We start from the raw sequence: 57,406 nt of genomic DNA on the forward strand, positions 1-57,406 counted from the left end.
ATAGATTGTTAGAAGGCAGATGGTATGGATGATATCCAAGATCTTTCGCTGCACTTTTGAATAATTTTATAGCAGGTGTTTCCAACATCGGCGGGTTAGGGTATTTTATTTGTGGAGAACCAGGTAGTGGATTCGCCTCACCGCTAATACCAGTCATAGCGTCAAATTTATCGAAGTATGGTTCTAACTCTTCGTATGTTATACCCCAGTCTTGAAGCATCATCCCTTTAGGGATTTTACCTTTTCCGTAACGTTTAACAGTTTCTGAATAGATCTCGAAATCGTATGGCAGGAAGCGGTAAGTTTGACCATTCCAATGCTCTCCTGAACCACCTGTTCCTTCTCCTATCAGGAAGCTACCCCATTCACGGTAAGGTAATGCTCGTTGTGTCATATTGTGACGGAATGTAATTGTTTCTTTAGAAAGATCTTGCATCATTTCTTTACGCTCTGCGTAACGTAGTTCATCGTGAGCCATAAAGTAATCTTCAGTTGAACGTTCTTTACCACGTTCGATACCTACTACTTTGTATCCTTTTTTTGTAAGTTCTGCTGCGATAATACCGCCTACCCAACCTACCCCTACTAAAACTATATCTGTTTTTGGTAATTTAGTTGCCAAAGTTGTTCACCCTTTCTATTGGTGTATATTAGTGTTGATGCTGAGAGTTTAAGCTCATAGGATCTATTTTCACGAATTCATCTTTTTCTAATACATTAGTATAACTCGATTGATGTCCAGGGAAATTCTTCATTTTCCAACCAGCCATATCTTTGTTACCGCCGTACATAGGGTCAGCATATACTCCTTCAATTGTTACTTTTCTAAGTAAAGAGAAGAAAAAGGATGAACTAACAGCTCCATTTAATTTAACTTTATCAGCTTCAAAATCTTTTAAGATTTCGATTTGTTGTTCTTCTGTTAAACTGGCGAATTTAGGTTTATCATCAGATTTCTTTGCAGCCTCTGCATTTAAAGCTGTAATTCCAAGATTAAACACTTGCTGACGATTCAAATGTGTTTGGTACCCTTGTTGTGGAACTGCTTCTGCTGGGAAGAAAGGACCGGTCATATATTCTTTTGAGTTCAGGCCAAAGCTCCCTGCTAGTTGGTGATCGATATAATATGCAACAAGTAATTCTTTCGCACCGGGTCCTACCTCAGTTTTAGGGAAAATTTGCTCTGCTGCAGCATCTATCGTATCAAATTGTGCTTTGTCAAAATACATCAGTGCCTGGTTGAAGTTAACCCCAGTAGCTGCTGAATGAACCCCAGTCTCGTTAGTTTTAGTTGTTGAGTCTTTACCTAGTAAAGAACCTAGTGCTCCACCTAGTACAACTCCACCAACTGTTAATCCAGAATTTTTGATAAAAGTACGTCTAGATGAACGTTTATCTAAGTATGGAGCCTTTTTTTCCTGTTCTGACATAATATAACCTCCAACGTAAATTAGTAAAAAATAGCTTAAATTGTTTATTCAGGTAAACAATGAGTCGAAAATATTCTGATTAATGAAAAACTGCATGCCAGTTATAAACTAATGAGAATAGGATAGTATAAACCAATAAAAATGAGATAAAGTATATATATTTTTTTCCAGTCCAGCAAAGAACAATAATAGCTAGTCCAATACTTGAACCTATTAACGCGAACCAAGGAAACTCATTATTATAGTAAAAGAGGCCAAGAGCTAAATCTGCTACTATAAATAAAGCGAAAATTACTTGATTCAACAGTTTTAATTCTTCTAAGTTATATTGCGTCACTTTTATTCTCCTTTAACATAGTTCACTCAACTATGAAAATGTAATTTTTATACATAACAAAACAACCGTTTAACAGTTTACTCCTTTTATTTCTTCAATACTACATATTTATTTCGGATTAGAAAATATAATTTTATTCTGAAAAAACATTAAATTCACATAAAAATTGCAAATTAATAGTAAAAACTTTTCTATTATCGGTATAAAGTAACTAGTGTTTTGTGGTTGAAAAACGCTAAAGGACTAGTTGTATAAACAAAGTTATAGAAAGTTATAGAAGGGAAAAAGAGAGTTTTATATCGAAGAGACTTTTCCAGCTCACACAATTTGATCATTATTAATACCAAAGTATTTACAAATTTAAACGTAGGAGTATAATGTGTTATTGATACAAAACAACCAATTTTTTTAAGATTAACTACTATTGCAAAAACCACGTGAAAATATATAGAAACAGTATGGGAGAGATTATAATGCCAAATATTGGAATACCGGGTTTAATCATTATATTAATAATTGCTTTAATCGTGTTCGGTCCTAAAAAATTACCTCAATTGGGTAGAGCAGTTGGAGAGACGTTAAAAGAATTTAAAAACTCAACTAAAGATATAGTAGACGATGTTGCAGAAGAATTTAGAATAGAAGACAAAGAAACAGAAACTAAAAAAAATATCTAATGCACAAAGCCACCTGTTTCTATAATTGGTGGCTTTTTGTATGTGTTAATATACGTTGCTAGATTAATCTATAAGAATCTATACAAGAGCTTGTTGTTTCATTATTTCTTTAAATAACGAAGAAATAAAAGGTGCTCTTGGTGTTTGTGTGATGGGAGAAAATTTTAAAGTCGACAGTATGATGGATTATTGGATAGGGGTCAGTTATATAGGCGACACACCAGAAAATCTGGAGACATTAGAAATACCAGCATCAAAGTGGGCAATCTTTGAGGTTCACGGAGCAATGCCCAATGCTATGCAAAATACATGGTAACAAATTTAGTCAGAATGGTTTCCCTCTCACTCCTACAAACAGGCAGGAACACCAGAGATGGAAGTGTATACAGATGATGACCCATCTGATCCAAACTGTTATTCAGAAATTTGGATTCCTGTAATATAAAAAAGTTGAACTAGTTCAGTTTACTAAACGATTGTAAATGAAATCGTGCTACGAAGGGTAACTAGCCTTTGTAGCATTTTATATATATGCGCCTTCATATTCCACTTCTGTTACAATCATTTCCTCTTCTGAGTAAGCCTTAAGTAATTCCCTTGCTATATACGATGGTGCTCCTAATGATTCAACTATTGCTTTCTCAGTTTGTCCCTCTCTTAACAAATCACAAAAATACTTTTGGAAATCTCTAACTATTGCTTGGCGTTCCTTTGTATTCAACATATAAAGCTCTTTTTCTAACGTCTCAATATAAATATTCGCTGTCATGTCTCTCTCTCCCTCGGTACTATTCATTAGATAGTACTATACCATAACACTATTATTCATTGCAAGGTACCAGTTTTAAAACAAAAGAAGTTGGTCTCCTCAAAACGAGACCAACTTCTACTTTATTCAAATATCTCTGGATAAACGGTTTTAGCTACTAGTTCTACAGCTTCACCAATTCGTGGTCCTGGGCGAGACATAATGTCCTGATCTAATTGGAAAATGGAGTTGTTTTGCACTGCCTCCAACTGATTCCAGCCTGGACGAGCCTTAATCTCACCAATTGGATCTTCTACATAATTTACGGTAGTCAAGATAATCGGAGGATTTTTCTTAATGACATCTTCCTCAGATAATTTAATCCATCCCTCTTGGTCTCCAAAAATATTTACAACTTTAGCTTTACTCAAAACTTCTTGTTGGAAAGTATTTTTTCCTGTTGTAAAAATTTCTGGAGATGGGCTTATTTCAAAGTAGACGTGTTTCTGATCGCTTACACCTGATACTTTGTCCTGAACACTTTGAATAGTAGTTTTAATAGAGTCAACAAGATCGGTTCCTTTATCCTCTACTCCCATTACTGCGGCCAACTGTTCAATATCTCCATAGACATCTTCAAATGATAGCGCCGATTGAATGACAAAAACATCTAACCCCGCGTCTTCCAACACTTTAAGCTCTTCCTCAGATCCAGTTGTATAAGCAATTACAACATCTGGATTTATCTCTAAAATACGTTCTGCGTTGAACTTCATAGAATCGGAAACTCGTTCAATTTCTAGTGCCTCTTCTGGATAGGTATCGAATTCTGTAGCTCCAACAATTTTATCTCCTACACCAAGGGCAAACAGGATTTCTGTGTTACTTGGTTGTAGAGACACAATCGTTTCCGGAACTTCTTCGAATGTAACTTCTTTCCCCATATCATCCGTTACAGTATATTCTTTTACTCCTTGTACAGAATCTGTTTCAACAGCTGTATTTTTTTCAGTCTCTTGGCAGCCTACAAGTAAGATAGAAAGTATTAGTACCGCTAACCAATTCCTTAATTGTTTATTCATTTGTTAATCCTCCACTTTTTTCTTTTTTCTTTTTTCTCATCGGATATGATTTACTGACAAATTGAATCTCTTCTACTCCATGATGCTTATTTACATATACCGCCATTGCAAACAATACATTTGCTAATAGCTGTGTGTAATCAAACAAAATCTCTGGTACTTCTCTTTCTAATGAAACTTTATGTAAAGCCCTTACAGATTTTTTTGCTTCACTACGACACACGTGTAATTCACATGCAGCTGTTGAGCCTTGTGGAAGTACGAATATATCTACTCTTCCTTCCACTTCACTTACGTAGAAATCATACATATCACTTAGAATTTGTAAATCCTCTTCATTGATTGCTAGCTTCCCTCTAACAGAACCATTTACGTGATATGCCATCGGTGCCAGATACATTAAATCCTCGTAAACTCTTGGAATATCTTTTGTTAAAGATGCGGCCAATCCAATACGTGTGGTCAATGAGTCTGTTCTAATCTCAAAGTCTACTGTAGACGGCTTTTCTCTCATAAATGGATAACAAATATATCGCATGTTTTTTTTCAATGCTCTGCCCCCTTTCCAAGTTATTTGTGAATTTTCGGCAATACAATACTCGACTTCTTACAGCACAAAAAACGCCACCCTAAAAAAGGGCGGCGCAATACCTATTTATCGTTAGAAATTTAATCGAAAATAGAAACGTGCCGTACAACCCCTTAACTTCCGAAGAGTATTTATACGTTCAAGAAAAGGCCGGTCTCCTGGCTCATGCATCATTTTACTCTAAGAACCTTCCCATTGGCTTTTAGCCAACAGTGGTATTTTTCTTATTTCATCAGCATTTACAGTTGCGGATACAGCTTCGGTTTTTCACCGAATTCCCTAATTAAGCTGACAAGTCAGCACCTTTTCCCTGCAAAAATTATTCACTTATCGTAAGTGTACCATAGCCTTTCAATTGGTGATAGAAGCTTGTGAAACAACCAGCTTTTTACTCTTTTATTAGCTATAAAGTCTGCAATTATTTTGTTTCTCATTCAATTTATGCTACTGTTTTTATATGAAAAAATTTATTCCACTTTTACTTTTACTTGTCTTTGTATTTATAGCCTCCGGGCAGACTTCCGAGCAACAGTCTTTGGAGGCCGTGCTTAAAGAATGGCTTCCAAACAAGCCATTGGAGTCCTTTTTATCATTATTTCATATTCCTTATTGGGGATTCTATGTCTCTGTCGAGGAACGTGGCTACTATGCATTTGTCGAATTCTTAATAAGAAAAGGAGTCCACTTTTTTTATTTTGGTTTGATTAGTTTAGCTATTTATATTGCTTTGCCGAAGAGGAAGTATCGAAAACTTACTGCAATAATGATTACCTTTCTTCTAGCAGTCGCAGATGAATTCCATCAATCCTTTACGAGTGGACGATCTGCCCTTTTTCAGGATGTTCTATTAGATACAGGCGGGGCTATTTTTGTCATGCTTCTGCTAACGTTTGTTCAATGGTTGAAGCATAGAAAAAACGCTAACCTTTAGAAGGAAGCGTTCTTTCCCTATCTATTTACATCTTTTTCTCAACAAGAAAACAATCCCTAGCGTGACTACTGAAAAAACAGTAAGTATTTGATTAAACGGAAGGACAGGCTTGAATTTAACTTCCTCCGCAGTGATTTCATATACTCCAACCGGTTTTATCGAAAAGGCACCACCGCCTCCTTCTCCTTGACCTGTAGAATTTTCTTCATCTGAAATCGTGTTACCTCCACCTCCGCCTCCACCTACAAAATAATTAACTTTGGCAACAGGTAAGATCCTTTTGTTCTCCAATACAATTGGTTCTCCGTATATAAGAGACACATCTTTTTCTCTGGAAAACTTTTCGAAAATGGAACGGACTGGGGATTGAAACAATGGTAGCTTTCCCCCTTGTTTTTCTAGGTTACTTGATTTTTCCTCCATTAAATTATCTCCTTTAATTTAGAATAAGTGTCATGTGATGTTCTTCGTAATAGACGTCTCTATCCTTTAAAGCCATTTCTTCTACTCCAAATACCTTAAAACCTAATTGTAAATATAAATTTTTTGCGGATTCATTATTCGACACAACAGATAGATTAATCTTTTCTATTTCATTAGTTTCTATTGCCTGGTTAATGGCTCGCTCCATTAGGGCCTTTCCTACACCTTTTCTTCTTCCCTTTGAGCTTACATACATTGCAAAAATATTTGCTCTATGCTTCATTTTTAAGGAACTCTCTTGTGCTAGAGTAACCATACCAATTAATTTATCTTCTTCAAACGCACCGAACGTGTAATTGCCATTTACCTTAAAATTACCTTTTACTCGTTCAATTGGATTTTCTCTTTGAAGAGCTTCTTCATAGCTTGTTCCAAACGCTTCTGGACTGTTTTGCAGAGCATCTAGCCTTAGTTCCCAATAAGCAATGGCATCTACATCTGTTAATCTTCTAATATCCATTCCTAAACCTCCAAAAAATAACCTTCATTACATATTTCGTGTGTGTATAATATAAAATCTTTGCAGGTTTCTGCACGAGAGCTTTCTGTGTCGAATAGTGAGGGGAGCTGCTCTGATGACCGAATCCTCATCCCTTCTTTTAGTAAAGTATGCCATCGAAAAGGTAATATAACTAATCCCTTTTCTAGTGCTTCTTTTTTTGAAATGATTTGTTGGAACTTTAGAGAATAAAGAATTCTACAAATAGTAGTTGTAACAAACTCCACCATATCATCAGGCACTGAATTAGGTATTTCTTTTGATTTCTTATACCAATATTCGTTGATGTTATATTTTAACGTTCCTAAGACATCCTCCCATTTAGTAGAAATGTTTAACTCATGAATTGGTCTTCCTTGTAATGCAATCCCATGTTTCTTTAAAATCCACCAAGTAACATGATTGATATCCCAATGACCAATTTTTACTTCACCATCTGAGCAATAAGGATACGGCAGGAGAATATCATTTGTTTTACCCAGGTCAGCTGTTTGAATATACATTCCATCCATCCGAGCCCCTAATTTCTCTTTAGATATTTGAAAATGGATCTCTTTTATAATTTCTACTTCTTGTTCATTTGCCGATCTTTTTAATAAAACGATAAAGTCTACATCACTCTTCTTTTCATCAAAAGCTCCTAACGCAATAGAACCATACATATAAACACCTTCAATAAAGGCACTTGGTAAGGAGGCATTTAATGCCTGTAAATATTTTTGCATTATGTCATGAACAGGATGCGGCAATACATATCCCACTGTTGTTTCCTCCTTCTAAATATGTTCAAAATATGTCCCAGGTTCCGAAATTTCGACAAAACATGACAAGTAACACTATTCCAATAAATAAGACTAGGTTACATTAGCGCTAACAAATTAATTTTTAGTGAGGAGATTATCAAACTGTGAATAAAAAAGTTGCTTGGATAACTGATACTGCTGCTTTATTGGAACAATCATTTATAGAAAAACATAATATACATGTCTTGCCATTAAATATTGTTTTTGAAGAGGGTGCATTCAAAGAAACAATTGATATGACACACGATGAATTCTACGACAAATTAAGAACCGCCAAAGTTCATCCTAAAACATCTCAGCCTCCGATTGGTGAGATGGTACAATTGTATAAAGACTTGAAAGCACAAGGATACGAATGTGCTATTGCTGTCCACACTTCCAGTGAGTTGTCAGGAACCTACAACAGTTCACAAACCGCCTCTAAAATGGCAAATTTTAAAGTGTATTCAATAGACTCTAAGATAGGCTCTTATCCGATGGTCAAAATGCTCGAAGTCGGAAAAAGCATGGTAGAGGCAGGCCATGACGTAGCGGAAGTCGTGAATCATATTGAAAACATGACATTAAACTCCGAATTGTCCTTTATTCCATCTAGCTTAACTCAGCTCCATAAAAGTGGCCGTGTATCTGGCACTAAAGCCTTTCTGAGTAATCTATTAAATATAAAAGTGGTCATTTCCTTTGATAACGGAAAAGTTGTTATGAAAGCAAAAGTACGTGCTGATAAAAGAGCTAAGAATTATGTAATGGACTTACTTCGAAATGATATGAAAAAAGCTGAAATTCCAGAAGTCGCAGTGATTAATTGCAACAATATAAAAGATGCTAAAACCTGGAGAGAAGAAATTCTGCAGGAATTCCCTAAGCTAAAGGTAATTGTTATCCCGTTGAGCGCCTGTGTAGGAGTTCACGCAGGGGAAGGTACAACTGGACTAAGCTGGGTAAAATATTAATATATAAAGTGGAGGGTTTGCTGCTATTTCGCAAACTCTTCTTTTAATAAGGAGCAAATAGCAGCATCACAAAACCGGCCTTTTTCAAATGCTGATTTTCTTAATGTCCCCTCGTATACAAATCCTGCCTTTTCTAAAGTTCTTCTCGAAGCAATATTCTCCGGGTCATATAGTGCTTCAATTCTATGCAGATCCATTTTTTCAAAACCATGTTTTAAAATTGGCTCTAAAACCTCTGTCATTACTCCAGTTCTCCAAAACTCTGGCGTAACCTCAAAACCGATTTCCGCCTTAAAATGTTCTTTTTCCCAATTATGATAGCCGCAGCTTCCTATAATCTTATTGTCTTTCTTAGTTGCTATTCCCCAACGTAACCCCTCATTTTTATGGTACCTTTTTTGCCAGTTATCAATTATTTTTCTTGCTTCGCTAATATCCTTTAAGACATCTAAATCATAATATTTCATGACCTCGTCCTGTGAAAAATAATGGAATACCTCTTGCGCATCGCTTGCTTCTATTTGGCGCAATAAAAATCGTTCTGTTTCCATCCTCGGAAACCTCTTCTTACGTAGATCATAGGCCAATAATACAAAGAATTGAGCAATCGCAAGGATTCCTACTAATGCGCTAACAAAGATGCTAATCCAAACATATGCAGAAACTTTCCCATCGCCAAGAGGCCCTACTTTTGGCTGATACATGTCGTATACACCATAAATATTACCTCCTAATAAGACAATTCCTGCAAACAATACAAGCCATTTCATCTTGCTATACCCCCTCTTTAGCATTTATTCGAGATAGAAGCTTTAAAATCCTTTTCTCTGCGAAACTTGGGAGCTTAACTGCTCTAGGTGACCACGTTTTTACGACAATCCACGCATTATTCACTCATTTTGACCAGATTTACGACAATCCCCACGGTTTTTACGACAATCCGGCCATGCTTTACGACAATGTCGAGGTAGTTTACTACAATCCACGCATTATTCACTCGTTTTGACCAGATTTACGACAATCCCCACGGTTTTTACGACAATCCGCCCATGCTTTACGACAATGGCGCGGTAGTTTACTACAATCCACTCATTACTCACTCGTTTTGACCAGATTTACGACAATCCTCACTATTATTACTACAATCTAGACATATTTTACTACAATCCAGGCATAGCTTACTCGCTTTGCCCAGCTTCGCGATTTATTGTCCTAGCTGCTGTTCAATAAAAGCTTCAACTTTCATTTCACCAAGACTTCCAGCTTTATGCTTCCTAACGGAGACAATATGCTTCTCCATTTCTTGGTCTCCGATAATTAGCATGTAAGGATGCTTTTGCATTGCCGCCTCTCTTATTTTTAGTCCTATTTTCTCTACACGGTCATCTATCTCCACTCGATATCCCTTCTGCTCTAGCTGTTGCTTTACATCTTCTGCATAAGCGACATGTGCATCTGCTATGGGTAAAACCTTTACTTGTACTGGTGCTAGCCAGAGCGGGAAACTGCCTTGAAAGTGTTCTAATAAAATAGCCATAAAACGTTCTATAGAGCCATAGATGGCACGATGTATCATGATAGGCTGACGCAATTGGTTATTCTCATCGACATACTGACAATTGAATTTTTCAGGCATTTGAAAATCAAGCTGTACTGTTCCACACTGCCAACTTCGTCCAAGCGAATCAAGTATATGAAAGTCGATCTTAGGACCATAAAAGGCTCCATCTCCTTCGTTTACTTGATAATCGACTTGTTTGCTTTTTAGTACAGATTCTAGTGCTTCTTCTGCCTGATCCCATGCCTCTACGGAGCCCATAAAATCCTCCGGACGAGTCGATAGCTCTACCTTATAGCTAAAGCCAAACTCCTTATAGAATTCATCTACTAGATCTAACACTTTTTCAAGCTCACTCTCAATCTGTTCCTCCAGAACAAATAAATGTGCATCATCCTGAGTAAATGCTCTAACACGTAATAGTCCATTCAGTGACCCTGAAAGCTCATGGCGATGTACTAATCCTAGCTCAGCATATCGTATAGGCAGCTCTCGATACCCCCTTCTTTTACTATTAAAAATTAATACTGCTCCAGGACAATTCATTGGCTTTATAGCATATTTTTGTTCATCTACATCTGCAAAATACATATTTTCATGGTAATGGTCCCAGTGACCTGATTTTTCCCAGAGTTCCTGCTTCATCATAATAGGAGTTTTTATCTCCTGGTAGCCTGATCGCTGATGCTTCTCTCTCCAAATTTTTTCAAGCTCATTTCGTAAAATCATTCCTTTCGGCAAATAAAATGGCATACCCGGCGCTTCCTCCATGGACATAAATAATTCTAATTGCTGACCCAATTTTTGGTGATTTAATCTTTCCTCTGCTTTTACTGACATAATAAATTCCTCCTATTTTTTAAATAAAATCAAAAAGACCACACCCGTCCCGGTCAAGGGACGAGTGTGGTCGTGGTTCCACCCTATTTTGTCGTACTTAATAAAAATACGACTCTCATAAAAGATAACGGTTTCCCGATTACGGATACTAGCAGTAATAGCGTTCCCCCTAATAGCTCTAAGGTGGTAAACCATTCTACTTTCTCGCAGGGCTTTCAGCCGGTGACCCTGCTCTCTAAACAGAAAACATTGAATGATTCGTGTCCTTTTCACAGCTCAAATATAAAATTACTCATGCAAAAAACCACACCCGTCCTGGTAAAGGGACGAGTGTGGTCGTGGTTCCACCCTAATTTTGCAATTCTTAAAGTGAATTGCCTCAAAATGAAGATAACGGTTCCCCGATTATGGATACTTACTGTTCACCATAATAGCTCCAAGGTGGTAAATCATTCGTTTTTCCTACAGGGATTTCAGCCGACGACCCTGCTCTCTAATAAGAAATTATCTAAATGACTCATGTCCTTTTCTTTGCCTAAAAAAGTTAAATTGATTTTTAATAGTATATTCAACAAGTTTTGAATAGTCAAATATTTTTTTAAACCATACTTCTACCCATTACAACGGTATGATAATATTCCCCTTTAGCTAGCATTTTATCGTTTTTTAAAATTCCTTCTACTTCGAAACCATATTTTTGATATAGGGCAATTGCCTTCTCGTTCGTATGTAATACGCTTAACGCAATCTTTTTAATATCATTGGCATCTGCCCAAGCAATAGATTCCTTTAAAAAATTTGTTCCAATTCTTAATCCCCAGTATTCTTTCAAGACGCAGACCCCAAACTCTACTTTATGGGCAAATCGTTTTAAATCGCTTCCCTCACACCTTGAGAATCCAACAATCTGATGATTCACTTCAGCTACTAAAAAAAGATTTTTATCAGATTGGGAATCATTTTCTATTAATTCTTTAAATCCTTCTTTATCTATAAACGCTTCCCCTTGTTCTCTATCTAGGTTTTGTGTTTCTCCATCTATTTGCAGCCTTACCTTAGACAGTTGGTCGGCATCTAATTGATTGGCAGATCTGACTGTATAGGAGATACCCCTAATATTAAATCCCTTTGACTCTATTAGCATTTCCTGTTTCCCACTTTTCTTTATTTATTCTTATCAAAATTCCTTTTAGCCAGTTGCTGTATAGGATCCCAAACCCCGTTAAACGGAGGGGCATACGCTAAGTCCAAATCTAATAAGTCAGGAAGCTTCATGCTATGGTATAGCGCAGTAGCTAAAACATCGGTACGCTTATCTACCCCATGTCCACCCACGATCTGTCCACCTAGAAGCAACTGATCTTCTTTACGATAAAGCAATTTAATCGTCATTAACTCTTTACCAGGATAATACCCTGCAATATTTGTTGCCTCCAGCGTACTTGTTTCAAAGGGAATGTCTAATTCCTTTACTTCTTTTTCTGATAGTCCTGTTCTACCAATTGACAATTCGAAGAACTTCATAATAGAGGTGCCGACAATACCTTTAAAAGGTATTTTATTACCAACCATATTGAACCCAGCTAGTCTGCCTTGTTTATTGGCAGTAGTACCCAAAGGGATATAATCGTTTTTTTGTTTGATACGATTATAATGTGTAGCACAATCACCTGCAGCGTATATATATGGGATGCTTGTTTCCATATATTCGTTTACGATAATAGCTCCATTTGAAAGAGTTTCTATTCCCGTATTCTTTAGGAAAAAGGTTGAAGGTTTTATTCCAATTGCTATCAACACTAAATCTGTCGAATAAGTCCCTTTGTCAGTCACTACAGATTGTACTCGTCCCTTCCCAGTAAATGATCGAACTTCCTCATTTAGTTTAAGCTCCACTTGTTTTTCCTTTGCTTTTTGATGTAGCATATCTGCCATCTCAGGATCAAGGATTGGCATTAACTGTTCTCCTCGTTGGATAATTCGAACCTCTTTACCAATTTCCTTTATATTTTCTGCCATTTCTAAGCCGATATATCCCCCACCTATGATAGTTACATGTTCTACTTCTTTTAAATCGGCTATTAACGCCTCCGTTTGAGGAATTGTTTTAAACGTATGTATCCCATCTAATTGTGTACCCTCCCAGTCAGGTACAACTGAACTAGCCCCTGTAGCTACTAATAGACGATCATATTTAATCTCAAAGCTTTCTCCGCTTCCTAAGACATTACCAGTAACTGTTTGGTTTACAGGGTTTACTTTGGTCACTTCATGTCCAATTTTTGCATCTATCTTGTATTTGGTCCGGAACATCTCCACACTGCGTGCTATAACATCTGTTGTTGAAAACACCTTTTTACCAACAACGTAAGGTAACCCACATTGACCGTACGAATAAATATTTCCTTTTTCAAGTGTGGTAATTTGAGCGTCTGGATCATTACGGACAATCTCCATAGCAGCACTCATCCCCGCTGCATCCCCACCAATGATTACATAATGCATACACTTTTCCTCCTTTTAGTACCTCTAGTACTTCTCTTTTCAATAATGGTATTCCTTCTTATGTAAGCAATGCCCTTATATACGCCATTTAAATACAAAATTTTATGTATTTCTCTTTTTTTTAGTAAAGTGAAATGTAATTTATTTTAAAAAGGTATGCCCTTTATCATCGGACATACCTTTTCATTAATTACTATTGTTACTATAACTTTATTAAACAGCTCGATCCCAGAAGCGGTGTTTCGCCACTGCATCAATGAAAGTGTCAACAAAATGTGTTTTGTCATTTGCAAATACACCAATTTGACCTACAAGTCCCATCTCTTCTAAAATTTCGTCTCCACTAAAAGTAGATCCAATAGGTTTATAGTGTGTAAATGCCTCTTGTACAAACAACATAGCATTCTTCTTAAACGTTGGAGTTTTTCCATCTCCACTAGCCACATAAATTGCGTCAAATAAAACAGAATCCTCGGTTAAGAATGTATGATCGACAGGTAAGCTTGTACCATTTGCTCCCGTCACACTGCCATGATGATCACTAACAATTAGCGGGAGAGCTCCTTTTGCTTTTAAGCCATCTATAATGCTCAATAGCTCCTCATCGAAGCCATCGCCTACTAGTATAGCTATTTTTCTAGTATCTGGCTTCATCACTGTATTTAGCTGGCTTAACGCTGGCGAGGATTTAGTTACTGTATTGGCAGCTGTCCCTTGAACAACCATACCAAGATTTTCTGCTACCTTGCTCGCCATTTCTAAATCTACATGAGCAAACATTTCTAATACTTGCGCACGTACAGACTTCTCTACACATTTACCAAGTTCAAAGCTAAATGCATCAATGATGTGTTCCTTTTCAGGTTGACTCATACTATTCCAGAACATCGTTGCCTGAGAGAAATGATCCTTAAAGCTTTCACTACGAGCTCTTACTTTGTGTGCATCTATTTTTTCTTGATAGTGTGTATATCCACCTTCGGCCTCACTAACTGGTGTTGGAGTATTGTTAGCTAATGAGTTTTTATGATAGCTAACTTGTCCTACGTTTATCGTTTGTCGACCATATCCATCTCGCTGATTATTATGGAACGGACAAACTGGACGGTTAATAGGTAGCTCGTGGAAATTAGGTCCCCCTAGTCTGATAAGCTGTGTATCTGTGTAAGAGAACAATCTTCCTTGTAAAAGAGGGTCATTTGTAAAATCAATTCCTGGCACAACATTACCAGGGTGGAATGCAACCTGTTCCGTTTCTGCAAATACATTATCTACATTACGATTTAATGTCATTTTCCCAATTCTCTTAACCGGCACATCCTCCTCCGGCCAAATTTTAGTAGGGTCTAATATATCAAAATCAAAGGCAAACTCGTCCTCTTCTGCAATAATTTGTACACCGAACTCGTATTCTGGATAGTCACCCATTTCTATAGATTGATATAGGTCACGGCGGTGGAAATCCGGATCCTTACCATTAATTTTTTGGGCTTCATCCCATACTACTGAGTGAGTTCCTAGCAATGGCTTCCAATGGAATTTTACAAAATGAGCTTTTCCTTCTTCATTTACGAATCGGAAAGTATGTACGCCAAAACCTTCCATCATACGATAACTACGTGGAATTGCTCGGTCCGACATTGCCCACATAATCATATGTGCAGATTCCTGATTGTTCGCTATAAAATCCCAAAATGTATCATGTGCTGTAGCCGCTTGAGGCATCTCGTTATGAGGCTCTGGCTTCATGGCATGAACTAGATCCGGGAACTTAATAGCGTCTTGGATGAAGAAGACAGGAATATTATTGGCTACTAAATCGTAGTTTCCTTCTTCAGTATAGAACTTGGTTGAGAACCCTCGAGCATCACGTGCTAGCTCACCAGAGCCACGGGATCCTGCTACTGTCGAAAACCTTACAAATACAGGGGTCTTAGAGCCAGGTGTTTGTAAGAACTTCGCTTTTGTATAAGGCTTCATAGATTCATATAGTTCAAATTCTCCATGAGCACCGTACCCTCTTGCATGCACAATTCGCTCTGGGATTCGTTCATGATCAAAGTGTGTCATTTTTTCTCTAAAATGAAAGTCCTCCATAAGAGTAGGACCACGCTCACCAGCTTTTAAAGAAAATTCGTCCTCTGAAACTTTTAAACCATGATTAGTTGTCATAGCTTTGTCTTTATCTACAACACGAAATTGTTCTAATTGTTCATTCTTACTATTTTCATTTATCTTTTTGTCCAAGTTTACTCCTCCTCTTATCTAATTCGACTCTATTAGTATAAATACCCGAAATTGTATGTTAGAAAACTTCTTTTTTATAATCTTTATTAATAAGTAATAACTTTATAAGTTTTAAATTTTTATGAAATTTCGCTAGCCATCGACTTTTAAGCTATTCTCTCTCCCCGATTTCTAGCAATGATGGCGGCTTATGGCTCACCCGCTAAAAAGCGTTCGTCTAAAGCGGAAATCAGCTATTATGAGTTTACTTTTTTTATCGAGGGCAATGTGAGAGAATCTGGACAAATAAAAAAACTGTAGTTGAATAATACCAACTACAGTTCAATAAATTATTTATCCCATAATATTATATCCAGAATCTACGTACACAATTTCCCCTGTGACACCTCTAGATAGGTTGCTAAGAAGAGCCACTGTCATATCGCCAACTTCTTCTTGTGTTACATTTCTTTGTAAAGGAGCAGTTTCTTCTATTTTGTGTAAAATTGTGTTGAAGGAAGATATACCTTTTGCTGCTAAAGTTCGAATTGCCCCTGCCGAAATCGCATTGACTCGAACATTTTGCTTACCTAAATCTAGTGCAAGATATTTTACCGAAGCCTCTAATGATGCTTTAGCTATCCCCATAACGTTGTATCCTTCTAAAACACGTTCTGCTCCTAAGTATGTCATCGTTACAATTGATCCACCCTCTGTCATAAAAGGCGCTGCTTCTCTTGCTGCAGCTATTAAGGAATACGCACTAGTGTCTTGCGCAAAAGCATAACCCTCTCTAGACGTTTTAATGAAATCATCCTTTAAATCTTCCGCATGGGCGAATGCAACAGAGTGTACAACCCCATGAATGACTCCTACTTCCTTGCCTATCATTTCGAATGCTGACTTAACACTTTCATCACTATTAACATCGCATTCTACTACTAGCTTAGCTTCCAAGTCGTTAGCACTTAATAATTTTTGAATTTTACCTAACGATCTCTCTTTACGATAAGTAAAAATAACATTAGCCCCTACTTCATATAAGGATTTTGCAACTCCCCAAGCGAGACTTCGCTCATTTGCCACACCCATTACGACAATGTTTTTATTTTTTAATTGTATTAAGTCCTTCATAAGAACCTCCCGTTTTCACCTGTTATTAGTACCTGTTACTAACTTTAATCATACCATACGCAGCTAATTTTGTACTATGGATTTTGTTTTTTTGTCGGAGTGGTTTATTATTATTTTCATAAAGATATCGGACGTAGGAGGATATAACTTGAAGTTATTAATAATTGAGGACGATATTCGTTTGGCCGAAAGTATTCGAGACTTAGTAAGTGACACCTTTGAAGTCCGTATGGCTCACAACGGTGAAGATGGTTTGTTCATGGCTGAGCAAGGAATCGAAGATGTTCTTATTTTGGATATCATGATGCCCGATATGAACGGCTATGAAGTATTAGCAGCTCTGAGAGAAAAAAACATTCTGACTCCCGTTCTTATGCTTACTGCGAAGGATGGAATCTCCGATAAGGTCAAGGGCTTTCATCTTGGTGCAGATGATTATTTGGTTAAACCCTTTCATAGGGATGAACTACTGGTCAGACTGAATGCTCTTGTTAGAAGATCTAATAAACAAGTCAGAGACCACACCCTTTCTTTTCAGGATTTACAATTAAATTTAATAAATAAGATGACCTCCATTAATGGAGAGTCTGTGCAACTAAACGGTCGTCAATTTGATGTACTGGAGTTTTTAGTAAAGAACCAGGGAACCATTGTGACAAAGGAACAATTATTCGACCGAGTGTGGGGCTTCGATTCAGAGACATCTCAAACGGTAGTAGAGGTTTATGTTAGCCACATTAGAAAAAAACTTAAGCCTTTTGGTTATGATCAATACTTTAAAACCTTTCGGGGCCTTGGATATATGTTAAGTATTGGTGAAAAAAATGTATAGAAAAAACATACTGAAGAAACAACAAAATAAATTAGTGTTACTTAATTTTATTGCATTCAGTCTAATCTTCTCCATTTTTTCTTTCATCATTTATCAGCTAGTCGAAGAGACATTGTATTCCTCCGTAGACAATGAATTATTACGAGCCAAAGAGATGAGTGAACGTCCAAACAACAGAATGCCAGTTCCATTCAACCCACGAATGATTGTGCTGCTTCGAGATGCAGAAGGCGCAATATTAAATGAGGAACAAATTGGGACAAGGTTTATCAATGAATTTTCTGAGGACCTCCCTTTCTCTCTTGAGACTATAGAGACGATACAGACAACAAAATTAGCAAATGACTATGTGTTTCGTTCCTTAATGTATCCAAATAGTAATGGAAGCTATACTGAATTATTAATAAGTGTGGAAGCTGAACAAAGTATAGTTAATAACTTTATAAAGATTCTATTTATCTGTACAATCATTTTTGTTTTACTTTCGATAACAGCAAGTTATTTTTTAGCCAAAAGATCGATGAACCCCATTATTAATTCTTGGGGCAAGCAATCTGAGTTTGTAGAGAATGCCTCCCATGAGCTTCGTACACCTTTAACTATTGTACAAAGCAAGTTGGAGCACCTGCTAACTAAGCCTGAAGATACAATTATGAATCAATTTGAAAGTATTGGCCTAAGCTTATCGGAGATTCGCAGGATGAATATAATGACCACCCATCTCCTCACTTTAGCTAGAGCAGATTCGTTGGAGCAGCAACTACAAAAAGAGACAGTAAACTTAGGTAATTTAGTTAATGAAGTTATTCATCCCTTCTACGAATTAGCAGAGCTAGAACAAAAAGAAATTATTACCCAAATACACAGCAAACGAACAATTTCTATTGATAAAAACCGAATTCATCAACTTCTTGTCATTCTTTTAGACAATGCCCTTAAGTACACAAGACCGCAAGACAAGATTCACGTGGTATTAAGAGAAGATCCAGAGTACCTAACCATAGATGTGAGTGATACGGGTATTGGTATAAGGGAAGAAAATATAAAGCGAGTGTTTGATCGGTTTTACAGAGAGGATAAAGCTAGAATTAAGGAAACAGGTGGCACCGGACTAGGATTATCTATCGCACAATGGATAGTAGAAAGTCATAACGGTACAATTAGAGTTTCTTCCAAACCATCTAGCGGAACTACCTTTCAAGTAAAGCTTCCATATAAATAATTTTTACGCCTCAAATTCAAAATAAGAATTTGAGGCTTTTTTTTATATGAAATTATTTAGATTTTAAAACTAGTTTAAGGTTTCTTTAAGGTTTGCTTTTTATACTTTGTACAGATAGGAAAGGAGGATGACATATGAACGGTAGACATGAATTGAAGCATGAAATGACAAAGGCAGATTGCTATCTCCTTAAACATAAACTCCAGCATGTCATGTCTAAGGATTCACATGCGGGACCAGATGGAAAGTACTTCATTCGAAGCATCTATTTTGATAATTTTTCAAATAAGATTCTTACAGAGAAGAAGGAGGGCTTTTACCGAAGACAGAAATTCAGAGTAAGGTTGTACAACCATAAATTCGATTACTTAAATTTAGAAAAAAAATCGAAGATCAATAACATGACATATAAAGAAAAATGCCAAATCACCCCTGAAGAGTATGAAAGAATCCGTCTTGGTGACATCGATTGGTTGCAAGCAGATGAACGAAAATTATTGAACGAGCTTCATCTACATATGACGCTTTATCAAATAGGACCAGTCAGTATCATTGATTACACGAGGGAAGTCTTCATTAAAGAAGAAGGCAACGTCCGTATTACATTTGACAGTGATGTAAAAACAAGTTTTCATAACACGGACCTATTAAATCCCCATACACCAATGATAGACGTGTTAGATTATGGAACAGTCATAGTCGAGGTTAAATATGATGGATTCTTGCCGGATGTTATAAAAAAATTACTACAGGTTAGTGATAGACAGGCTAGTGCTTTTTCTAAATACCAATTAGGCCGAATGTTTGGCTAATTTATTATTTAATAATGGAGGAAATTGAAATGAATAATAATACAACTACATTTTCAGATATTTTCAAGTCTAGCTTTTTAGACCAAACTGCTAGTTTTTCACTTGTCGATTCCTTGATAGGATTGCTCGTTTCGTTTGTCATTGGATTGTTTATATATGTTATCTACAAAAAAACATTTTCAGGCGTCATTTACTCTCACTCTTTTAATATTGCATTGATTGCCATCACAATGATTACTTCTCTTATCATTATGGGTATTTCCACAAATGTCCTATTGTCTCTTGGTATGGTTGGGGCTTTATCAATTGTTCGTTTTCGTACGCCAATTAAGGACCCAATGGATTTAATATATCTTTTCTGGGCAATTGTTGTAGGAATTTTATGTGGTGCAGGCTTTATCCCACTTGTTATTTTAGGCTCTGTCTTGATTGGAGTCGTGTTAGTATTGTTTGTCAATAAGATATCTATTGAAGACCCATACTTATTAGTAGTAAAGTACGACAATATTCATACAGAAAAGACATTAGAAAAATTAGTTGGCAATTTATCGAAAAAGCATTCTGTAAAATCTAAGTCAGCTGTTGGAAAGCAATACTTTGAAATAACATATGAGGTTCAGTTGAAAAAAGAAGAACAAAATATCGTTAATATCATTGCAGATGTAGAAGGAGTTTCTTCGGCTGTAATGCTTAGCTATGATGGCAATTTCACAGCATAAAAAGGAGGATACAACATGAAGAAATCACATGTATTCTTAGTGTTTATCATCCTAATATGCCTCTTTCTAAGCTTTCTATATTTATATCCGAAATTAGGATTGGAGTCTGCTGATAGAGGTTATCAATACATGAATACAGTTTTCAATCAGGAACAAGTCACTAACGTTGACATAGAAATGGCTGACAGTGATTTTGATTCAATGATTAAAAATGCATCGGATGAAGAAATATTCGAGGCAAACGTCACTGTTAATGGGACTACTGTAAATAACGTAGGGATTCGTACGAAAGGAAATCTATCACTTCGTTCCGTCGTACAAATGGATGATTCCGAAAGATATAGCTTTAAGATTGATTTCGATTACTATGACAGCACGAAAAGCTTAGACGGATTAAAAAAATTAAATTTAAATAATAATTACAGTGACGCATCGCAAATGCGTGAATACATGTCCTATAAATTAATGGAGCAATTTGGAATCGCCACTCCAGGCTACTCCTACATGTACGTCTCCATCAATGGTGAAGAGCGAGGGTTATACCTCGGAGTTGAAGCAATAGAAGAAACATTCCTAGCACGTAATTTCGATAAAGGCTCAGACTCCTTATATAAACCTGATGGTGCAGGAAGCGACCTTCAGTATATTTCGGAGAACTATGAGGATTATTCTGGCATCGGGGCAAAGACATCTATTAGCGATCAGGATGAGAAAGAGTTTCTGAAATTTATCAGTGCTATTAATGAGGAAGGTTCCAACTTAGGATCCGTATTAGATATCGATGAGATGCTTCGATACTTTGCTGCCAATACAGCCCTTGTTAATATGGATAGCTACCAAGGAAATATGAAGCACAACTACTATCTATACGAAGAGGAAGGGATTTTCTCTATATTGCCTTGGGATTATAATATGTCCTTTGGAGGCTTTGGTGCTGGAGGAGCCCCTGGTGGTGGCGGAAAAACTGGATTCCTGGGTCAAGGAAATGAACGAGCGGAAGCTGACGAAAACCACTCCTCTCCTGCTGTCGCCCCCGAAACAAATGAAGCTACTCTGCCACAAGGTGCAGAAGACACAAACTCAAACCTGGAGAATAGACCACAAAATCGTGGACAAATGGGCATGGGAATGATGGGTGGTAATGCTGTTTCAGAAGAAAACATTAACTTATGCATTTATGAGCCCGTTAGCGGAGTTATAATGGAGGATCGTCCTCTTGTTAATGCGCTTCTAACTGATGAAGAGAACATTACTATATATGAAGATTATTTAAATGAGATAGCAACTACCTTTTTAGACAAGGATTCATTTACTTCTATGGTAGATGAAATTCATACAATGATTAAACCATACGTAGAGAAAGATCCTACAGCTTTTTTCAGCGTGGATGAATTCGAGGAAGACGTATATGGTGAAACAGGAATTATAGAATTTGCAAGCCAAAGAAGTGATTCTATATTAGCTCAGCTATCAGGTGAATTAGTCGTTCAAAATAACACCACCTCCCTTGAACAAGCTAATCCTTCCGAGGAAGGAAATCTAGCATCCGAAGGAATGGAGCCTCCTAATGGCGAGCAAATGCCAGAAGGTTTTGAAGCGCCGGAAGGGATGGAGCCTCCTAACGGTGGGCAAATGCCAGAAGGTTTTGAAGCGCCGGAGGGGATGGAGCCTCCTAATGGTGGGCAAAAGTCTAATAATGCTATGTCTGGATTTGGTCGAAAAGGATCTTCAGAGAGCCAGTCAACAGGCTACTCCAAGGTATTTGTAATAACTTCCGCAGCTGGGATTGTTATACTCTTAGCTTTAATCTTTATAGTGAATCGTTTTAAACGTAGAAGATCATAACTAAAATAAAGCTTCTCTCGAGTTTGGAGAGAAGCTTTATTTATTATATCGGAATAATAAGAAAGCATACAAACCGATGAAAATAGATAAATACTTATATTTGTAATTATGCCCTCCTCTCTATTAATAATATCTTTCCTCCATTCAATAACATTTTAATATTAGGATTGTTTATTACTAGTCCCCCTCTATAAACCGCTATACTATGCCAATATAACCAATTAATTATTTTTTCTGAATATAAAAACTTTTTAAAATGAGTAGATTTTATGACAAATAAGAGTAAAATTGAGGACGGTTATTTTTTTAGATTATTAAGTGATAATTTTTATAAAAGAAAGAGGAAAAGATGTGTCAGCTTACAATTTAGCAGAATTAAAAATATTAAACCAAGTACTTTTTGCATTATTTATAGTAGCAGATTTAGCACTTGCTTTATTTTTCTATAACTCTTCATTTCCTTGGTTTGCTTTACTAGGCTCTGGAGTCGGGCTAGCAATTATAGTTCTTTGTTGGACTGGTAAAAAACATGGATATTTTATAGGTTCCCTTTTAGTGTTTACAGTTTTATTTTCGTTAGTATACAACTGGAGTAATCTTATTCACTAATGAAAGTAGTTAACAAATTTTTTTATCCAGATATTTACTTAAGTAAATAGTTACATGAATTTTCAATCATTTTATGTTGGAGGTATTTATATGTCAGAACAGGAAACAAAAAATCAATTTCTAGAAAAACGTTCTTCTAGACGTAAATTTATAAAGAATTCAGGATTAACAGTAGGTGGAGTAGTTTTAGGTGGTGCTCTTGGGAGTCTATTAGGAAAAGACTCCACTGAAGTAACTAAAGAATCTCATGTTGCATCTAAATCTTCTACAAACTACAATCAAGCACTTATGTATTTTGATCAAGCTCAATTCGCTACAATCGAAGCGGCGACAGAACAAATCTTCCCAAAAACGGATGCAGGCCCTGGAGCAAAAGAATTACTGGTTACTTACTACATCGATCATCAATTGGCGGGAAACTGGGGACTTAACGCTAAGGAATACATGAGCGGTCCTTTCTATCCTGCGGAGGCTACAGCTTTATTTGGACATCAAACTCACTTAAATAGACAACAAATATTTGACTTAGGTATTGAAGCATTAAATGCAGAAGCAAAAAAACAATATGATAAAAAATTTGCTGAGGTTAGTGATGAAGAGCAAATAGCTATTCTAACAGCTATGGAAGCTGGAGAAATTACTTTAAATGGCGCAGTTAGTTCTAGTTATTTCTTTAAACTACTGAAAAGTGCAACCATCGAGGGTGTTTATTCAGATCCTTTATACGGCGGAAACAAGGATATGCAAGGCTGGAAAATGAAAAACTTCCCTGGCCATCAAATGAGCTATACAGACATTATTGAAAAAGAAGAGTTCGTCACTTTCGAACCTAAGAGTTTAAATTCACAACACAATCATTAATTTAAGGGAGTAAATAATTATGGCTAAAAAATTACCAAAAACAGATATAGTTTTAGTTGGAGTCGGCTGGACTGGAGGTATAGTCGCTGCCGAATTAACTAAAAAAGGTTACAAGGTAGTAGGTTTAGAACGAGGAAAATCTCGTTCTACCGAAGACTATATGATGGTGCATGATGAGTTAAGATATCAACAAAGAAATGAAATGATGCAAGACCTTTCGAAGGAAACTGTAACAGTACGTCATAATCCTTCACAAAGAGCATTGCCTTATCGCCAACACGGTTCATTTTTAATCGGTGATGGTGTGGGTGGTTCCGGGGAACACTGGAATGGTTTAACTTACCGTTTCTTTCCATATGACTTCGAAATTTATACAAAAACGGTAGAACGTTACGGAAAAGATAAAATTCCTGCAGATATGCCACTTCAAGACTGGGGTATCACTTATGATGAGCTAGTACCTTATTTTGAGAAGTTCGAGGCAATGGCAGGTATTTCAGGTGAAGAAAACCCACATCCAGATGTTCCAAAGGTAAAATATCCAACTGTACCATTAAAAGAAACGCCATCTATGAAAATGTTCAGAGAAGCTGCAAAGGGATTAGGATATCATCCTTATATTGCACCAGCTGCCACTCTTTCTGAAAGCTATACTAATCCTGATGGAATATCACGTGGCGCTTGTCAATATTGTGGTTTCTGCGAAAGATTCGGATGTGAGTATGGATCTAAAGCATCTCCTGTAGTAACAGTGTTACCAGTAGCAAAAGAAACTGGTAATTTTGAAGTCCGTACGTTCTCTGTTGTTCGTCGAGTACTTCATACGAACGGAAAAGCAACTGGAGTATTATACGTTGATACCCGCACTGGAGAAGAGTATATACAAGAGGCTGATGTAGTCGTGGTTTCTGCATATGCACTAAACAACATTAAAATCTTATTGAACTCTAAACTTGGTCGTCCTTACAATCCTGAAACTGGTACTGGAGTTATTGGAAAAAACTATGCATACCAAATGACTTCTGCTGCTTCTACTGGTTTCTTTAAAGATAGAGAATTTAACCTTTATGCAGGTACAGGTTCACTTGCTGGAGTAATAGACGATTTCAATGGCGATAATTTTGACCACACTGATTTGGACTTCATTCATGGCGGTAACATTGCACTAGGGCATTATGGTAAACGTCCTATTTCAAATAATACTGTACCAAAAGATACTCCAGGCTGGGGTAAAGAATATAAAGATGCGAGTATTTTCTGGGCAAATCGCAGTTTATCAGTAGGTTCCCAAGGCTCTGTAATGCCTCATAAAGATAACTATATTGACTTGGATCCAACTTATAAGGATGCATTTGGTGATCCACTTATTCGTATGACGTTTAACTATCATGATAATGAAAAAAATCAGCAAAAATATATTAAAGAAGTAACAGCTAAGATTCTTGAAGAAATGGGAGCAGAAATGATTTCAGTTCCTGGAGATCAAGGAGATTGGGATACTACCAAATATCAAACTACGCACAACACTGGCGGAGTAATTATGGGCGCAAATCCTGAGACAAGTGCCCTAAACAACTACCTACAAATGTGGGATTGTGAAAATGTCTTCGTACCAGGGGCATCCGCATTCCCTCATAACTCAGGAATGAACCCTACAGGTACAGTCGGAGCATTAGCTTACCGTACAGCAGAAGGTATTGAAAAATATTTAAAAACAGGCGGATTATTAGTCTAATAATATAATATTTTTTTCTTAATAGAATTAGCCAACCACTTAAAAAGCTACTTGTTTTCCCTTATAGGAAAGCAAGTAGCTTTTTTAATTAATCACTTCTTCTAGTGAATTGGCTAAGCTTATATTTTTAAGATTTTTGCAGGCAAAATATTGCATAGAGCCTGGACCACCTATATAAAATTTAGTTTCCTTATGCTGTTCAGCAAACTGATCCAAACTTGCTAGTAATTTAGGATTTCGTTCAAAGGGAATGCTTGTCGAAGCAGACATTAATACTTTTTGTGGCTTTAGTTTCTCAACCATCGACTCAATTGCTCCAGGTGCAGGTGATGCGCCTATTAATACCGACTTCCACCCCTTCATCATAAATTGCAACAACAGAATATGAACGGGTATTTCATGTGTTTCATGAGGAAGACAGCATCCTAACACTAGAGGCGCATCATCCCTGTAATGAAAATTACGACGAATTTGTACTAGAAAATCGCGGACCATCATACTAGAGACAGCTTCCTGGTATTCATCCCATTCTTCCTTTTCCCAACGATTTCCCACTTCATGGAGAAAGGGCAATACGACCTTATTCAAAAAATTATCTAATCCATAGTGAAAGTACGCTTGCTGTAAAGCATAATTAAGTTCTATCTCGTCACAAGCAGTCCCGTGCTCTAACAGCTTAAAAACGAAATCATTAAACTCCGGATAAGATTCTTCCTGTGCAAAGGGTAGCTCACTTTCCATTTGAACTATCTCATCTTCCTCCAAAACCTGTGCCACAGCTTGCTTTAATGAGTATCCCTTTTCTGATAAAGTCTTAACTTTTAATAGTTTTTTTACATCCTCTTCACTGTAAATCCGGTAACCGTTGTCTAATCGTTCAGGCTGTATAAGTTCATAGCGCTCTTCCCATTTTCGGATAACTTGCTTAGACAAACCTGTTACATTGGACACCTGCTGAATATTATAATTCCCACTTGGGCGAGATTGCATCATTCATATTCATCCTTTCAGCCTCATTATAAAAGCTGCTATTGCTCATTATAGCTAACCAACAGTATAACATTCAACCGTTAACATTATACAACAATTCTACGAAAAAGAAAATTCCTTCTGTCTTTATTGTATAAACACCATTATACAATAGCTTTTTATATAAGCCTTTTATCTCCTACAAGAATTATTTTTTTGTATAACTTTTAATGAAATAAATTATACAAACATTTGACAAAGAGTGTACTTCCTGTTAATAATAGGTGTATAAGATAACCCACTTACACTCATACATTAAAGTTGTTCACAAGGAGAGATTAAATTGGTATTACCTTTTACAAGAAAACGAGTTAAAGAACCAGAGGATAAAACAACTTTAAAAGAACCGGTTATACAACTGGATCGTTATCCAGAATTACAGAAGCAAATGAAACTTATTGGATTGACGACAGAAGACTTAAGGCAAATTATTACGTTTCAGCCATATGTGGAAAAGGGTATTAACGATATTGTCTCTGTTTTTTATCAGCAAGTCCTTTCAGTTCCTTCCTTACGAAAAATTATTGAAGATAGAACTCAAGTTGATCGTTTAAAGAAAACCGTTGGTAGTTATATTATTGAAATGTTTAGTGGTGAATTCACCGAGAATACCATTGAGAGAAAACGAAAACTTGCTCAAATGCACTTCAAAATTGGATTAGAGCCTAAATGGTACATGGGAACCTTCCACCAAATCCAATCTATTATCATTTCTTTAGTAAACGAGGAAATAAAAGTGCTTGATGAGAAAGAAAAAACTTCACTTACTATTTCCAAGCTCATTAACTTAGAAATGCAAATTGTTCTAGAGGAATATGAAAAAGAAAATGTGAAGCTGCGCCAGCAACAGTATGACATTGTTAAAACAGAGTTGAAAAGCAAAATTTCCTCTATAAGTGAAGACTTAGCTAACTTAACTGAGGAGACCACCACTTCTATTGAACACGTAGAATCGAATACATCTAGAATTCGTGAAAGTGTTCAGGCTAATATAGATAGCGTAAAACAAATTCAGTCAGACGCTAATGATGGCAACAAGCTAATAGAGCTTCTTCAAACTCAAATGGAGCTTGTCACTGGTAATACAGAAGAAATGGCTATGATTATTGGAGATTTAAAACAATCCTCCGATGAAATTTTTCAAATTGTCGGCTTAGTAAAGCAAATAGCTGAACAAACAAATCTTCTTGCATTAAACGCCTCTATTGAGGCCGCACGTGCCGGTGAGCATGGAAAAGGCTTTGCCGTTGTAGCACAAGAGGTAAAAAAACTAGCAGAGCAATCCAAAAGTTCTGTAGAAGAAATTACATACCTTGTTCAAACCTCTACTAAGCTAACAAACAAAGCGGTTTCTACCATTTCTGATATGGAAAAGAGCGTTGAATTAGGATTGGAAAGCTCAATGGATACTAACCGTAAATTCAACAAAATTCTTCTATCAATAGATGAAAATAATAACCATATAGACCAAGTAGAAATACAAGTCTCTAACCTCGTACAAGTAATTAGAGACATATCAAACGATACAAAGACAGTTGCCGTTACTGCAGACAGTCTCTATCAAACAGCAGTACAGCTTTAAAAATTTAGATAGGAAGTGAAAGAATGTTTTTAGCATGGAATGAAATTAAAAAAAATAAACTACGCTTTTTCCTAATCGTAGGTGTCCTAATGCTAGTTGCATATCTTGTGTTTTTTCTTTCAGGTCTCGCTACTGGATTAGCAAACCTGAATAGAGAGGCAGTAGATAAATGGAATGCAACAGCCATTGTATTAACCGAAGAATCGGATAAAAGTCTTCCTCAATCATTTATTAGCACTGAAGAGCTAGATAATATCGAAGCAAAAGATAAGGCAATTCTGGGACAAATAAGTGCTATCGCAACAAATGGGGATACTAAACAAAATGTATCTATATTCGGCATAGATAAGGAAGAGTTTCTAATGCCCAGCGTTAGCGAAGGAGAAGAATTCTCTAGCGAAAATGAAGTAGTAGCAAGCGACAATTTAAAAGATGAGGGATTTAAAATCGGGGATGAACTAGAGCTGTCCTCTTCTGATGAAACATTAACTATAGTCGGCTTTACAGAAAGCTCTCGCTTTAATGGAGCGCCCGTACTTTATGGTGAGCTAGCAACTTTTCATAAAGTAAAATTTGGAGAAGCTGCTGAAGCCAACGAAGATAAGATTAATGGGGTAGTAGTTTCAGACGACAGTCTATCCTCTATTGAAACTTCCAACAAAGATTTACAAGTTACTGAAATTGAAAACTTTATTGAGAATCTGCCTGGTTATACCGAGCAGTCACTTACCTTAAACTTTATGATTTATTTTCTATTTGGTATTTCCTCTGTAATCGTTGCAATTTTCTTGTACGTATTAACAGTACAAAAAATAAGTATGTTTGGTGTAATGAAGGCACAAGGAATTTCGAATGGTTATCTATCTGTATCAGTAATTGCTCAAACCTTCCTCCTAGCATTCATAGGGGTTCTTGTAGGGTTTGGATTAACAATTTTAACAGGACAGTTTTTACCAAGTGCAGTTCCTGTTTCCTTTGATCTGACAACAATGTTAATCTACGGAGCAGTATTAATTGTTGTTGCAATTTTAGGTGCAGTGTTTTCAGTGTTAACCATTGTAAAAATAGATCCACTAAAAGCGATTGGAGGATAAGAAAATGGCAATTTTAAAGTTAGACAAAGTAAAGAAAACATTTGGTTCCGGTCATAAACAGGTAGATGCTTTAAAGGAAACAGATTTTGTAGCAGACAAAGGAGAACTGATTGCAGTTATAGGCCCTTCAGGTTCAGGCAAGAGTACCTTCCTTACAATTGCCGGGGGCCTGCAATCCCCTTCTAGCGGAGAAATTATAGTAAACAATCAAAACCTTTCTAATCTAAATGAAAAAAAGCGTTCCAAGGTCAGACTTAGGGAGATAGGCTTTATCCTCCAAGCCTCCAATCTAGTCCCGTTCCTTACAGTAGATAAACAAATGAAGCTGCTCGATAATGTAAAAAAGGACAATATGACAAAAGAAGAGCTAGAGGCTTTATATGAAAACTTAGGAATTACTGAATTACGAAAAAAATATCCTTCAGATCTATCTGGAGGAGAACGTCAGCGAGTTGCTATTGCCAAGGCGCTTTATAGCAAGCCTTCTATACTATTAGCTGATGAACCAACAGCTTCTTTAGATTCTGACCGTGCCTACGAAGTCATGAAGCTATTAAAAAAAGAAACAGAAAACAATGGTACTACTACTATAGTGGTTACCCATGACACTCGTTTGATCGAATACTGCGATAAAGTATATGTCATGACAGATGGTGTATTAGAGGAAAAGAGCAAGAAAGAGGTAGAAAAAACAGATCCTCTTTCTCACTAGCATCTCCGATATGGAAAAAAGAGGACTGTGGTTTAACCACAGTCCTCTTTTTAGAAAAATTGTGCTATATTCTTTTAAAACTTTACATCCTTCCTCTCTAAATAAAATAAATAAAATGAGTAGCATTTTGGATGGGTAGACATAGAAGCTAATAACCTTGGTTTCTTCTAGTATAAAATGATTATTAGGAGAACATTAAATTTTAAGTGTCTAGTTATAACACTGCTTAATTCGACTATATTCTACCTTAATTGAGTAACAACACATCCTATTTAAGCAAAAACCTTTATTCCGTAACAGTAATTTTTCAATGTTTTTTCACAATATTAATATAATTTGTGTTATGATGATACATAAAAATTTATTAATTGTTTGTAAGGGAGTGCGCTTATTAATGAATATCCAACCGTCTACTAAAATGTCCTTATTTGAGCCCGCGATTTTTGGAGAGTTAAAAGCAGCCGCAGCTAGGAAAAGAGATGCAGGCTTTGAGTTATATGACCTAAGCTTAGGAAGTCCCGATATACCACCAAGTGAGGCAGCTAGGAAAGTATTGTCTGACTTGAGCTACTCAGCTGATTCTTATGGATATACATTAAGTGGAACTAAACGTTTTTATGAGGCAGTAGCTAATTACTATGAACGTCGCTATAACGTTTTACTAGATCCAACTACAGATATTGTTCAAACAATGGGCTCTCAAGAAGGTTTAGTGCACCTCCCCCTTGCCTTTTGCAATGAGGGAGATATTATTCTTACGACTAACCCCGGTTATGTGGCATATGACGCTGGTATCAAACTAGCAGGAGCAGTGCCTTACTATATGGATTTGTTAGAAGAGAATGACTATTTACCTGATTTAGGAGCAATTCCTACAGAAATTGCTCAAAAAGCCAAGCTTATGATATTAAATTTACCTGGAAATCCAGTCCCCGCTATGCCAAACAAGGAATTTTTCCGCCAGGTAGTTGCTTTTGCTAACACTTATAATGTCATTATTCTACATGATGCAGCATACTCTGAATTTTACTTTACTGGCGACTCTCCTAGCAGCTTCCTTTCTACACCTGGGGCTCTTGAAGTAGGTATGGAGATTAACTCCCTATCTAAAAGCTTTAGTCTAGCAGGGACTCGCATTGCTTATATAGCAGGAAATACTAAGATGATTGAGATTATGAAGCAATTAAAATCTAATCTTGATTTTGGGATTTACGGCCCAATTCAGGAAGCAGGAATTGTGGCATTAGATCACGCAGAGGAAATTACCGACGCTTTACGAAAAACATTTTCAGAGAGACACAAGGTTCTAATGGATGGTTTAAAGAATCTCGGTTGGACAGTAGCTCCCTCTAATGGTGGAATGTTTGTCTGGGCCAAGTACCCTTACGAAATAGATGATAAGGAATTCGTATTTGAAGTCATCGCTCAAACTGGGGTAGTAATGGTACCCGGGACAGTCTTTGGATCAGCTGGAGCAGGCTACGTTCGAGTAGCATTAGTACAAGATACAGAAATACTTAAAAAAGCTGTCGAACAATTAAAGAAATTACATTTTCCTTCATTAGTTCGATAACATTCTTATTATTACAAAAAAACCATCGACACTTTGCTGTCGATGGTTTTTTAGTAAGAAGTACTTTCGTTAATATAATACATATTTTTCCCTGCTTTTTTAGCTGTGTACATTGCGTCATCTACCATTTTAAGTAAAGAGGAAGCTGTAAAAGTAGCTTCTTTAATATGTACCACACCAATGCTACTCGTTATAGAAATGAGTGACCCTTCTATTAACCAGGGTTCTTTTATAGCTTTTTGAATTCGTTTTACCTTTTCTATAATTAGTGGGATTTCCTTAATATTCGGTAGCAAGATGATGAACTCATCTCCCCCTAATCGTGCAACAAAGTCTGAATCGTCTAGGGAGTATTTTAGACGTTTTGCAAATTCATGAATCACTTCGTCCCCTGTCTCATGCCCAAACGTATCATTAATATACTTAAAGTTATCAATATCTAGCATGACGACCGCAAACTCTTCTAATCCTGCTTTTATCTTAGCAAGCGCCTCAGATAACTGATTCCTAAAGAATCGCCTGTTGGGAAGGCTTGTTAAAGAATCATGGTACGCAAAGTATTCTAACTGACTTTCATTCTCTTTTTGCAAAGAAATATCACGAGCTATTAGCACCATATGTCGAAAGTTATGAAAAGCATCGTAGACTGGATTACCATTAATTTCAGTCCATATCCATCCTCTTTCCCCATGCATCCCCTTTAACTCTATAGTAAAAGAGCTTCCTTCTGAAACTGAATGCTGAAACTTCTGCTCTAGTAAGGAAACATAATCAGGATGAATATTAAAAAACGGTGCCTTTTTATTAATTTTTGTATTATCAAATCCAAAGACTTTTTTACTGGAAGGAGAAACATACAGATACTCTTTGTCATGATTCATCAAAATGACAACATCCTGTACATTTTCAGCTATTATTCGGAAATTCTTTTCACTTTGGATATACTGACCTAATAGTTTGTCTATTTCACGCATGTCTTTAACGATTGCAAATATGCCTAATATTTCTTCTCTATTTTTAATCGGTGCAAAATGGATTAAGCAGCTTATTTTTTCACCTGTTTGTTGAAGTAAGCGAATGCGATGGCTTTTTAAATCACCTGTAAAAGCCAGGCTAAATGCATCAGAAATCTTTTCTCTGTATTTGTAATCCAACAGCTCTGTGAAATTTTCACCTTTTAATTCTTTTACAGTTCTACCACTCACAGCTTGAATCATTGGATTACCATCTTGAATAACTCCTTCAAGGTCTAAAGAAAATATAGCATCTCCGTTATAGTCAAATAATGAACGGTATTCAGATTTTGTTTCTTCTAATAATTGTAGATTTTCTTCAAACTCTATCTTTACGCTTTTCTCTTCCGTAATATTTTTCGCAATTGCAACAATATGGGTACATTCATTATTAGAATTTAATATTGGAGTGAGTGTTGTTTCCGCATATCCATTTTCAGGAGAAAAATGAGGAACTCTGATCTCAAATTTAATAATCTTTTTAGTGGTATAGGCTTCGGCAAAATGATTTTCTAAGATTTCTGCAATCTCTTCAGGTAAAACTTCGCGAAAACTTTTTCCGACAGCATATTTCCCTATAATGCTATTCGCTGCATTGTTAACAAACTCATAAAGGAATCTTTGTTCTTCCTCGACCCGCATAATAAAAACTACTTCTTGAATCCCTTCTGTTAATGCTTTTACTAAAGAAAGCTTAGAAGATTCATACATTTACCACACCACCATTACAAAATATTGGTTGTCTTAATTTAAGCATAGATATAAGTGCTTGGAAACCTAAACCTTTAACCTTTCTACCAATCCATAGAATTTGTACTATATAAAAAGGCTAAAAAGCCAAACAATTAAACTGTTTGGCTTTCCAAATCGGAGTTATCCTTTTTTTTATGAACAAGTGCATACTTTTCCCATTTTCTACTTTTCCATCTAAAGAACATGATAATACCACGAAGCCACTCATCTGCTGCTATAGCCAACCAAATACCTGGTAGTCCTAAATCTAATACAAAAACAAATAAATATCCTAACGGCACACTCATCATGACCATAGACAAGGCTCCCATGATTACTGGGAAGGTCGCGTCTCCTGCTGCACGCAATGAATTTATAATTACGATATTTAACGTTCGACCCGTTTCGAGAATGATACTTAATACAAGAACCGATGCTCCAATTTTAATAATTTGCTCATTATCCGTAAATAAGCCCATTAGTGGATAGCGGAATATGATTACAAGGGCAACCATTGCCAACGTAAAAATGAATGCTCTTTTTACACTATACCAAACTGATTTATAGGCTTCCTCTTTCTCATCTGCACCCACAAATCGCCCGACAATAATCGCAGTTCCCATACCAATTGCGACAGCAAATAAATAAGTGAACATAGATATATTAACGGCATACTGCCTTGCAGCCAAAGACTCAGTCCCTAAATAAGTTGCATAATACAAGAAGATAATTTGACATCCTTGGTATAAAATTTGTTCAAAGGCAGAAGGGAGTCCAATCTTGAGGATTTTCTTGATGTATTCTTTCGAAATAGTAAAGTAATAACTTACTTGAACACGATATTCCATTACTTGATATAATAGCCAAAAGAAAACAACTAGTGCTATAAACCGACTTATAACAGATGATATTGCTGCACCCTGAACTCCAAGCTCAGGAAAACCAAACTTACCAAAGATTAAAGCATAATTACCTACTACGTGGAAGATATTCATCCCTAACGATACAAACATAGTTTGCTTTGTATAACCATGTACACGAATAATGGCCGCTAAAGCATTAATAAGTGCCTGAAGAAAAATCCCTCCACCAACAATCATTAAATACTGATTAGCAAAAGCAAGTACCTCCCCATCTAGGTTCATGGCAGCCATAATATTTTTTGAAAATATGACAAATCCTATGCTTAAAAGTATCCCTACTCCTAAATTTAAAGTTACCGCTAAACCTGAAATTTTAGATGCCTCCACATATCTTCTGGATCCTAGATATTGTGAGACTACGATAGCAGCACCATTGCCTACTACCTCTAATATTAATATCGCAATATGGATATATTGATTGGCTGCTCCTACACCAGAAACCGCATTATCAGACACAGCACTAAGCATAAATGTATCTGCTATACCCATTAACATAAACAAAAATACTTCTAAAAAGATCGGCCAAGTTAAGTGAAATAAGCTTAGCTTTTCTCCTAAATCCTTCTTCTTTCTAATCGCCAATTTTATTCCTTCTTTACATATACATTTTTTCACCAAAAGAATCTTACCACAGAAACTTCCATTCTACTATAAGATAATTTTCACAACATATAGATTCTTTTATTCATTCAATTATCAAATCAACTTTTACCAATTAAACACAGACAGCTCTTCTTTGTTGATTGTAATGGCAGGCGGCGACTCCGGCGGGATGATTGAGTCAGATTAGACACCACAACTCATTGGACCTTTCTTGGTTGTTTGTATTTTTCATAAAACTGGAATTATAATATTATTTTACTTATTAAACTATTGCAAAAAATGCAAGATTAAAGAGGATAAGTATGGGTAGAAATAGAATATAATACTCGTGCAAATCTAAAATAGGAGGTCTATTGCAAATGTCTCACTTTATCTCCCGTATCGCCACCGTAGAAATTCCTGTCAGTAATTTAGAACGCTCTATGGATTTTTATATGTCTGTTCTTGGAGTTCATGTTGAATCTAAAGGAGACAAGGCCGCCATGCTTTCCTTTCATACAAAAGGAGTTCCTACAATGTATTTAGTAGAAACAAAGGAAGTTAGACCTTTGTTTTTTACTAATACACACTCAAATGTGGTCCATAGCGTAATTGATTTCTATACGCCTCTGCTAAAAGACTTTTATCATTGGCTAAAGAAAAATAAAGTGGAGGTTGGTCCACTGAATGTTAACGAGGAAGGCTTGGGAGGATTTGGTTTTAAAGATCCTGATGGGAATAATTTAAGTGCAAGCAATATTGAACATTTTGGTCAGTAATTGCCATAATAATATAAAATACGTCTAACTCCGCAGAGATAGACGTATATTATACTTAATGGATAGATGGGTGCTCGATACCTATGTTTTCGTGGATATATTGCTTGAGAGCCGGCTCGGATAACTCTATCTCGTTGATTTGTAAACTATCCTTCACGTATGCAAGCTTATTTCTTTCAGTAGCATATGATTGAATGTGTAGTGTATTGTCGATATACAATATTCCTTCATTTGTAATCATTTTATCCTCTTTGCTTAATAGACCTTTCTTTGTAAGCTCCTCTTGCACAACGGAAAGACGGTCCCCCAATCCATCCTTTAATACTTTTGCTAAGCTAATCTCAGATCCTTTTTCAAGAAAATTACATACATAATAGGCCAGTAATGTCTGTTCCTTTACCGTTAATCTCTCCATATTATTTCCCCATTTCGACTCTTTTTATCTTTTATTCCTTTTTCTCCTTATCCTTAAACATAAAGGACCTAAATCTTTTATGATTAGGTCCTTTATGTTTATTCATTTAATAATTTTTTTATGTCTTCATCAAATTCGGTTGGATTGTCAGTTGGCGCATATCTTTTAACAATGTTACCATCTTTGTCGATTAAAAACTTTGTAAAATTCCATTTTATTTTTTTGGAAAGTAATCCTTTGCTGTTTGTCGTTAAGTAATCAAATAATGGATGAGCTTCACTGCCATTTACTTTCACCATCTCGTGCATTGGAAAGGTCACCCCATAGCTCATGCGACAAGCCTGTTCTGCATCGGCTCCATTTCCTGGTTCTTGAAAAAATTGATTGGAAGGAAAACCGAGTACAACCAGTCCTTCATCTTTGTACTTTTTATAGAGACTTTCTAAGCTATCAAATTGGTTACTAAGTCCACACTTCGTTGCAGTGTTAACAATTAGCATGGGTTTGCCCTTGTACTCACTTAAATCGTATTCTGTTCCATCTGCTTTTTGTACTTTAATGTCATAAATACTCATTTTCATCATTCCTCCATTTTTGATAAAAAAGCATTTAGTTCTTTTAATTGAGACATGAGTGTAATAGCATTCACGTCTAAGATATTACAGCTTGTAATTTTCTTTATAATAGATAGCTCAATTTCTTTTTCTGCATTTTTAGCCTTCTCCGTTAAAGAGATAATAGAAGCTCGTTTGTCCTCCATGGATTGTTTCTTTTCTAACCATCCGCGTTCCATCATTCGATTGATAATAGGATTCAACGTACCAATCCCAAGCTCTAAACGATTTCCAATATCCTTCGACTGCAAATGATCCTCTTCCCATAAAGCCAATAATACTAAATATTGAGGAAACGTTAATTGATAAGGTTCTAGGGTTTTAGCATATAACTTAGCAAAATTACTAGAGGCCTTGTATACCTCAAAACACAGCTGTTGCTCTAATTTAGAGGGTTTTTCTTTACCCATGTCCTACTCTCCTAACAATAAATACATCGTACACGATGCATTTATATAATATCCCATTTTATCGAAAAAGTAAAAGAATTTAATTTCTAAATGTTCGTATTAGTAAAATCCTCATCAAAAAAACTTTGCAATTGCTCAAAAAAAGAGCTCTGCAAAGTTTAATAAATCAACCGCCAATATATAAAGTACATTGGCTAATCGCAATAAAAAAAGCTGGATTTTGAATAGGAGAGTCATCGGATATTTCAAGCTCAATCAAGAACTCCTCTTCAAGCTTTGCTCTCCATCTAGCAATTTCCTTACCCTCCCAAAGATAGCGTGTCCAATCTTCTAGTTCCTTATCAATCACTATATTTAGGTCCTTCCCTATTATTAAAAGGTCTGCGACTAGCTCCTTCCATTTGTCGTATGTAATCGTGTAATGCTCTTTTGTTTCATAGTCATAAGCCTGATAATAAACTCTTCCCTTTTTCGATACTTTCTTACATGTGAAAATGATTTGGTCATTTAAATCATATATATCGTAACGAAGGAAATATCGATATTCCATAGCTCTATCCAGCAATCTCTTCAAATTATTAGAATAATACCGTTGAAAAGTGCATACTTTTTCTCCATTTGTTTTATAGACTATAGATTTAGGGGTAATATCAATTGCTAATGGTTGTGTGTAGTGATAAATGGGCATTTGTTTTCTCCTTTTAAAGCTTTAAAGCATTAATTTTAATATATCATCTTTTAAACTGTATCAAAATATTTTAAGCTTCTGCTTATTACTATTATATGTAAATTAGTGTATAATTTTGTTATTTTAAAAAGTGAACTATCAAGTTTTAAACTAGGGGGGATTAAAGGTATGGCAGAAAAAAATAATACTCAAACTTGGGCAATCTTGTTGTTTTCTATTGGAGTTTTTATGGCTGCCCTCGACAATGGGATAATCAGTGCTGCTTTGACAACCATCAACAGTTCTTTTGATGTTACTCCAAACTGGGGGGCTTGGGGAATAACTCTTTATACTCTTGGTTTAGCGGTTAGCGTACCAATTGTAGGTAAGCTTTCTGACCGTTATGGGCGAAAGCGTCTTTTCATTGTAGAAATTGCTATTTTCGGTATTGGGTCCTTATTAGTTGCATTAAGTCCTAACTTTACCTTTTATTTAATAGCACGTTTCATTCAAGCCTTAGGTGGCGGTGGTATCTTTATTATCGGAAGCTCTCACATTTTAAGTACACTTCCCGTTGAAAAACAAGGAAAAGCCTTGGGAATGCTAGGTGGAATGAACGGTATCGCTGCCGTATTGGGACCAAACCTAGGTAGCGTGTTATTAGACCTTACAGGAAGTTGGCATTTTTTATTCCTCATTAATGTTCCCATTGCAATCGCCCTTGTCATACTTGGCTTTTTAAAACTAGAGGAAACAAAGGATGCAACCGGAGGAAAATTAGACTTACTCGGAACTATATTACTTTCAATGGCAATCCTAGGTATTATGTATGGATTGACGAATATTGAAGGAGTCAACTTCTTTGAAAGTATACTAGAGTTAAATGTTTATGGTTATTTTCTAGCAGGTATTATTCTCTTACTGATACTTATAATCCACGAAAGTCGATTAGAAAAACGTGGTGGTGATCCCATTCTTCCAATACGTTTACTATCAAAATCTTCTTACTTATTAACTCTATTAATAGGCGCGTTCTCAGGAGCTCTTTTGGCGGGCATGATTTTTATCCCTGCCTTTTCAGAGCAAGTACTTGGCATTGCCCAAGAAAACGCTGGATATTGGATGACCCCTCTTGCCCTTGCAGCTGGTATGGGGGCAGCAATGGGTGGTATGTTTGTCGATAAAAAAGGTCCTATTTTCGCTGTATTATTATCAGGTATTATATCAGCAATTGGCTTTCTACTGTTCCCTATGTGGATTGAAGCAAAATGGCAATTCATCATTGCATCCTCTGTAGCAGGATTTGGGATGGGAATTATTCTTGGAGCCCCACTGAATATATTGGCAACGGAGAAGCTAGAATCTGATAAGGGAACTGCATTAGCCACTCTTTCCTTAAGCAGACAAATTGGGATGACCATTGCTCCGACTATTTACGCGGGATTTATCGCTAGAGGTTTCAATCAAATACCAACCATTTTTCAAAATGACTTCCCAAAAATCTTGCAGGATAATATACGAGAGGCAAATATTAGTGAAGCAGGTCTGATGGAATTTCAGACACTTTCTGCTCAAGTGACATCTGCTGGGGAAATTATTTCCCAGGAAACTATGTCACAGGCTTTAACTCAGATACAAGACCAAGAACTTTTAGAGGTTATCCAAACAAGCGTCAATCAAGTCACCACTGTTGCTGCACAGGATGGCTACGGGGGACTATTTTATTCCGCAGTTGTTATTGCGAGTTTAATTATAATAACTACACTTATACTAATACCCATCCGGAAACGTAGCTTACAGGGATAAATAAAAAAAGATGGCCATGACTTATACATGGCCACCTTTTTTAATGAAGCTGATCGAGTCCCCGATTTGTTTCTCCTAATAAAGTGAATTAAAGGTTAAATGGATTGGTCGATTCGAGCAAGTAGAATTGATTTCCGCTTTAGGCAGGCGCTTTCCGCGGGGGGAGCGATAAGCCATCCCCGTCGCTAACGCGCGCGTATGGGATGTCTTATCTGTCTCCCTCCTCCCGCTGGAGTCGCCACCTGTCGCTACAATCAACAAATAATATATATAATATATAAATGAAAAACAATTACTTATTAAGTTTAACTCTATTTAAAGGTCGTTCAGCTTGAAGAAAAACAGACTAACCTCGAGGTTTGACTAAGCTTCTATTCCTTCTGGTCCTTGTTGCTTATTTGGTTTTATTAAGGTATAAATGATACCTCCGAAAATTAGTAGGATTCCTAGGGACTGTAGAAATGTTGGTCGGAAATCTAAGATTAGCGTGTCGAGTAATATAGCCACTACAGGGTCTATAAAGACTAGTGCTGAAATAACACCAGTAGTTAATTTTCTTAAGCTATCAAAAAATAAATAATAAACAAATCCAGTATGTATCAGGCCAGTGCCAATTATATATAGCCAGTTGGTTGTCGTTAATCCTTGAAATAAAGTGAAATTCAGAAAAGGCAGTAGGATTAGTATACCTATAGATGTTTGTACAAAGGTCATCGCATAGGCACTTAACTGATTAACGCCCTTACCTAGAAGCATCGTCATAGCATAACAAAAAGCAGAGAGAAGCGCCCAGACGAAGCCCGACCCAAGAAAATCGGAAATAGATTGGACCGTATTAATCCCTACAATCAGCATGCTTCCAAGGAAGCAAATCAGGACAGCTATAAGAGAGTTCCAAGTCATCCTCTCTTTTAAAAATAATGTTCCTAGTAGCAATACAAAGATGGGAGCCAAATTATATATAGTAATAGCAATCGTGATAGATGTCACCTCAAATGCTTTGAAAAGAAACACCCAATTTAAAACTAAGAAAATCCCACATAAAAGAATTTGCACTATCTCTTTCTTTTCCCATATCTCCGTCTTATGCTGACCAGTAATTACCCATAACGCCCCGAGAAAAAGAGTGGCACAGATGCAGCGTACAAATACTAATTCTATGGCTGGTATACCGGTCTTCCCTGTAAAGAAACCGATAGAACCAAAAATGGCCATAGACAATGTCATTTTTAGCATTGCCGCTTTGTTCATACAAGATCAACCTTTCCTTGCTTTATTTACTTTCTTATATCCACTTATTTGTTGCATGAGGAAGAAAAATACGCCAACCAATACTATTAACCCGCCAATTATCTGCCATGCAACTATACGTTCACCTAAAATAATTACAGCTAAAATAGTTGCTCCAACAGGCTCCCCAAGAATGCTCATCGATATAGTAGTTGCATTGACATAGTTTAACAGCCAATTATTTATCAAATGCGAAATAGTAGGAACAACGGCCAATAAAACAAAAATCCCCCACTCCTTTGCATCATAACCTGTGAATGTAACCGAAGTGATGACATTATAGAAAACTAATGCAACGGCTGCAAAGCTAAACACGCAGAAGCTATAAATCCAATGAGAGACTTTTTTTACAGCACTTTGTCCAATCAGCAAATATCCTACTACTGCAATGACACTTAAAAACGAAAGAATATCTCCTAGTATGGCACTTTTACTAAGTCCGAAATCTCCCCAACCTACCATTACAGCTCCTATAACTGCAATACCCATAGTCAGCAACGCACTAGAGGTTGTTCTTTCTTTAAAAAGAATCATTCCACCGATTAGGGCGATAATTGGTTGTAGCGCTAGGATAATAGTAGAGCTAGCCACAGTAGTTAGCTTCAAAGAACCGAACCAAAGGGCAAAATGCAATGCAAGAAACATTCCAGAGAAAAACAACAAATACCATTCTCTTTTAGAAATTTTCTTAAATTCATTTCTCTTTAACCAGACAACAGGCAACAGCAATAAGCTCGCCAGAATCATTCGGTACATACTTAAAATAGTTGCAGGTGCGCTTGACCATTTAACAAAAATTGCAGCAAACGAAATAGCTACAATCGAAACAATTAACGGTAACACAATCGACTTAGATGTTTTTTCTTGATTCACAATCTTACCCCATTTATTTTCTTTTCTTATATCCTTTATTATCCTACAATTTATTACTTTATCAATAAAAGAAAAACATTCATTTAAATAAGTGCCTATTCAGCTTATTTTCTGCAAACTTTAGTACAGGCCTATTATTACGGGATATATATAATTGTTTCATATAAATAAGCAAAAAAATAATCCCCTTATCTGGGGATTATCCTAGCCTGTCTCTTTTCCATTTTCTATATTTATTTAACATGCCTTTCCCACCAGTGCTCACAAGTAAAGCAATAGCTAAACCAATTCCACTTAATGCAGTAACAAGAGAAATCCATTCAAAGAACGAATATCCAGGTACTTTAGACCAATCCGTGAATCCCTTCCAGTCCTCTATTACTAAGTTCATACCATAAATTCCGGAAATAGTTGTATAGATAGTTAGCATGAACAATAACATATTATGACGATTGTTTGTTTGATTTTCCTGAGCACGGTATAAATCATCTAGCGTCTTCTTAACTTCTATAAAAAGATGATTCAAGTTAAAGGTTTCTCTGAGTAAATGGGTAAGTTCCTTCCCCTCCTGCCTGGCTGAAACCTGTCCAAAGTAATATCTTGAATAGAATTTTGAAATAAGCTCAATAAGCTCCTTTACATAATCTTTGTCCTTAGACCAGCTGACCTCACTATGCTCGAACGATAGCTTTAATAGCATAATTTTATAGTAATAATGCAGCAATAAATTGTAATACATAGTCCCCATAAATTCTTCCATATCTTTTCTATAAGTTTGTTCTTCGTTATTTGTTACTGTCGCCTGTACGTTCTCAGAAGTAATAGTATATGTATTAGGCGCATAACGATCATATAGACGCTCTTTTACAAAACGTTCTATATAATCGGAGTTAGTACTTGAAATATATGGCTCACCCTCTACTCTTCCATCAACCTGAGCCACACGATATAAATGCTCCTGTAAAATTTCTTCGTCCTTTTTAACAACTAAAAAGATGGAGGACATCATTCTTGCATCTTCAAAAAATGGAAGACTTCCGTAATACCCTTCTAAATGCTCGTTTCTTATGATAAATGGCTTAACAGATGGACATAAATAATCCAATACTAATTGATTAGTTGTTTCAAAAACATAAGAATCGTTAGATATTTTAACTCCCTTTTCCTCCTCTAGCTTAGGCTCCAAAACCCTAAAATGAGAAAGGAAATGCAAAAAGTCTGAAAGAGTTTCTTGATCTTCCCCTAAAGTACGGATTGTAATAACTCCAATACCAAATGGACAAAGAGTAATATCTACACTATTAATAGCAAAATTACTTTTTTGTCCTCTTAGCTTCCAAACAAATTTCTCGTTAATTTCTTTGGAATATCTCAAAAACCCTCTATTCTTTGTTGTTTTTGGAAACAGTTTATCTTCAATATAAGGCAAGAAAAATTGACTGAGACGTTCATGACGAATCTTTACTCCTTCTCCATAGTAGCCTGTTTGGAGTTCCTTATTATTAAGCTCAAAAAATCTAAAGTGATGTCTTTCTAAAGTTTCCATCAATTTCTGTCTCTGTTTCTCATGAAAGGAGAAAGGAAACATATAGGTAACATACGATTTGTTTATCTCTAATTCCTTTATGTTATTCATCCTTAATCCTCCTCCAATACCTAACCTTAAGATACCACCAACTGCTTTATTTAAACCAAAAAGCAACTTTACCAAAAAGGGTAAAGTTGCTTTTGTTAACTTAATTAAAAGTTATTGTTATTTTCGTTATTATTGTTGTTGTTATTGTTGTTATTATTGTTGTTATTATTGTTATTACGATTGTTGTTACGGTTGTTTCTGTCGTTGTTGTTATTATTGTTATTATTATTTAAATTTTCGAAGTTGAATTCATCACCGAATTCGTTGTTTTGATTGTTATTGTTGTTGTTATTACGATTATTGTTATTACGGTTGTTGTTTGCCATTTTCTTTACCTCCCCTCTTACCTTTTTAGAATGGGCAAGTAGGGATGAAATATACGTTTTTCTTTTACTTTTTCTGAAAATCCTCTTTACTAAACGCTCTTGCAAATTCCAATTGTGTATCTGTTCGTTGGTAATATCCTGCTTTGTCTCTTGGATTCATTATTCTAGGCTCCCAAATATGCAGCTTAATGTATTGATGTAAATACATCTCACCGACCATCAATAGAAGAGAAATTATAAAGGCAGCTCTGCCAACTGGCACAGAAGGGTCGAATAAGTAAATGCCCATTAACCAAACTAACCCAAGTGCAAGTATAAAGTCACCTATTGTCGCTAATATATTACCTAGCCTAGGCATTAAGAATATATCTCCTATAAAACCTAAAACCGTCAAAACGATGCTTATAATGAAGACACCCAATAGATTAGCCCCATAATACCCGCCAAGTACGATCCAAATGATAGCAGTCGTCATAATTAACTTAATGAGAAACGTTTTGAAATACAACTATTCCACAGCCTTTCACTTAAGTAGATTTTTGACTATATGTTTTAGGATCCTTCGCTTGTTTTGCTATCAATTCATTTAACTCATTGTAGGATAAACCAGAATTGGCGTTTTTCCTCTTTACTTCTTCAATATCAGTTCCAACAACCGTATATTTTGCGTTATTCCCCTTCATATTAGCTCCTCTTTTCCATTTATAGGTGTAGGATTAATTATCTCAACTTTAGGACGAGTTTGATTAAACCAATGGTAATAAAGAATGATAATTAATCCTATCTCAATAGCGTCCCCACCGTAATACATAATCATGCCTCCTATTTCCGCTTCTACTTTGGAAATACCAACCGGAGGATTTGCATATATAAATTTGGACAGGATTGCATGACCAGCTAGAGCAAATATAAAGACTACAGAACGGTAAATATAGCTTTTTCTATGCGGTGTTGGGTCAATATAAAGGATAGAAATTGTAAAAAGATATCCAGCTAGGAAAATGTGTATATGAATGACGATATGGAACAATATATTTTCATGCATCAGTTCAAATAAACGTGTAGTGTATAATAACCAAAGCCCACCAATATTTAATATAGAGGTAACAATAGGATTTTGAAAAAAGTGAACAAATTTCGTTCGCAGTAAGCAAGTTATTTTTCTTGAAGCCTTTACAGGTAGGGTTCTTAGGAACAGTGTCATTGGTGCTGATAATGCTATCAATAACGGGGATAGCATCCCTAAAAACAAATGTCCTATCATATGCACTTCAAAGTCCGTATGCGCCCGCTCTGCAAGTGGCCCTGCTACTGATAGAAGAGCAAGAATAATTCCCGTGATCAATAACAATGTTCGACGTATCGGCCACCGTTTTTTACTTTTATTGGATTTATATACAGCGACTAAATATAAAAGCAGGAGAAGTACAAAAGGAGCCCCAAGTATTATTTGTGCAAAATCTAAACTAGTTTGATGAGGATGATCATGCAATACTATTCACCTCTACTTTTTTTTACTCGTTTGCTTTAACAGAACTATACCTACTACAATCATTAAAACTGCCGTTATATTCCACACTAAGTCGTAAGGTAAAATATCCACGTTATATCGAATTTGATGTAAGCCCATGAGCTTGTGTTGAATGGTACCATCATACAGTTGAAAAACACCTGCCCCCAAGAATATCCCTCCTAGCCATCTTTTTGGCCAAAATGCTTGGCGGCGATGAAGATCTGCCATAAGAAAAGCTGAGCCCACGGTAGCAAAGAAACTAAAAGCGTGAAATATGCCATCTGAGACAAGTCCAATGTCTGTGGTAGATTTATCATAAAAGTGATGCCAATGTAAAAGTTGATGGAAAATTACTTCGTCTATAAAGGCAACTACCCCTAATCCAAATAGTATTCCCGTCCACATATTCTTGGTAGAAAAATGCCTTTGATTTTCCTTATTAAGCGCATTACTTTTTAGCGTCGTCATAGCGTCCTCCTTTTAGTTTGAAAAGTCTAATTTAGTTTAAGTTTTTCCCTGAAAAGTAGTTCTTAAACAGACTGCTTGTCAAGGCTCAATCAGTTTCCCTTCAAGTGTTTTGATCATTAAGCCACATCCTTTTTGTCACAAAAAAAAGATGTGAATGACTATTTCATTCACATCTTTGCCGCTTTTATTTAACTTAGACTACCAACAAACTTTAACTCTTCCACACTTACTTGATCTTGTTTTCCTTCTAAAATCACTTCGACATCATTTAGAGTTTGCTCTATTGAAACAGCTTTTCCTGGACCCGTGAATTTTTCGGCAACATAGAATGGCTGAGTAAAATATGCCTCTAACCTTTCTCCGCGTTCATATGTTGCTAGTTCACCTTCTGGAAGCTTTTGAATTCCATGCACAGCGACAATAGAACGTAATTCTCTATAGCGTCTCAGTAGCTTTTGTGCACGCTGTCTTAAACCAAAATGACGTTGGTCAACATCTGTCCCCTCCATTACGGATGAGGTCGAATAGATAGGATGTAGAGCAGGATACATATGACGAGTTGCAAGATCTGCATCTAGCTGCCACACTGTTTCCAAAGGTCCAAAAGGCATCTCTTCATCTACTACTTCTCCTGATAAATCCACTAAAATGGTTGTAATTCCATCTATATTCTCTGAAATAATTTTTTCCTGTAAATCCAATAGTTCTCCAGAGATAATATAGCTTCTATCTGTGATAAAGATAATATCTCCTGTTAATTCTGAAAGTTTTTCATATGCGTCATCAACAGAAGTAGTTATATAATCCGCTAGCTCTTTTGTCCCTTCTAGCTCACTATGCTCTTTTTGTGGTAATAAAAACACAGAAGTGTGATTACTTTCCTTAAAACGATGCATTAGCTCTGCTAGTATTACTAGCTGTCCCATCCCCGGTCTAGCTACTATTCCAATTGTCCCTTCCTTTACTAGTGGTGCAAAAAAGTCCAATGCTTTAATTTGTGTCTCAATCATATGTTTCTTCTCCCCCCGTATGATCAATTCATCTACCGTGCAATTAGCCAATGAAGCTAAACCAACAAGTGTTTTAACCTCCGCCTTCCCCAAATCAATCTTCCCTGTACATAAATTAGAAACCGTAGCAGGACGAATCCCAATGGATTTAGCAGCTGTCGTCAAGTTAGGCACTTTTCTTCTAAGCAAAGCGACATTCAATCTTATCTCTTCCATATCATCCCTCCTCGATTACTTTATATGGTAAACTAAATTACTCTTAAAAGCAATTATTTTATTTTTGAAAGTAATTATTTTTACTCCAAAATAAAATGAGTACCAGGTTGATCAACAAATTCAGTTGTTGATCAACCTGGTACTCGCTATCTCATTATATTTGTATTTGAACAAGCGATTTGTTTAGCATATATAAAATGGTCTCATTAAATAGCGAAGGACAAATACGAGACATTTCATCTGCTGTCTTATATTGGATTTCAGCGAAATGTGGATGCTTTTCAATTCCACGAAGAATACTTCTCATGGCATCTGCTGCCTTTGGATTCATTAATATATCGGAAAATGTACTATTTATCGAAAACACACCATTTGGGATTTTCACCTCTTCCACTGTAACATTTTGTACACTCGGCATTGCAAACCAATCCGTGATAGAATAAACATCCACAATCACAAGCTCTGCCTCTATAGCCTTAACTTCAGCTTTAGGCTGTTCCGTTTTTTCTGATATAGCAGCCTCACCGGTACCGTCCTTCTCAGGGGTTACAACAGGAGGAGTGGGTTGCGGTAAATTTTCTTTACCTTCGTTACCTGGTGCTGGTGTTGTTTGAATTGGACTAGAAGCTTCTCCTGGAGGTATAACTGGAACTGGCAACAACTTTAACTCCGATGCCTGACCATCCATTTGAGCCTTGGCTTGAGCAACGATTGTGTCGATATTTGCTAGGATAGCAGCTTCCTGTTCCGAATTGTCTATTTTCAAACTAGATTTTAAATCTTGTGCGTATGACTGCAATGCAGCAATACGGCTCTCTTTTTGAGTTTTGGTGAAATTTACTAAGTCTTGTTGAGCTTTAGTCATTTCTTGCTCTAAATCTTCTCCAAGTCCTCTCATCAGTCGATCTGTTTCAGAAGCGACAGCACCTTCAATGTCTTTTACAGACTCATTTTGCTTCTCATTGAACCAATTGGTTAATAACGTTTGTACATCTAAATCCGCTAAAGCTTTATTTAGCCCTGTTCCAAATGTAAGAACTAAAAATAGAGCCGCTACTATTAAAACACTTTTTCTAATTCGTCTCTTTTTCTTATACTTCTCTACTCTACTCACCATGTTGATGCCTCCATTTTGAAGAATAAGAACCTCTTGAGAAAGAGGTTCCTATAGTTTGTTATCAAATCCCGTCAACTAGTGCTGCCATATCAGCTTTAGCATCCTGTTCAAATTTCTTTGCAGCTGCCTCAATTAAGTCTGTTTGCTCTTGTGCTGAAAAGTTAGCCATTCCTTGAGCCCAAAGAAGGAAGTCTTTAACCTCTTGATCTACTATTTTCTTAAGATCAGCAGTTTTAACCTCTACATTTCTATTCAAATTTCCCTGTAAGTTTGTTTTAGCTGCTTCAATGGCCGCTTCTAAATCGTCAATTGCTCTGTCTGTAGTAGCTTGGAGTTCCGTATTTAACGTAGCTAAAGCTACTTGTCCCTTTTCTGATGTGTGTTTGTCCATATCAGCCTGCGCTTGTCTTGCTGCCTCTACACCAAGATCATGTAGTTTTTTCTTTTCCGCTTCAAAAATTTTATTGAATTCTGTGTTAGTGTAAGTTACTAATTCTGTTTTTTTCTTTTCTAAAGCATCTTTGTGCTCTTTTAGGTCTTTATCAATATTAGCATTCGCTGTAGCAGTTGAAGTTTTACGCTCATTCTCAATTGTAGTGGTAGTTCCAGCCTTCATCGCATTATATTTTGGCAATGTCTCAGCTACCTTTGTTCCTACATAGCCATTTACATTAGTACTTAAATCAGCTTTTGATTGGTTAAATTGCCCTGTAAACCAACCACCTAGTTTAGTTCCAGCATCTGAAGCTCCAAATGCTGCTCCTGCTCCTGCAAATAATGTTACTGCGATTGTTCCTACCATTACTTTACCTTTAACTGATTTCAATAATTTCATTTTAATATCTCCTTTAGTTTTTATAGTTTTTTGTGAATATATAAATTAACAGGATTATGTCAATCTGCTTACTTTTCGTTAATTAGCTCTTTTACACGCGCTTCTAACTTCAATTTAGAAGCCACCTCTAGTTCTGCCGCTTTATTGTTAATAGCTGCTTGATGAGTTGCAACTAATTGCTCTGTTTTAGCAGTAATCAAACCAATTATCCTTGTAATCTCATCGTCTACTGCTTTATTAATTTTCTCAACTGTTGCATCACTCTTCGAATCTAGCAGACCTTGTAAATAGGATTTAGTAGCACGAATTTCTGTTTCCAAATCCGTTATTGCAGCATTTGTAGTTTTATCAATTTCTTTATTTACATATGCTAACGCTGCTTGGCCCTCTTTTCCTGTATGACTTTTCAAATCATATTCAGCCAAATTCTTTGCCCCAAGACTTGTAATTTTTAAAGCTGCATTAGCGTCTTTTTCAATTTCCATAAATTGGCTATCTATATTATTTTGTATTTCTACTTTTTTAGCATTCACGGAGTCAATATATTTTTTACTTTCTGCTTTAATCCCATCCGTTGCATTAGTAGTAGCGATATCTCTCGTAGAATTTATATCTGTGCTGGCTTCTTGCTTCAAGCCTGTAGTAGCACTCTTTAATTCTCCGAACTTATTTATAGAATGCTTCGCTGTCTCGAAAGCAACCTCAGTAGTGGCTTTTCTAAATTGCGAATCATACCAGCTTTTAATACCAGCTCCAGCGTCTGTTGCCCCAAAAGCTACCCCAGTACTTGATAAGAATGCTACTGCAACCGCTCCTGCTACTACTTTTCGTTTTATTGTTTTTTTCATTGATAGACTTCCTTTTCTATAGATACTATTTTTTGTTTTATACAATACTTACAATTCATTTAGTAGGTCTTCTAAAATAACTTCTACTTCTGCATTAATTTCTTCTTTCATTTTCTGTTCATCAGGATAATTATCAAAGTTTGCATTTTCCAGATCAACAACACTTGCTTGCAATTCTTCTTGTATTGATTTTTCTTGCTCTGCCAATCGAGAGTTGGTTTTATCTATTTCTTCATTTACAAAGAAAGTGATTGAACTAGTAACATTCTCTTTCGTTTCTTGTAAGAAATTATTAACTTCTCTCCCAATCTCTTTGAGACCAGAAATGGTAACTTCTTTAAAAATCTCACTTTCCTTCTTGAAAGCATGTCCATACCATTTTGAGAAGCTAGCCTCTGGAATGCCACTAGCGTAAATAGTACTGGAACCAAGTAATACAGAAAATATTAAAATAAATCCTATTGCTCTTTTTTTCATAGTTGGCACTCCTTTCTAGTAGCGCTTAACTACATGATTCAAATTGCTCTTACATAATTCTTTATAACTATCATCTCTCTTCCTTATAGGTAATAAGATTATTTTTTATACCACTTCTAGTTAACTTATAATTATTTCGTAACAGAAGATAACCATAATTATACTTTCGTTGTATTTCGTTTCAATAGATTCTCTGAAACTTCTGACTTTTCTACAAAGATAGTCATTTTAAGTTGTTTTACGACCTATAAAACAGGTAAAAAGATACCCTTTTTCTCTATTTTTATTTATTTTTTTCACTTTATGTGAGCCTAAAGTTTTATTAGGAGTATAAAAAAACGCATGCTACTTCATAGCATGCGTTACCTTTTACCTTCTATAATGTAATGATAATCAAGGGATAGCTAGGTATTTGTTTAATCACTTCCAGTATTTTCATTCATTTATCTTTTTATAATAAAACACAGTAGCGTGGAATTCTCCTCCCGCTGACTCAGCGTAATCAGGAATTTTACCCGCTTGGATATAATCAAGTGATGTATATAGTTTGTTTGATGGGTCACCTTCTCTTGTATCCAGCACCAATAAAGTCCTTCCTTCTCTCAGAGCTCTATTTTCAGCCTTAAACATTAACTGACGCCCTATACCGCTTCGTCTGTAGTGTGGGTGAGTCATAAGTTTAGCTATTTCGGCACGGTGTTGGCCATTTTGCTTGCTACAAAGATGTAATTGAATACTACCTATTATACGGTTGTTCCTCTTCGCCACAAATAACAGTACATCTGGTCTCAAGACATCCTCCCAATATCCCATTGCATTTGCTAACTCTAGTGGAGGTAAAAAGCCAATGGAAGCACCGTCTTCAACTACTTGTATTAGCAACTCAGACAGCTCTTCCATATGTTCTTCGGTAGATGTTAATTGCTCTATTTTCACCTCATTAAACATAACAATCCTCCTAATTAGATATACATCTTTAGATATTTACTCATTCTCCAGAAGACTCTTCTTTCCCTTTTATTAAATTTAGAAAAGAAAAGCGAGGATACAGCTTTTGAGAACCTATTTTTCCGATTTGGAACTTACCCATAAATATCTTATCTTACCTATCAAAAACTCCTCCCTATTTGGGAAGAGCTACTTTTTTTATCTATAAGTATCGTGTGTCGGTGTAAATAGATCTTCCTCTGCATTTCTTACAACAGAAAAATTGTCTACATTATAATGTCCATGTAGAGTTTTATTATGATGTTTAATAATTTGCTCTGCCGAAAGAACAGGAGAGTCAGCGGTCGAATGTCCATCGCCAACTAAAGTAACGTCCAAGCCATTTACCGTTGCAGTTCTAACAGCCGTATCTATACAATGCTCTGTTGAACATCCCGCAATGACTACATGTTGAATATTCTCTTTCGCTAAGTATTCTTTTAGTCCAGTACCATAGAATGCATTAGTTGCCTTTTTATTAAAAAAAGTGACTTCAGTAGGTATGTCTATTGCTTGGTGCACTTCAAACCCTGCCCCTTTACCTTCTGCAATATCCAAGTCTCTAACAAAAATAATTTGAGCATCTGAATCCAAAGCTTTTGATATTACAAGATTAATGTTTTCTATTAGCAGTTCCTTTTGAAAAACACTTTTCTCCTGCTCATTTCCCTCTATTAAATCTTGCTGTGCATCGATCACTAATAATGCTTGCTTCATACTATTTCTCCCCATTCTTGATTATGATGTTTGCCTGTTCTATTGGATTTACTTCTTTTAAATAATATTCTTCTCCTTTCCAATATCTCCTTTCGTATTTATTTATTCTTTCCTTCAAGTCACCAGTATAGGATTCTCTTATTAAAATCCGTTCATTTCGAAGCTCTCTCGGACAATCCAAGTAAATAACATAGTCTAAAAAGGAACGCCATTCCTTACGCTGAAGAAATATTCCTTCTATCAAAACAACCGTACAATTCTCTATAGATTCCTCTTTCAAATAGCATCGATCTTCATGCGCATTATAAAACTTAAGCTGAAGTAATTTTTCTTTCTGATGAACAGCCGTAAACAGTTTCTCTTGAATCTCTGAAGCATTCCATTGTAAATGATAGTATTCATGCCATTCGGGCTTTCCAGTATTGTATCGACGTATTCGTTCTTCTATTAGATCATCTAGATGAATTACTACTATTCGATGTCCTGCTCTCTCTATCTCCTTTACTAACTCGTTCGTAAAGGTAGTCTTTCCTGCTCCACTTAACCCATCTATGCCCAAAAGAAAAGGGCGGCTTAAGCTCTTTATCTCAGAAATAACCATTTTTATATCAAACATGACTTGTAGCCTCTCTTTCCAACAGCTTGAAAATAGTGTCCGTGACTACAGTAGGATCCTCCAAGTGGATGGAATGCCCCTTATCCGTTTGAATATGCTCTGTTTTCGATGTCAGTTTCGCTAATAGAAGTTGTTGCTCCTTCCATTGTTTAGTGGAATTGTTGGAGCTAATGACAACTACCGGAATATCCTTATGAATAGCTGCTGAGTCTTTTAGTTGTTGCGCTGAAATAGGGCTATCCTTATATTCTTGATATATCGTTTGGTACGCACCTAGAGTATACCCAGTGTAATTTAAATAACGCTGGTATTCACCAGTTAAAAATTTTCGTCCTACCTTTTGTTTTAATAATCTCGGGAAGCCAGTTAAGGAAATAACATATCCGAATGTAACCTTATGTTTAAACCCTTTGTTTTGATTGCCAGGCATATATTGGTTCTCATGTACGGAATCAACAAGGATTAAACCTTTTACTTGTTCAGGGTGCATACTTGCAAACAACCTCATGATTAGCCCACCATAGGAATGACCTACTAACAAATAAGGTGGAGCAAGGTCTACCTTTACTAATATTTCCTTTAACTCTTCTACGTGATCAAGAGCCGTGCGATACTTTTTAGTCGATTGGCTCCATCCGTAACTCCCTCTATCATAGGATAAGACTTTGGCACGCTTCGAAATTTCCGGCTGAATTTGGCACCAATCAATAGAGAGAGAACCTAATCCCGCCTCCAAAATAACAGTGACTGGCCCCTCACCTGATTTAATAATGTGCACACTTGAGTTTTCTGTTTTAACTATTTTCCCCGGAGGAGTCATTTTATTTTTTTGGTTCATCGATAGATTCCAAAGGGATAAGGGAAATAAAACTATCCCTAGTATATTTCTTATAAAAGCAGCAGCTGTCATTAATCGTCAGCCTTTCTTCACTGTGGATTAATTTTTTGTTTCTAATTCTTCCAAACAGGCATCTGATTCAATTTTACATAATCCTAGTAGCAGTTATATATAAAGCGAGAACCTCAAAAATTCTACTTTCACTTCTATAATCCTAGCGCTTTGTCCAGAAAGCCTTTGTATAGGCGAGCTTCAAACCAATCCGTTCCATGTTCCTATGACTAACACTCCCAAAGGCAGCCTCACTAGTAATGTATTTTGCCCCTTTTTCGATAGCTTTCTCTATTCGCTTGTGCAGCAAGGCATGTTGCACTCCCAAATTTCGATAATCTGGTAGAGTAGCAGCTGCTGCCAATGTGGCAAGCTCCCCCTCCACATACATAACTCCTATGCCAATCGGAACATTATGTCGAAGCGCTAAGTAAAACTCCCAGCCCGGTACATCAAATAAAACTTGGTTGTTTTGCTTTATGCCATCTTGTATAGAAGAAGGCAAACCAAAGGCCTCTACATAAATCGCAGCAAATAAGTCGAATTCATCCTTCTGAAGAGGACGTACCACTATAGAAGATGGATTGCTAAAGCTTTCTATATTATCAGCAATCCTAAAAAAAGAAGCGTGAAAGCCGGATTGATAAAACCCTTTTTCTGAAAGCCTGAGAAACAATGACTCGGAACTATTTTGTGGAGTAACCTCAATTCGAAACGAAATAGCATGCTCCCTATAAAAGTGAAGAATTTCATCTAAGTAATCTAAATCCTGATCATTAATACCCCTAACCGTGTTAAAGGCTGGCCCTGGAATATGTTTTACTGCAAAGGCATGAGTATTACCTCTCATCAATATCCGTGCTCCCATAGGATTTCTAGGTATCGATTGAATAGTATTTATTCTAGATGTTAGTGTCTGTATCTCCGAAAATTCTGGTATCCTGAATTCCATTTTTTTCTCCTTTATTTTTTATTTATACTGCAAGCTCTCTAACTGTTTTATATAGAAGTAGAATTATAGTGAAAATTGTCTTTAATATATCTATCTCCAAGAATTATCTTATACTTTAGAATATTTTACACTATTATACATTCATGCTAGAATATAATTCATATAATAACAATTACAACCAATACAAAGGGGCGTATGTCATGAACACAAAGAGGTATAGAAGAAGAAATACGATGGCTTTTACAGTGCTAGCTTATTTCACGTTATTTGCAGGGGTTGTTATGTTTAGTATTGGTCTTTATAATGCAGATAATTTGCAGCTTAATGAAAAAGGATATTATATTGCAGTAATGATTTTAGTGGCTGTTGGTGCTATTCTAACTCAAAAAGTAACGCGCGATAATGCGGAGGACAACGATATCATCGCGGAGCAAGAACAGGAGCGTCAAATGAGCAACATCCGAATTCCTTCTAGTTCTTCTAGCAATAAAGAAGCTTAAAAAATACTACACGTAAGAAATCCTGTCTTTAATTAGACAGGATTTCTTTTAGTTCCACTTGTTGTAATATGTTGTTTTCTATCAAAAAGATGTCAGGGTTTTTCATTTGAAGCCATTGATCAAAACCAAAGGTATTATCGTACTGATTGAAGAGAAGAGCAAGGATATTTCCGTGAGATACAATTCCTACGTTAGTCACGTCATCCCTTCCTATCACTTCATTGATGACCTCTTTTATACGATTTAGCGCTTCGTCACTAGACTCTCCTCCAGGAAAGCTAAGATCTTTATGTAAAAAGGTACGTTTCAGTTTCTCTAGCCAATCATCCATAGGCTCTTTACTAAGCACACGCTCGCTTAACCCTTCATGAATATGGAGAGGCAAGCCAGTATCCTGAGAAAATGGCAGTATCGTTTGTATCGCCCGTTCATAAGGGCTAGAAATGAGATAGTCAATTTGGAAAGCCTTTAAAATTTCCACAAGGTTTTTTGCACTTTCCAACCCATCTTTTGTTAAAGCAGCAGTCGGCTCCTGTCCCTCTGCCTTACAATGTCTAATAAAATAAATTCTCTTGTTATTCATATGTCATTCCCCCTCCTTAATATTTCTATTAGACCATCCTAATTTCCTCTACCTCTATGCATATCTTCGAAAATTGCCTACAATGAAAGTTGGAAAAGGAGGATGAATGATGAAAAAAGGTTACTTAGCAAATGGATTATTTGGTCTAGGGGATCGCCTAGTAAACGAACTTGTTGCAAAGGAGATTCGTGCCTCACTACCGGGCGTTGACTTATATGTGCCACAAGAAAACGCAGCCATCAATGACAAAATGGCCTATGCAGATAGCTTGCTTATTGCAAGTGCAGATATCGAGGCATTAAAGGAAAGTGACTTTTTAGTTGCGGTGATTGATGGAGTGGAAATAGATTCTGGAGTTGCAGCAGAGATTGGAGCGTTCTCAATGTTAGATCGCCCTATTTATGCTCTTTATACTGATACACGCCAGCAAGGTAGAGAGAACACGAAAAAAATTGAAGCTTTAATAGCAGATGGAACAGAAAATCAATTTATGTATCGCAATCTGTTTGTCATCGGATTGATCAAGCAAAATGGGGTCATTGTAAGCTCGATCGAGGAGCTAGGCAGAGCATTGAGAAACTGATACATATATAGTTCTAATATTCATTTCCATGAGATTGAACTTTTTATAAAAAATCCTGTGCTTCCACACAGGATTTTTTATTTTACTTCACTAGCTTCCAGTTGACCATTTCTTCACTAGTTCCTACTTTTTTCATATCCAGCTTCTCTAGCACTCTCATAGAACCATAATTATCAAGGAGTGTTTCCGCGATGATCACTTCCACTAAGCCAGTTGCAAAAGCCCACTGCATAATTGCACCCACTGCCTCTGTCGCATATCCCTTGTTCCAATGTTCCTTTAAAAAGCCATAGCCTACCTCAACTTGGTTATCTGCATCTGGTTTCCCTTTAAAACCGATATCCCCAATAACTTTGCCATTTCTTCTCTCTACTACCAACCATGTACCCCACCCCAATGATGTAGCATCTGCTTTTAGCATTTCTAATGACATGGAAATCTGTGGACCGTTGTCATAACTCTGCTCCACTGCTATTTGAGCAGATCCTTGTGTACAGGGGATAATTTCTAATCTCTCTGTTTCTAATTTCATTTTGACTCTCCTTAGTTTAGATATTTCACCTCTAACAAAGTAAATATACAAAACATAGAACTATCCCCTCTCTGCATTAAAGTAACAATATTATAGCACAATATATTTTTTGTTTTTTCATTTTTCTAAAATTGACATATAATTGAATTGGACATAAAAAATAATCATTACAAAAAACACGAATGAAATATTATTCTCTATGTTGATTGTAGCGACAGGAGGCGACTCCTGTGGGATCAGTGAGACAGATAGACATCACAAACGTGCGCGACAGCGCCGGTGATGGCTTTATCGCTCACCCCACCAAAAGCGTCCGACTAAAGCGGAAATCGGCATCTATATTTCCTGCCTTTATAAATGGAATATAACTAATAGCTTAGATAGCTAAGTTAGATTATCCATCTGACTTTCTTAGTGCCACACCACCTCTGATTGTAGCGACAGGAGGCGACTCCTGTGGGATCAGTGAGACAGATGAGACATCACAAACGTGCGCGACAGCGCTGGTGATGGCTTATCGCTCACCCCATGGAAAGCGTCCGACTAAAGCGGAAATCATTATACTTTATGTATATCCCGAATGTTCTTTCTCTTTGTAAGTGCGTGATTGAAAAGTAGATAAATAATAAATTCTCTTTTCAAACAAAACAGATGAAAACATAACTAAAATGAAAAGAGGAAACAGAATGTATCAAGATCAAGAGTTAATGATCAGACCAATTAAATACAATGATTTGCCGAGACTTTGGGAATTAATGTGTAAGGACGAGAAGCCAGAGTGGAAAGAATGGGATGCTCCTTACTATGAATATAAACCAACTCCTTATGATGTATTTATGGAAAAAGCAGATACCTATGTGGATAGCGAAAGGTTCTGGGGTATCGAGGTAGATGGAATATTACGTGGTATCGTGTCATATTATTGGGAACATGAACCTTCTAAATGGCTTGAAATGGGTATTGGTTTCCATGAGGCACCAAGCTGGGGTAAGGGACTTGGCACACGTGCTTTAAAACTTTGGATGAATCACCTGTTTACCACAATGCCACTTGTCCGAGTAGGCTATACCACCTGGT

The 57,406-nt window shown here is 36.4% G+C and carries 63 protein-coding genes, 2 pseudogenes, 1 riboswitch and 2 other annotated features (2 of these 68 running past the window's edge); of the genes and pseudogenes, 23 read left to right on the plus strand and 42 right to left on the minus strand.

Annotated features, from left to right (window positions below):
* The 3 genes from H9650_RS14620 to H9650_RS14630 all read right to left on the minus strand — a co-directional run.
* On the minus strand, positions 1-622 hold the start of the coding sequence (locus tag H9650_RS14620; protein ID WP_154312145.1) for a GMC family oxidoreductase. The gene continues 1,094 nt to the left of window position 1, outside the view; the window shows 622 of its 1,716 coding nt (coding positions 1-622); its start codon is at positions 620-622; its stop codon lies off the left edge, out of view.
* A 28-nt stretch (positions 623-650) separates the two neighbouring features.
* Positions 651-1,430, minus strand: a complete 780-nt coding sequence (locus H9650_RS14625) for a gluconate 2-dehydrogenase subunit 3 family protein (protein WP_154312144.1) — start codon at positions 1,428-1,430, stop codon at positions 651-653.
* 79 nt (positions 1,431-1,509) lie between these two features.
* Positions 1,510-1,767, minus strand: coding sequence for a hypothetical protein (locus tag H9650_RS14630; RefSeq protein WP_144539321.1), 258 nt, complete (start codon positions 1,765-1,767; stop codon positions 1,510-1,512).
* Between the two features lie 470 nt (positions 1,768-2,237).
* Between H9650_RS14630 and tatA the strand changes: the two genes are divergently transcribed.
* The 3 genes and pseudogenes from tatA to H9650_RS20495 form a co-directional block, all read left to right on the plus strand.
* Positions 2,238-2,444: a twin-arginine translocase TatA/TatE family subunit gene (tatA, locus tag H9650_RS14635; protein ID WP_093536286.1), complete on the plus strand. Its 207-nt coding sequence runs from the start codon at positions 2,238-2,240 to the stop codon at positions 2,442-2,444.
* A 124-nt stretch (positions 2,445-2,568) separates the two neighbouring features.
* Positions 2,569-2,760 (plus strand): GyrI-like domain-containing protein, encoded by a 192-nt coding sequence (locus H9650_RS20490; RefSeq protein WP_260866649.1) that lies wholly within the window; start codon positions 2,569-2,571, stop codon positions 2,758-2,760.
* A gap of 21 nt (positions 2,761-2,781) precedes the next feature.
* Positions 2,782-2,889: pseudogene (locus H9650_RS20495) on the plus strand (AraC family transcriptional regulator); the annotation flags it as partial.
* A 78-nt stretch (positions 2,890-2,967) separates the two neighbouring features.
* On the opposite strand, the gene H9650_RS14645 reads toward H9650_RS20495, so the two are convergent.
* The 3 genes from H9650_RS14645 to H9650_RS14655 all read right to left on the minus strand — a co-directional run bounded on the left by H9650_RS14645 (position 2,968) and on the right by H9650_RS14655 (position 4,824).
* Complete coding sequence (locus H9650_RS14645) at positions 2,968-3,213, minus strand: HAAS signaling domain-containing protein (protein ID WP_186318202.1); 246 nt, start codon at positions 3,211-3,213, stop codon at positions 2,968-2,970.
* Between the two features lie 122 nt (positions 3,214-3,335).
* Positions 3,336-4,274 (minus strand): ABC transporter substrate-binding protein, encoded by a 939-nt coding sequence (locus H9650_RS14650; RefSeq protein WP_191697532.1) that lies wholly within the window; start codon positions 4,272-4,274, stop codon positions 3,336-3,338.
* Positions 4,267-4,824 (minus strand): hypothetical protein, encoded by a 558-nt coding sequence (locus tag H9650_RS14655; protein ID WP_191697533.1) that lies wholly within the window; start codon positions 4,822-4,824, stop codon positions 4,267-4,269. The genes H9650_RS14650 and H9650_RS14655 overlap by 8 nt, the downstream gene beginning before the upstream one ends.
* 170 nt (positions 4,825-4,994) lie before the next feature.
* Positions 4,995-5,185, minus strand: a riboswitch (cobalamin riboswitch).
* Positions 5,186-5,320: 135 nt separating this feature from the next.
* Between H9650_RS14655 and H9650_RS14660 the strand changes: the two genes are divergently transcribed.
* Positions 5,321-5,794, plus strand: a complete 474-nt coding sequence (locus tag H9650_RS14660) for a VanZ family protein (protein WP_191697534.1) — start codon at positions 5,321-5,323, stop codon at positions 5,792-5,794.
* Positions 5,795-5,815: 21 nt separating this feature from the next.
* Here H9650_RS14660 and H9650_RS14665 read toward each other — a convergent pair whose 3' ends face one another.
* From H9650_RS14665 to H9650_RS14675, 3 genes are read right to left on the minus strand one after another with little or no spacing between them, the layout of a single operon-like run.
* On the minus strand, positions 5,816-6,217 hold the full coding sequence (locus tag H9650_RS14665) for a spore germination protein GerW family protein (protein WP_154312140.1): 402 nt from the start codon (positions 6,215-6,217) through the stop codon (positions 5,816-5,818).
* A 13-nt stretch (positions 6,218-6,230) separates the two neighbouring features.
* Complete coding sequence (locus H9650_RS14670) at positions 6,231-6,737, minus strand: GNAT family N-acetyltransferase (RefSeq protein WP_191697535.1); 507 nt, start codon at positions 6,735-6,737, stop codon at positions 6,231-6,233.
* Between the two features lie 2 nt (positions 6,738-6,739).
* Positions 6,740-7,537 (minus strand): nucleotidyltransferase domain-containing protein, encoded by a 798-nt coding sequence (locus H9650_RS14675; RefSeq protein ID WP_154312138.1) that lies wholly within the window; start codon positions 7,535-7,537, stop codon positions 6,740-6,742.
* A gap of 146 nt (positions 7,538-7,683) precedes the next feature.
* On the opposite strand from H9650_RS14675, the gene H9650_RS14680 reads away from it, so the two are divergent.
* Complete coding sequence (locus H9650_RS14680; RefSeq protein WP_154312137.1) at positions 7,684-8,532, plus strand: DegV family protein; 849 nt, start codon at positions 7,684-7,686, stop codon at positions 8,530-8,532.
* A gap of 23 nt (positions 8,533-8,555) precedes the next feature.
* On the opposite strand, the gene H9650_RS14685 is transcribed toward H9650_RS14680, so the two are convergent.
* From H9650_RS14685 to fabI, 6 genes are all read right to left on the minus strand, one after another.
* The gene (locus H9650_RS14685; protein WP_225216101.1) at positions 8,556-9,302 is read right to left on the minus strand and encodes a GNAT family N-acetyltransferase; all 747 of its coding nucleotides are present in this window, start codon (positions 9,300-9,302) and stop codon (positions 8,556-8,558) included.
* 434 nt (positions 9,303-9,736) lie between these two features.
* A complete protein-coding gene (gene thrS, locus H9650_RS14690) occupies positions 9,737-10,930 on the minus strand; it encodes a threonine--tRNA ligase (protein WP_191697536.1) in 1,194 nt (397 codons plus the stop codon).
* A gap of 53 nt (positions 10,931-10,983) precedes the next feature.
* Positions 10,984-11,212: a binding site (T-box leader), on the minus strand.
* 37 nt (positions 11,213-11,249) lie between these two features.
* Positions 11,250-11,471: a binding site (T-box leader), on the minus strand.
* A 57-nt stretch (positions 11,472-11,528) separates the two neighbouring features.
* Positions 11,529-12,074, minus strand: a complete 546-nt coding sequence (locus H9650_RS14695; RefSeq protein ID WP_191697537.1) for a GNAT family N-acetyltransferase — start codon at positions 12,072-12,074, stop codon at positions 11,529-11,531.
* Between the two features lie 20 nt (positions 12,075-12,094).
* The gene (locus H9650_RS14700) at positions 12,095-13,435 is read right to left on the minus strand and encodes a CoA-disulfide reductase (protein ID WP_191697538.1); all 1,341 of its coding nucleotides are present in this window, start codon (positions 13,433-13,435) and stop codon (positions 12,095-12,097) included.
* 213 nt (positions 13,436-13,648) lie between these two features.
* Positions 13,649-15,682 carry a catalase gene (locus tag H9650_RS14705; RefSeq protein ID WP_225216102.1) on the minus strand — a complete coding sequence of 678 codons (2,034 nt, stop codon included), beginning with the start codon at positions 15,680-15,682 and terminating at the stop codon, positions 13,649-13,651.
* Between the two features lie 333 nt (positions 15,683-16,015).
* A complete protein-coding gene (gene fabI / locus H9650_RS14710; RefSeq protein ID WP_144539295.1) occupies positions 16,016-16,795 on the minus strand; it encodes an enoyl-ACP reductase FabI in 780 nt (259 codons plus the stop codon).
* Positions 16,796-16,943: 148 nt separating this feature from the next.
* Between fabI and H9650_RS14715 the strand changes: the two genes are divergently transcribed.
* The 8 genes from H9650_RS14715 to H9650_RS14750 all read left to right on the plus strand — a co-directional run bounded on the left by H9650_RS14715 (position 16,944) and on the right by H9650_RS14750 (position 25,430).
* Complete coding sequence (locus H9650_RS14715; protein ID WP_191697539.1) at positions 16,944-17,627, plus strand: response regulator transcription factor; 684 nt, start codon at positions 16,944-16,946, stop codon at positions 17,625-17,627.
* Complete coding sequence (locus tag H9650_RS14720; RefSeq protein WP_191697540.1) at positions 17,620-18,849, plus strand: sensor histidine kinase; 1,230 nt, start codon at positions 17,620-17,622, stop codon at positions 18,847-18,849. The genes H9650_RS14715 and H9650_RS14720 overlap by 8 nt, the downstream gene beginning before the upstream one ends.
* Positions 18,850-18,983: 134 nt before the next feature.
* On the plus strand, positions 18,984-19,661 hold the full coding sequence (locus tag H9650_RS14725; RefSeq protein ID WP_191697541.1) for a polyphosphate polymerase domain-containing protein: 678 nt from the start codon (positions 18,984-18,986) through the stop codon (positions 19,659-19,661).
* A 29-nt stretch (positions 19,662-19,690) separates the two neighbouring features.
* The gene (locus H9650_RS14730) at positions 19,691-20,380 is read left to right on the plus strand and encodes a DUF4956 domain-containing protein (RefSeq protein ID WP_144539287.1); all 690 of its coding nucleotides are present in this window, start codon (positions 19,691-19,693) and stop codon (positions 20,378-20,380) included.
* 15 nt (positions 20,381-20,395) lie between these two features.
* Entirely contained in the window at positions 20,396-22,225 is a 1,830-nt protein-coding gene (locus H9650_RS14735) for a CotH kinase family protein (RefSeq protein WP_191697542.1), read from the plus strand.
* Positions 22,226-22,576: 351 nt separating this feature from the next.
* On the plus strand, positions 22,577-22,834 hold the full coding sequence (locus H9650_RS14740; protein WP_151112278.1) for a hypothetical protein: 258 nt from the start codon (positions 22,577-22,579) through the stop codon (positions 22,832-22,834).
* 90 nt (positions 22,835-22,924) lie between these two features.
* A complete protein-coding gene (locus H9650_RS14745; protein WP_144539281.1) occupies positions 22,925-23,695 on the plus strand; it encodes a gluconate 2-dehydrogenase subunit 3 family protein in 771 nt (256 codons plus the stop codon).
* Between the two features lie 19 nt (positions 23,696-23,714).
* Positions 23,715-25,430, plus strand: a complete 1,716-nt coding sequence (locus tag H9650_RS14750; RefSeq protein WP_144539279.1) for a GMC family oxidoreductase — start codon at positions 23,715-23,717, stop codon at positions 25,428-25,430.
* Between the two features lie 84 nt (positions 25,431-25,514).
* On the opposite strand, the gene H9650_RS14755 is transcribed toward H9650_RS14750, so the two are convergent.
* Positions 25,515-26,423, minus strand: a complete 909-nt coding sequence (locus H9650_RS14755; protein ID WP_225216103.1) for a MerR family transcriptional regulator — start codon at positions 26,421-26,423, stop codon at positions 25,515-25,517.
* A 319-nt stretch (positions 26,424-26,742) separates the two neighbouring features.
* Between H9650_RS14755 and H9650_RS20915 the strand changes: the two are divergent.
* The 5 genes and pseudogenes from H9650_RS20915 to H9650_RS14775 form a co-directional block, all read left to right on the plus strand.
* Positions 26,743-27,276 (plus strand): annotated as a pseudogene (locus tag H9650_RS20915) (protoglobin domain-containing protein); the annotation flags it as partial.
* Complete coding sequence (locus tag H9650_RS20920; protein ID WP_445322767.1) at positions 27,253-28,041, plus strand: methyl-accepting chemotaxis protein; 789 nt, start codon at positions 27,253-27,255, stop codon at positions 28,039-28,041. The pseudogene H9650_RS20915 and the gene H9650_RS20920, both read left to right, overlap by 24 nt.
* A 23-nt stretch (positions 28,042-28,064) precedes the next feature.
* Positions 28,065-29,135, plus strand: coding sequence for an ABC transporter permease (locus tag H9650_RS14765; RefSeq protein ID WP_151112274.1), 1,071 nt, complete (start codon positions 28,065-28,067; stop codon positions 29,133-29,135).
* A 4-nt stretch (positions 29,136-29,139) separates the two neighbouring features.
* Positions 29,140-29,847 carry an ABC transporter ATP-binding protein gene (locus H9650_RS14770; protein WP_144539275.1) on the plus strand — a complete coding sequence of 236 codons (708 nt, stop codon included), beginning with the start codon at positions 29,140-29,142 and terminating at the stop codon, positions 29,845-29,847.
* Between the two features lie 394 nt (positions 29,848-30,241).
* A complete protein-coding gene (locus H9650_RS14775; RefSeq protein ID WP_144539274.1) occupies positions 30,242-31,420 on the plus strand; it encodes an aminotransferase class I/II-fold pyridoxal phosphate-dependent enzyme in 1,179 nt (392 codons plus the stop codon).
* Positions 31,421-31,470: 50 nt separating this feature from the next.
* Here H9650_RS14775 and H9650_RS14780 read toward each other — a convergent pair whose 3' ends face one another.
* A complete protein-coding gene (locus H9650_RS14780) occupies positions 31,471-33,144 on the minus strand; it encodes a diguanylate cyclase domain-containing protein (RefSeq protein ID WP_154312130.1) in 1,674 nt (557 codons plus the stop codon).
* Positions 33,145-33,278: 134 nt separating this feature from the next.
* Positions 33,279-34,706 carry an MATE family efflux transporter gene (locus H9650_RS14785; protein ID WP_225216104.1) on the minus strand — a complete coding sequence of 476 codons (1,428 nt, stop codon included), beginning with the start codon at positions 34,704-34,706 and terminating at the stop codon, positions 33,279-33,281.
* Positions 34,707-35,050: 344 nt separating this feature from the next.
* Here H9650_RS14785 and H9650_RS14790 point away from each other — a divergent pair, with 344 nt between their 5' ends.
* On the plus strand, positions 35,051-35,449 hold the full coding sequence (locus H9650_RS14790) for a VOC family protein (RefSeq protein WP_144539270.1): 399 nt from the start codon (positions 35,051-35,053) through the stop codon (positions 35,447-35,449).
* A 55-nt stretch (positions 35,450-35,504) separates the two neighbouring features.
* Here H9650_RS14790 and H9650_RS14795 read toward each other — a convergent pair whose 3' ends face one another.
* The 4 genes from H9650_RS14795 to H9650_RS14810 all read right to left on the minus strand — a co-directional run bounded on the left by H9650_RS14795 (position 35,505) and on the right by H9650_RS14810 (position 37,576).
* Positions 35,505-35,864 carry a hypothetical protein gene (locus H9650_RS14795; RefSeq protein WP_154312128.1) on the minus strand — a complete coding sequence of 120 codons (360 nt, stop codon included), beginning with the start codon at positions 35,862-35,864 and terminating at the stop codon, positions 35,505-35,507.
* Between the two features lie 98 nt (positions 35,865-35,962).
* Complete coding sequence (locus tag H9650_RS14800; protein ID WP_144539266.1) at positions 35,963-36,439, minus strand: glutathione peroxidase; 477 nt, start codon at positions 36,437-36,439, stop codon at positions 35,963-35,965.
* Positions 36,440-36,444: 5 nt separating this feature from the next.
* On the minus strand, positions 36,445-36,888 hold the full coding sequence (locus H9650_RS14805; RefSeq protein ID WP_154312127.1) for a MarR family winged helix-turn-helix transcriptional regulator: 444 nt from the start codon (positions 36,886-36,888) through the stop codon (positions 36,445-36,447).
* Between the two features lie 166 nt (positions 36,889-37,054).
* Positions 37,055-37,576, minus strand: coding sequence for a tubby C-terminal domain-like protein (locus H9650_RS14810; protein ID WP_144539262.1), 522 nt, complete (start codon positions 37,574-37,576; stop codon positions 37,055-37,057).
* A gap of 168 nt (positions 37,577-37,744) precedes the next feature.
* Between H9650_RS14810 and H9650_RS14815 the strand changes: the two genes are divergently transcribed.
* Complete coding sequence (locus tag H9650_RS14815) at positions 37,745-39,361, plus strand: MFS transporter (protein WP_191697544.1); 1,617 nt, start codon at positions 37,745-37,747, stop codon at positions 39,359-39,361.
* A gap of 363 nt (positions 39,362-39,724) precedes the next feature.
* On the opposite strand, the gene H9650_RS14820 is transcribed toward H9650_RS14815, so the two are convergent.
* From H9650_RS14820 to H9650_RS14905, 18 genes are all read right to left on the minus strand, one after another.
* Positions 39,725-40,612 carry a DMT family transporter gene (locus H9650_RS14820; protein WP_191697545.1) on the minus strand — a complete coding sequence of 296 codons (888 nt, stop codon included), beginning with the start codon at positions 40,610-40,612 and terminating at the stop codon, positions 39,725-39,727.
* A gap of 6 nt (positions 40,613-40,618) precedes the next feature.
* A complete protein-coding gene (locus H9650_RS14825) occupies positions 40,619-41,524 on the minus strand; it encodes a DMT family transporter (RefSeq protein WP_144539256.1) in 906 nt (301 codons plus the stop codon).
* Positions 41,525-41,723: 199 nt separating this feature from the next.
* Positions 41,724-43,160, minus strand: coding sequence for a magnesium transporter CorA family protein (locus H9650_RS14830; RefSeq protein ID WP_154312123.1), 1,437 nt, complete (start codon positions 43,158-43,160; stop codon positions 41,724-41,726).
* Between the two features lie 104 nt (positions 43,161-43,264).
* Positions 43,265-43,486, minus strand: a complete 222-nt coding sequence (locus H9650_RS14835) for a hypothetical protein (protein WP_154312122.1) — start codon at positions 43,484-43,486, stop codon at positions 43,265-43,267.
* Positions 43,487-43,550: 64 nt separating this feature from the next.
* Positions 43,551-43,994, minus strand: coding sequence for a DUF2512 family protein (locus H9650_RS14840; protein WP_154312121.1), 444 nt, complete (start codon positions 43,992-43,994; stop codon positions 43,551-43,553).
* Between the two features lie 19 nt (positions 43,995-44,013).
* Positions 44,014-44,169 carry a hypothetical protein gene (locus H9650_RS14845; RefSeq protein WP_186318199.1) on the minus strand — a complete coding sequence of 52 codons (156 nt, stop codon included), beginning with the start codon at positions 44,167-44,169 and terminating at the stop codon, positions 44,014-44,016.
* Complete coding sequence (locus tag H9650_RS14850; RefSeq protein ID WP_225216105.1) at positions 44,166-44,978, minus strand: cytochrome c oxidase assembly protein; 813 nt, start codon at positions 44,976-44,978, stop codon at positions 44,166-44,168. The genes H9650_RS14845 and H9650_RS14850 overlap by 4 nt, the downstream gene beginning before the upstream one ends.
* A 12-nt stretch (positions 44,979-44,990) precedes the next feature.
* The gene (locus H9650_RS14855) at positions 44,991-45,467 is read right to left on the minus strand and encodes a DUF2243 domain-containing protein (RefSeq protein ID WP_154312119.1); all 477 of its coding nucleotides are present in this window, start codon (positions 45,465-45,467) and stop codon (positions 44,991-44,993) included.
* A 188-nt stretch (positions 45,468-45,655) separates the two neighbouring features.
* Entirely contained in the window at positions 45,656-46,693 is a 1,038-nt protein-coding gene (locus tag H9650_RS14860; protein ID WP_154312118.1) for an ATP synthase beta subunit C-terminal domain-containing protein, read from the minus strand.
* A gap of 154 nt (positions 46,694-46,847) precedes the next feature.
* A complete protein-coding gene (locus tag H9650_RS14865; RefSeq protein WP_191697546.1) occupies positions 46,848-47,810 on the minus strand; it encodes a hypothetical protein in 963 nt (320 codons plus the stop codon).
* Positions 47,811-47,871: 61 nt separating this feature from the next.
* Positions 47,872-48,645, minus strand: a complete 774-nt coding sequence (locus tag H9650_RS14870) for a hypothetical protein (protein ID WP_154312116.1) — start codon at positions 48,643-48,645, stop codon at positions 47,872-47,874.
* 68 nt (positions 48,646-48,713) lie between these two features.
* Positions 48,714-49,493 (minus strand): hypothetical protein, encoded by a 780-nt coding sequence (locus H9650_RS14875; RefSeq protein WP_154312115.1) that lies wholly within the window; start codon positions 49,491-49,493, stop codon positions 48,714-48,716.
* Positions 49,494-49,541: 48 nt separating this feature from the next.
* The gene (locus tag H9650_RS14880) at positions 49,542-49,970 is read right to left on the minus strand and encodes a hypothetical protein (RefSeq protein ID WP_144539231.1); all 429 of its coding nucleotides are present in this window, start codon (positions 49,968-49,970) and stop codon (positions 49,542-49,544) included.
* 435 nt (positions 49,971-50,405) lie between these two features.
* Entirely contained in the window at positions 50,406-50,918 is a 513-nt protein-coding gene (locus tag H9650_RS14885; protein ID WP_144539229.1) for a GNAT family N-acetyltransferase, read from the minus strand.
* Between the two features lie 198 nt (positions 50,919-51,116).
* Complete coding sequence (locus tag H9650_RS14890) at positions 51,117-51,674, minus strand: cysteine hydrolase family protein (RefSeq protein ID WP_191697547.1); 558 nt, start codon at positions 51,672-51,674, stop codon at positions 51,117-51,119.
* Position 51,675: 1 nt separating this feature from the next.
* On the minus strand, positions 51,676-52,290 hold the full coding sequence (locus H9650_RS14895; RefSeq protein WP_144539225.1) for a kinase: 615 nt from the start codon (positions 52,288-52,290) through the stop codon (positions 51,676-51,678).
* The gene (locus tag H9650_RS14900) at positions 52,283-53,128 is read right to left on the minus strand and encodes an alpha/beta fold hydrolase (RefSeq protein ID WP_191697548.1); all 846 of its coding nucleotides are present in this window, start codon (positions 53,126-53,128) and stop codon (positions 52,283-52,285) included. The genes H9650_RS14895 and H9650_RS14900 overlap by 8 nt, the downstream gene beginning before the upstream one ends.
* A 214-nt stretch (positions 53,129-53,342) precedes the next feature.
* Entirely contained in the window at positions 53,343-54,029 is a 687-nt protein-coding gene (locus tag H9650_RS14905; RefSeq protein WP_404814910.1) for a GNAT family N-acetyltransferase, read from the minus strand.
* A 302-nt stretch (positions 54,030-54,331) separates the two neighbouring features.
* Here H9650_RS14905 and H9650_RS14910 point away from each other — a divergent pair, with 302 nt between their 5' ends.
* Positions 54,332-54,631 carry a YiaA/YiaB family inner membrane protein gene (locus H9650_RS14910; protein ID WP_144539219.1) on the plus strand — a complete coding sequence of 100 codons (300 nt, stop codon included), beginning with the start codon at positions 54,332-54,334 and terminating at the stop codon, positions 54,629-54,631.
* Positions 54,632-54,659: 28 nt separating this feature from the next.
* Here H9650_RS14910 and H9650_RS14915 read toward each other — a convergent pair whose 3' ends face one another.
* A complete protein-coding gene (locus H9650_RS14915; protein WP_191697550.1) occupies positions 54,660-55,214 on the minus strand; it encodes a histidine phosphatase family protein in 555 nt (184 codons plus the stop codon).
* Positions 55,215-55,323: 109 nt separating this feature from the next.
* Between H9650_RS14915 and H9650_RS14920 the strand changes: the two genes are divergently transcribed.
* On the plus strand, positions 55,324-55,797 hold the full coding sequence (locus H9650_RS14920; RefSeq protein WP_144539215.1) for a nucleoside 2-deoxyribosyltransferase: 474 nt from the start codon (positions 55,324-55,326) through the stop codon (positions 55,795-55,797).
* Positions 55,798-55,879: 82 nt separating this feature from the next.
* Here the strand turns inward: H9650_RS14920 and H9650_RS14925 are convergent, their stop codons facing one another.
* Positions 55,880-56,329 carry a GNAT family N-acetyltransferase gene (locus H9650_RS14925; RefSeq protein WP_144539213.1) on the minus strand — a complete coding sequence of 150 codons (450 nt, stop codon included), beginning with the start codon at positions 56,327-56,329 and terminating at the stop codon, positions 55,880-55,882.
* Positions 56,330-57,015: 686 nt separating this feature from the next.
* Between H9650_RS14925 and H9650_RS14930 the strand changes: the two genes are divergently transcribed.
* A protein-coding gene (locus H9650_RS14930) for a GNAT family N-acetyltransferase (protein WP_144539209.1) crosses the window boundary here: on the plus strand, positions 57,016-57,406 show its 5' portion. 158 nt of this gene lie beyond the right edge of the window; 391 of the gene's 549 nt are visible here — the first part of the coding sequence; it begins with the start codon at positions 57,016-57,018; its stop codon lies beyond the right edge, outside the window.

The sequence above is a fragment of the Psychrobacillus faecigallinarum genome (genome assembly GCF_014836595.1).
GTDB lineage: Bacteria > Bacillota > Bacilli > Bacillales_A > Planococcaceae > Psychrobacillus > Psychrobacillus faecigallinarum.

Bases quoted from the DNA above. Each gene is read 5' to 3' on its own strand.
- H9650_RS14820 (WP_191697545.1), bottom strand. From the start codon at position 40,612: ATGAACAAAGCGGCAATGCTAAAAATGACATTGTCTATGGCCATTTTT.
- H9650_RS14920 (WP_144539215.1), top strand. From the start codon at position 55,324: ATGAAAAAAGGTTACTTAGCAAATGGATTATTTGGTCTAGGGGATCGC.
- H9650_RS14875 (WP_154312115.1), bottom strand. From the start codon at position 49,493: ATGAAAAAAACAATAAAACGAAAAGTAGTAGCAGGAGCGGTTGCAGTA.
- H9650_RS14685 (WP_225216101.1), bottom strand. From the start codon at position 9,302: ATGAAATGGCTTGTATTGTTTGCAGGAATTGTCTTATTAGGAGGTAAT.
- H9650_RS14905 (WP_404814910.1), bottom strand. From the start codon at position 54,029: ATGAGAGGTAATACTCATGCCTTTGCAGTAAAACATATTCCAGGGCCA.
- H9650_RS14895 (WP_144539225.1), bottom strand. From the start codon at position 52,290: ATGTTTGATATAAAAATGGTTATTTCTGAGATAAAGAGCTTAAGCCGC.
- H9650_RS14890 (WP_191697547.1), bottom strand. From the start codon at position 51,674: ATGAAGCAAGCATTATTAGTGATCGATGCACAGCAAGATTTAATAGAG.
- H9650_RS14880 (WP_144539231.1), bottom strand. From the start codon at position 49,970: ATGAAAAAAAGAGCAATAGGATTTATTTTAATATTTTCTGTATTACTT.
- H9650_RS14925 (WP_144539213.1), bottom strand. From the start codon at position 56,329: ATGAAATTAGAAACAGAGAGATTAGAAATTATCCCCTGTACACAAGGA.
- H9650_RS14775 (WP_144539274.1), top strand. From the start codon at position 30,242: ATGAATATCCAACCGTCTACTAAAATGTCCTTATTTGAGCCCGCGATT.
- H9650_RS14885 (WP_144539229.1), bottom strand. From the start codon at position 50,918: ATGTTTAATGAGGTGAAAATAGAGCAATTAACATCTACCGAAGAACAT.
- H9650_RS14900 (WP_191697548.1), bottom strand. From the start codon at position 53,128: ATGAACCAAAAAAATAAAATGACTCCTCCGGGGAAAATAGTTAAAACA.
- H9650_RS14910 (WP_144539219.1), top strand. From the start codon at position 54,332: ATGAACACAAAGAGGTATAGAAGAAGAAATACGATGGCTTTTACAGTG.
- thrS (WP_191697536.1), bottom strand. From the start codon at position 10,930: ATGTCAGTAAAAGCAGAGGAAAGATTAAATCACCAAAAATTGGGTCAG.
- H9650_RS14915 (WP_191697550.1), bottom strand. From the start codon at position 55,214: ATGAATAACAAGAGAATTTATTTTATTAGACATTGTAAGGCAGAGGGA.
- H9650_RS14810 (WP_144539262.1), bottom strand. From the start codon at position 37,576: ATGCCCATTTATCACTACACACAACCATTAGCAATTGATATTACCCCT.
- H9650_RS14750 (WP_144539279.1), top strand. From the start codon at position 23,715: ATGGCTAAAAAATTACCAAAAACAGATATAGTTTTAGTTGGAGTCGGC.
- H9650_RS14870 (WP_154312116.1), bottom strand. From the start codon at position 48,645: ATGAAATTATTGAAATCAGTTAAAGGTAAAGTAATGGTAGGAACAATC.
- H9650_RS14815 (WP_191697544.1), top strand. From the start codon at position 37,745: ATGGCAGAAAAAAATAATACTCAAACTTGGGCAATCTTGTTGTTTTCT.
- H9650_RS14670 (WP_191697535.1), bottom strand. From the start codon at position 6,737: ATGGATATTAGAAGATTAACAGATGTAGATGCCATTGCTTATTGGGAA.
- H9650_RS14845 (WP_186318199.1), bottom strand. From the start codon at position 44,169: ATGAAGGGGAATAACGCAAAATATACGGTTGTTGGAACTGATATTGAA.
- H9650_RS14830 (WP_154312123.1), bottom strand. From the start codon at position 43,160: ATGAATAACATAAAGGAATTAGAGATAAACAAATCGTATGTTACCTAT.
- H9650_RS14700 (WP_191697538.1), bottom strand. From the start codon at position 13,435: ATGCATTATGTAATCATTGGTGGGGATGCAGCGGGGATGAGTGCTGCT.
- H9650_RS14645 (WP_186318202.1), bottom strand. From the start codon at position 3,213: ATGACAGCGAATATTTATATTGAGACGTTAGAAAAAGAGCTTTATATG.
- H9650_RS14660 (WP_191697534.1), top strand. From the start codon at position 5,321: ATGAAAAAATTTATTCCACTTTTACTTTTACTTGTCTTTGTATTTATA.
- H9650_RS14650 (WP_191697532.1), bottom strand. From the start codon at position 4,274: ATGAATAAACAATTAAGGAATTGGTTAGCGGTACTAATACTTTCTATC.
- H9650_RS14795 (WP_154312128.1), bottom strand. From the start codon at position 35,864: ATGGAGAGATTAACGGTAAAGGAACAGACATTACTGGCCTATTATGTA.
- H9650_RS14780 (WP_154312130.1), bottom strand. From the start codon at position 33,144: ATGTATGAATCTTCTAAGCTTTCTTTAGTAAAAGCATTAACAGAAGGG.
- H9650_RS20920 (WP_445322767.1), top strand. From the start codon at position 27,253: ATGCAAATTGTTCTAGAGGAATATGAAAAAGAAAATGTGAAGCTGCGC.
- H9650_RS14860 (WP_154312118.1), bottom strand. From the start codon at position 46,693: ATGGAAGAGATAAGATTGAATGTCGCTTTGCTTAGAAGAAAAGTGCCT.
- fabI (WP_144539295.1), bottom strand. From the start codon at position 16,795: ATGAAGGACTTAATACAATTAAAAAATAAAAACATTGTCGTAATGGGT.
- H9650_RS14855 (WP_154312119.1), bottom strand. From the start codon at position 45,467: ATGACGACGCTAAAAAGTAATGCGCTTAATAAGGAAAATCAAAGGCAT.
- H9650_RS14665 (WP_154312140.1), bottom strand. From the start codon at position 6,217: ATGGAGGAAAAATCAAGTAACCTAGAAAAACAAGGGGGAAAGCTACCA.
- H9650_RS14720 (WP_191697540.1), top strand. From the start codon at position 17,620: ATGTATAGAAAAAACATACTGAAGAAACAACAAAATAAATTAGTGTTA.
- H9650_RS14800 (WP_144539266.1), bottom strand. From the start codon at position 36,439: ATGAGTATTTATGACATTAAAGTACAAAAAGCAGATGGAACAGAATAC.
- H9650_RS14770 (WP_144539275.1), top strand. From the start codon at position 29,140: ATGGCAATTTTAAAGTTAGACAAAGTAAAGAAAACATTTGGTTCCGGT.
- H9650_RS14755 (WP_225216103.1), bottom strand. From the start codon at position 26,423: ATGATGCAATCTCGCCCAAGTGGGAATTATAATATTCAGCAGGTGTCC.
- H9650_RS14805 (WP_154312127.1), bottom strand. From the start codon at position 36,888: ATGGGTAAAGAAAAACCCTCTAAATTAGAGCAACAGCTGTGTTTTGAG.
- H9650_RS14695 (WP_191697537.1), bottom strand. From the start codon at position 12,074: ATGCTAATAGAGTCAAAGGGATTTAATATTAGGGGTATCTCCTATACA.
- H9650_RS14735 (WP_191697542.1), top strand. From the start codon at position 20,396: ATGAAGAAATCACATGTATTCTTAGTGTTTATCATCCTAATATGCCTC.
- H9650_RS14865 (WP_191697546.1), bottom strand. From the start codon at position 47,810: ATGGTGAGTAGAGTAGAGAAGTATAAGAAAAAGAGACGAATTAGAAAA.
- H9650_RS14765 (WP_151112274.1), top strand. From the start codon at position 28,065: ATGTTTTTAGCATGGAATGAAATTAAAAAAAATAAACTACGCTTTTTC.
- H9650_RS14725 (WP_191697541.1), top strand. From the start codon at position 18,984: ATGAACGGTAGACATGAATTGAAGCATGAAATGACAAAGGCAGATTGC.
- H9650_RS14790 (WP_144539270.1), top strand. From the start codon at position 35,051: ATGTCTCACTTTATCTCCCGTATCGCCACCGTAGAAATTCCTGTCAGT.
- H9650_RS14625 (WP_154312144.1), bottom strand. From the start codon at position 1,430: ATGTCAGAACAGGAAAAAAAGGCTCCATACTTAGATAAACGTTCATCT.
- H9650_RS14730 (WP_144539287.1), top strand. From the start codon at position 19,691: ATGAATAATAATACAACTACATTTTCAGATATTTTCAAGTCTAGCTTT.
- H9650_RS14745 (WP_144539281.1), top strand. From the start codon at position 22,925: ATGTCAGAACAGGAAACAAAAAATCAATTTCTAGAAAAACGTTCTTCT.
- H9650_RS14835 (WP_154312122.1), bottom strand. From the start codon at position 43,486: ATGGCAAACAACAACCGTAATAACAATAATCGTAATAACAACAACAAT.